The organism is Marinobacter alexandrii (assembly GCF_005871205.1).
GTDB classification, from domain to species: domain Bacteria; phylum Pseudomonadota; class Gammaproteobacteria; order Pseudomonadales; family Oleiphilaceae; genus Marinobacter; species Marinobacter alexandrii.
The window spans coordinates 115343-173013 of sequence record NZ_SWKM01000013.1; the positions used below are offsets into that span (position 1 = coordinate 115343).

The window sequence follows — 57671 nt, forward strand, 5'->3', positions numbered from 1 at the left end:
ATGCTCTAAAAGCGTGAGATTGATGTGCCCGCCGGCGCGTTTCGGAACCGACAGAACCAGTTCACCAGGATTGCTGTCATCGTATTCGGCACGGCGCCGCACCGAATTTTCCAGGGTTTCATCCATAAAACTCAGGGTATTGGTCATTGCTCCGACTCTCCGGCTACAGAGTTAATGACAACCACATTCTCACCGGTCGACGTGCCTCCAATGACGTCGACGATCAGCTCTCTCCGGGGTTTCTCGAATGCGCGAGGAGGAACAGATTCCGCTTCGGCGTTGCGTCTCTGGCCGAGTTCCGCAAGCATTTCAGGAGGAACGGCGGCACTGCTATCATTGCTCAGGCCTGCCGGCAGCTCCGCACTCGGCAGATCAACACCGGAGCCCTTACCCGGTGAGCCGCCAGAATTAATTTTGATGCCTGGACCGCTCAAGGTCACACCGCTGGCATCCAGCTTTATGAAACTACCGCCACCGGAAATAGTGAGCTCCGCACCGGCGTCCAGCACGACTTTGGAGCCAGCCTTGTGATGAACCTCGCGCCCAGCCTCACTTGCGGAGACTTCACCTACAGAGCTGTGCCAGGTGCCACCGATGTCGTGACTGAAATCTGCACCGTAGGACTCCCGCTTTTCGCCGTCGACGCCGACATGTTCGTTTCCTTTAACGTGGCTGAAACTGTGATTCTTCACGGTCAGGTGGCTGTCGTTTCTGATGACCTCGGTGCGGTTGTGCTCGGTGAGCAGGTCCAAGTCCTTCTGGGCGTGGACATAGACCTGTTCCTTGTCCGCTTCGTCCTCGAATCGTAATTCGTTACTGCCCTCGCCCTTGTGGGTCTGGGTTTTCAGGGTGGTGCGGGTTTTGTGCTCTGGCAGTGAATACGGTGGTTTGTTGATGGCGTGGTAGGTGCGCCCGGTGATGATGGGCTGGTCCGGATCGCCATCCAGAAAGGACACAATCACTTCATGGCCGATGCGGGGCAAGGCCATAAAGCCATACTGCCCGCCGGTCCAGCCCTGGCTGACACGGAGCCAGGCGCTGCTGTGTTCGTCATTCTGGCTGTAACGATCCCACGGGAAGCGCACTTTCACCCGGCCGTGTTCGTCGCAGTGAATTTCTTCACCTTCGGGGCCGGTGACGATGGCGATCTGGGGGCCGTCCATGATGGGACGATGAACACACTGCGGGCGCCAGGTGAGGTTCGCTGGGATAGCGCTGAAACGGTTGTGATAAGTGGTCGGTTCCGATCCGCCCTCTTCCTCTAACGCCTGCGGCTGCTTGCCCTGATGGGTCACGGCAGTGAGTAGCCAGTCCCGGTTCAGGTTCGGTTGGTCATGATCGGTGAGTTCAACCTTGGCACCCGGCGCAAAGTCCGGGCGATTGCTTTCGCCCTGAGCGGTACTGGCGTCATTCCTTAGTGCGTCCAGTTTAGCCTGGGTGAAGGGACGGCCACTGGCATCGGCCTTGAATCGGCCCGGATATTCGAAGTGCTGGTAGTCGTCGCGGTGGTTAAAAGCGCTGGTGCCCTGCTCGTGCATCAGGGCATAGGCAGGATTCTTGAAGGTGTAGTCTTTGAGCGCCACGGAAGTGGCTCGGACCCGCTCCTGGTAGCGAAACCGGAACACCGACATCTGCCGGTGACTGCCACCCGCAGAGGCGTTATATCCGACCGGAGCCAGAACCGGCGCGTCGCCGTGATGATCGGCCACGATCAGCCCGGCCGATGCACTGCCATCTACCGCGCCATGCTGATAGCGGTAATGCCAGCCCTCCTCTGCCGCCAATCGCTCCAGAAACGCCAGATCGCTCTCCCGATGCTGAACGCAGTATTCCCGCTCCGCCGACTCGCGCTTGAGCTCAAGCACCGAATCCACAATGCCCCGCTCTTCCAGCAAGGTACACACAATGGCATCAGGTTGCTGTCTCTGGAAAATCCGGCTGTTGTGCATCAATCCCAACCGCCACAACGGCGGCTGAATGACGAGCTCATAGCGGGTTCGCCGGTGGCCGGAGTCGCCGCGAACAAATTCACTGACCACACCGGAAAAACGACGCAACGGCTCACCATCCTGCCAGACCATCAGTTCGACAGGCTGTTCCAAGACATTCGCAGCACCAATAGCGGGATCAATACTGGCCAGCTGCAAGCGGCCATGAAACAACTCGGAAAGGGCTTCGGTCAGCGCAAAGCCAACCACAGAAAATACGTCGGGTGGGAGCTCACCAACACGGGCGGTGAACTGCAGTCCGCTTGCCTGAGGCATGTCTTCCGTCCTTGAAGAAAAAAGTCCTGCTCATCCTGAGCGTGAACGTAAGTATACCGGCGGTCTGGAGGAATGTAATCAAAACACACCGGTTACCTCTTCAGGATGAGAAGTTGACCACAGGCTCATTCTGCTGCACCCTAATCTGGTTTCATTACGCAACCGGAGAGCAATGTGAGCGAATATAATAATCGTGCTGTCGTACTCAAACAGCGCCCGCAAGGGGAAATTCAGCAAGGCGATCTGGTCATGGAAGAGCGCTCCGTCAGGGCGCCGGGTGACGGCGAAGTCGTTGCACAGATTCTGTGGCTTTCGCTGGATCCCTACATGCGCCCGCGCATGAACGACTCCAAAGGGTATATGGATCCCATTGGTATCGACGAGCCCATCGTGGGCGAAAGCGTTGCCCGCATTGTGGAATCCCGGTCGGACAAACTGAAGGTGGGTGATCTGGTGACCTGTTATTCAGGTTGGCAGGAATACGTAACCTTCCCCGCCGATGCTCCCATGGTTTACAAGATTCACCAGAAGGACAATGTGCCCGTGCAAACGTATCTGGGCGTGGCCGGCATGCCAGGCCGTACCGGTTTTTGCGGCCTGATGTACGTTGGTCTGCCCAAGGCAGGTGATACTGTAGTGGTCTCTGCTGCCTCCGGCCCGGTTGGCACGGTGGTCGGCCAGACCGCGAAAAGCGAAGGCTGCCGCGTTGTCGGCGTCGCCGGCGGTCCGGAGAAATGCGATTTCGTGGTTAACGAGCTTGGGTTTGATGCCTGTGTCGATTACAAGGCGGGCAATCTTGAGGCTGATCTTAAAGCCGCCTGCCCCGATGGCATCGACGTCTATTTTGAAAACGTCGGTGGAGCGGTTACCCGTGCGGTCGCGCCCCTGCTGAACACCGGTGCCCGGGTGCCCATCTGCGGTTACGTGTCAGCGTACAACGCCACCGACATGGCCTCAGTGGAAACTCCGTTTCATGTCCTCAAGGCTCTGGATCCCGTGCCCGAGCATCGCTTTTTCCTCGTCACCGAATGGCAGGACAAGCATCAGGAAATTACGGACATCCTGGCTTCACGCATCGCCAATGGCGAACTGAAGTACCGGGAAACCGTTGCTGAGGGCCTGGAGAATGCCGTTGACGCCTTCAAGGGCATGCTCAACGGCAAGAACTTCGGCAAGCAGCTGGTGCACATCGCCGACTGATCGGCTGTTAGCACGCTGAACACCGGGAAGGTCAGTCTGAAACTTTCAGCAAAACCTTCCCGGTGTTCTGATTCTCTGCAACGTAGGTCATCGCCTCTTCAACCTTGGTGATCGGCCACTCGCTGTCAATCTGAGGGCGGATCTGTCCAGCGCTCAACAACGGCCATACGTGCCGGTGCAGCGCCTGCATCACCTTGCCTTTATCGACCACGGTCCGCGACCGCAACGTGGAGCCGATCAGGCGATGACGCTTCACCAGCATGAGGCCAAGATCCACCTCGGCCGTGCGCCCACCCATCAATCCAATCAGTACGATCCGACCATCCACGTTCAGAACTTTCTGGTCCTCGCTGATGTAACTGCCCCCGACCGGGTCCAGCACCATATCAACGCAACCCCAGCTCTTGACCGCATCCACAAATGAACCGTCGTTGCGGTTCCAGACACCGGTCGCGCCCAGCTGCTGACAGGTTTCCAGCTTTGCCGCGTCGCCTGCGGTTGCAAACACCGGGTTGCCAAACGCTGTTGCCAATTGGATAACCGCCGTACCCAGGCCGCTGGCCCCGGCATGAAGCAGTAACCGCTCGCCCGGCTGCAGTCCCGCTTCCTGATAGAGGTTGAGCCAGGCGGTGGCGAACACTTCCGGAATGGCCGCAGCCTGGTCCAGTGAATACCCCTTGGGCACCGGCAATACCTGTACTGCGGGCACAACCACCTTGGTGGCATAACCGCCGCCCGTCAGCAAGGCGCAGACCTCCTGGCCCACTTCCAGGCCGCTGACTGACTCGCCCAGCGCCGCAATACGGCCACTGACTTCCAGCCCCAGGATGTCAGACGCCCCCGGCGGCGGTGGGTAAACGCCCGCTCGTTGCATCAGATCAGCGCGATTGATTGCAGTCCAGACAACATCGATTTCGACATGGTCGGCCGGCACTTCTGTGTAGTCGTCACAGTCCTCCCAGCTGAGCTTGTCTCCGATTACCTTGATCGCTTTCATCATGTCTGAGGTCTCGGTTTTGGAACATTAGCTCAGCATACCCGATGTTTTTCCAGCGTTGTAATGAGAATATTTTCATAGATGGCGGCAAGCTTCCCCAAGCCCCATTCGAGCGGTTTCCGGCAGTCGACAGATTCGCTCATTAATGTCACCAGCTGGTGGGCGGCGCCTCGCGCTTCGGCTTTGGCATTGTCAGGAACGCTGGGATAAAGCTGCGAGGATGGCACATATTCCGGGTACGCCAACCGGTCCGGCGCCAGGGCCAGGCAGCCGGATGCCATGGCCTCAAGCATCGATAGCCCCTGGAAATCATGCAGTGCCGAGGAGATCACCACATCCGCCTGACTAAGAAGCTGATCGTAATCCGAGCGCTGTGGCAGGAAGCCCCAATGCACCAGGCGATGGCCATGACACTGACGAATGGCATCGAACGCCTCCGGCTGCTGCCGAAAGGTTTGGCCTACCACGCTCAAGCTAAAATCCTGACCCTGGCTTTCCAGCTCATCCAACAGCAAGAGTAAGCGGTCAGGCCCCTTATCGTATTCCCATCGGTGATTCCAAAGCAGGTGTGGACAGGTTCGGTTCAGGGGTTCCGTGCGGTCAACGTACAAACGATCCTCAATGGGAACCGGCACTACCTGGGCTTTGTCCGCCAACTGATCGAGCGTCTCCAAAGGCACACCATCAGGCAGTTTGCGATAGAGCCCAGCCACGCCCTCCAGAAAACTGCGGCGGTTCCAGTCACTGTTAAAAAGGACAACATCGGCAGCGAGGGCGCTGTAGAGGTTTACCATCTGTGGGTCGACGCTGGCATGCTGCCCTTGCGACTCCGGATAGGCGAACTGGTTTTCATGCATGTACAACACGGCAGGAGTCGAGGCCAGGTGCGGATGCAGTCCGCGGATAGAGACGAGATCGACCATAGAGGTGACCAACAGCAGATCCCACCGCTGTTGCAGCAAGGGCTCGTTTAACCAGGTGAGTGCGTTGCCCCGTATCCGCCAGCGGAAAAACCGCGGGGGAAGAGTCAGTGTCTGCCATTCAAAGGATGACTGACTGGCGACCAATTGCTCCCGCCAGCGCCGGTGGCTGTCGGCATCGTAGGCGGAGAGCAGCAATATGCGGGGTTTGTGGGCTGGGATCGTGTCGGGCATGCAGGCATTCTGCCCTACTCCCGATTCGACAACCAGACGCTCTGATAGGGTTGTAGGGTAATGCTTCCGGACTGATCGTCGATGGTCATGCCCGAAATCAGGTCCACCCACTCATCGGTGCCAATCAGGTTAATGTCGCTAAGAGCAACCTGCTGGATCTCGTCACTGATGTTATGGATGCAAAAGATGGACTGGTCCCGTCGCATGCTCTGGCGCCAGAAACCAAACAACTGCAAACCAAGGTGCAGGGTGAACTGAGTGGCGTTAGGGTGAAAGGCCGCCTGTTTGCGGCGGATAGCGATCAGCCGCTTCAGCTCGTGGAAAGCCTTGCTGTGATGGGTCAGCGGGTCCTCCAACGTCTGTTCCAGCTTATCCAACTGCCACTGACTTCGGTTGATCGACCTGAGTCGGCCAGTGTTGGCCACTCGCTCCAGATCGTTTCCCGTGGCCAACAGGCTGTGAATGTAAAACGCCGGAATTCCTTCCAAGGCGAGCATTATCGTGTGGGCACAGACAAAGCGTTGATGCTGCCAGTGATCGGCACCGGATTCCGCAGTGCCCTTCAGGGCATCGTATAGGGCAATATTGATTTCATAGGGCTGGTCCCGACCATCCGGTGTGCGCCGGTACGACACTTTGCCGCCAAAAGAGTCCATGGTATTGATCAGGCGCTGTTTCTCTTCCTCGGTCAACAAACCGTCGGTGGGACGCATGCCAATGCCGTCGTGGGATGCAATGAAGTTAAAGTAGGAAGTTCCCATCTGCGCCGGCGGCATGCTCATCAGCCAGGTTTTCAGGTGCCGGCAATTGCCGGTCACCAGCGTATTGATCAGCAACGGCGGCAACGAGAAGTTGTAAATAACGTGGGCTTCGTTGGCGTTACCGAAGTAAGTCAGATTTTCCCGATTGGGCACGTTGGTTTCGGTGATCACCACCGCTGTGGGGCTATGGTGCTCAATCAGCAGCCGCAGGATTTTGATCAGTTCGTGGGTCTGCTGGAGGTGAATGCAGGAGGTACCGGACTCTTTCCAGAGGAACGCTACGGCATCCAGCCGAAACACTATTACCCCCCGCTCCAGGTACTGCCGGATGATGCCGGCAAACTCGATCAGGACCTGGGGGTTGGCGAAGTTCAGGTCGACCTGGTCTTCACTGAACGTGCACCAGACGTAACGTTCACCGTCCTCGGTCTGCACTGGGTTCAACAGCGGCGAGGTACGGGGCCGGACCACAGCACTCAGATCGTCCCGGGGATTGCCTTCAAAGAAATAGTCCTTACCCGGATCCACTCGCTTGCGGAAATTTTCAAACCATCGGCTCCGGGCCGACATGTGATTGATCACCAGGTCCGCCATCAGTTTGAAGTCAGCGGCAATGGCTTCGACATGCTCCCAGGTGCCATGGGATTCATTAACCGCCAGGTAGTCCATCACCGAAAAGCCATCATCCGAACTGAACGGGAAGAACGGCAGGATGTGCACCGTAGAAATGCTGTCTTCCAGGCAATCCTTCAAAAACTGATGCAAGGTGACCAGCGGCTTCTGATCGGGCTGCTGTACCGAGTCGGCGTAAGTAATCAGAACCACGTCGGACTCATCCCAGTTGTTCTGGTGTGCCGGTGGTGGTGGCTGCTCAGGCTCCAGCCCCATGGTTTCCAGCAGCTTGTCAGCCAGCCCATCGCACTCCAGATCCGGGTAAACGGTGGTCAGCAGGGAAACCAGCTTCGTTCTCAGCACCTGGGTCATGGGCGGAATTCCTGGTTATCAAGTTCCACGGCTTCCAGCAGCTGTTCCTTGATGTCAGGAATTGCACTGGTCACCCGGTTCCAACTGGGAATAAAGGGTGTGTCCATGGGGTTATCGAGAAAATAGGCGCCCGCGCGCATCACGTTCTGGGCGAACAGCTCCACTGCTTTTTCTTCCTTGTGGCGATCAAAGGTCAGGCCATTGATGATGGCATCGTTCTGGTAGGTCTCGACAAAATCCAGGGCGATACGGAAGTAAGAGGCTTTGATGGTCCGAAACTTCTCAGATGAAAAAATCTCGCCGTTGGTGGCCAGTTTTCGGAACAGCGCTTTGGAAATGTCCATGCTCATCTTGGACAGACCACGGCTGGCGTCTTCCGGTGACAATTCCTGATGCTTGTGATCGTAGACATCGGCAATGTCGACCTGGCACAGACGGTTGGTGGCATAGTTGCGTTTCATCTCGGACAGTACACCTACCTCAAGGCCCCAGTCGCTCGGAATGCGCAGATCATTGATGACGTCGGTACGGAAGGAGAACTCACCCGCCAACGGGTAACGATAGCTGTCGAGGTAGTCCAGGAAATCACTGGGGCCACACACTTTCTTCAACGCGCGAATCAGTGGTGTGACCAACAACCGGCTGACTCGGCCATTCATCTTCCCATCGGCCACACGAGCGTAATAGCCTTTGCAGAACATGTAGTTGAAGCCCGGGTTGGCGACGGGGTAAATCAATCGAGCCACCAGGTCCCGCGAATAGGTCAGTATGTCGCAGTCATGCAGCGCCACAGACTTGCTCACTCCGGACGCCAACACATAGCCAAAGCAGTACCAGACATTGCGTCCCTTGCCCATTTCAGTGGGCGCCAGATTCTGCTCGCGCAGTTTCACGTCAACATCCCGCAGCCGTGGTCCATCGTTCCACAATACCTTGAAATTCTGGGGCAAATCCGAAAAGTACTCCATCGCATGGCGATACTGCTGCTCATTAGCACGATCGAGACCAATGACGATCTGGTCCAGATACGGAACTTTGGTGAGCTCGTGCACGATGTTCTTCAGTGCGGGCCCTTCTAGCTCGGAATAAAGTGAAGGTAATACCAACGACATGGGCCGGGCCTTGCGGAACTCCATCAGTTCCGCCTCAAGATCCTCCACGGGCCGACGAACAAGGTTGTGCAGGGTGGTGACAATGCCATTCTGGTAAAAGTCGCCCATGGCGGCTCTCCTCTCTGGAACCGGTATTCTTGTTAGTAGCCGTACTCAAACAGGAGGTTGAGCACGCACTCGTTCCAACCCTCAGGGCCGGGCTTGAGGGAGCGCATGGCATGCTTGGCCGATGGCAACTGCACGTCGTCACTGTGAACTCCGCGAATGACAACCGGGATATCCGCCGACTCCAGCATCTGCTGATCGTTCGGGCTGTCTCCAAGGGCAATAGCAATTACCGGCTGCTCGCCATAGTGCTCCCGGTATTTACCCAGCAAAAAGTGGGCCCCATCGGCTTTATCGAATACCCCCATGGCATGAAAAAACCGCCCACCCTGCACCAGGCGCAGGTTCTCGGCCATCAGTGCAGTCTGAAATCCGGCCAGTTCGTCTTCTGAGCCCTCCCACAGCAATGGCTCGGTACCAAGCCGGTCCTTGGCCATTTCAGCCGATGCCACATCAAGCCCGGTCAGCGCCGCCAATTCCGTGGCCGACATATCCTCGAAGCCTCTGAACCGGGCGCCGGCCTGGCGTTGCGCCGTCAGCACCTTGAGTACATCCGCCCGGGGTGCCCCAAAATTAACCACCTGTTCCTCACCATTGCCAAAAGTGTCAGCCGGAATCACCACCGCTGCACCGTTTTCGACGATGAAAGGCGCCCCGTTGCCCAGCTCCTGCCGCACCTTTCGGATTTCCGGGGCCGTTTTGCTGGAGTTGAGAATTAACGGAATGCCTGACTGATCAAGCCGCTTAAGCGCGGGCGCAGCATCGTCCCAGCGGTAGTTCTCATGGTTCAACAGGGTGCCATCCAGGTCAGAGATGATCAGTAACTTCGGCTTGGTCATGGGAATACTCCGTTACTAGGTTCGGAACCGCGGCAACCCAAGGGAATGATCCTCAGCCACCTCAATCAACACATTCGCCCTGTCGGGCATCTCGTTCAGGCATGCCCGGGTAACGCGCTCATAGTGCATGATGAACCGCGCCACCTCGGCATCGGTCATAATGCGCAAGGATTGGGCAGCATCGGAACCTTCGCCCACTTTTGGTGCATTTTTGATCTTTTCCGCCAGCTTGTGCTCCTGCAGAGTTCGCCATTCCCGGACACTGTCCATGGACGGGGCTTTCAGCATCACCAGCGTATCCAAGTCATCAAAGAACCGGCGGTAACTGCCCTTCAGGCAGTTGTTCACCGTTCTGCGCCATAGGGCATCCGCGTCCTCTTCGGCCTCCAGAAGGTTCATCGGCTGCTCCAGTGCCTGATCGGGCTCGGGCCGAGCGCCCACACACCAGCCTTCCAACAGAATCACCTGCGCCGGCCCTCGGAATACCGGCCATTCAGAACGTGGAACCCGGTCATCGACAGACTTGTCAAACATCGGGATCGGAGTCTGGTCGATCGCCTGGGCAGCTCGGAGCTGCTTGATCACCTGCTGACCCAACCCGACATCGTGGGTGCCAGGTACGCCCCGGGTGCGGAACAGGGGATGAATTCGTTCAGCAAGTTCGCAGCGCTCAGCTCTGGTAAGGTAGAGATCATCCAGCGAAAAACTGGCGGTTGGGCAATGATAGTGTTTGCCCAGAATCTCCCGCAGGAACAGCGCCAGGGTCGATTTCCCGGTGCCTTGCGCGCCGTGAATGCCGACCACAATGGTCCTGTTGGCACTGCGCTGCAGCGCGACAAGGTGCTCAACCAGTGGGAGAATGGTCTGTTCAGCGGTGTTCACGTAGGTGGCAGGAAGTGCCTCCTGCTCGACCAGATCTTTGAGGGTTTGTCTCAGCTCAGGTTCAGACACGTTGTTGGAGTCCCGGCAGTCGTTGAATGATTGAAAAGCACAGCAGTATTCGTACCAGTGGGAGTATAGGCATTTTATGAGCAACAACGATTTTCGAGTTGAACATCGCTACCTGGAACTCCCGGACAGTTTCTATACTCGCGTTCAGCCCAGCCCGCTTCGAGACGCCAGTATGGTGTGTTTCAACCACGCATTGGCCGACGACATGGGCTTCCACACTGAAAACGCCGACGAATGGACCCAGATTGGCGCCGGTGCCGAACTCCTGGAAGGCATGGACCCAGTGGCCATGAAATACACCGGTCACCAGTTCGGCATGTACAACCCGGAACTGGGCGATGGCCGTGGGCTGCTGCTCTGGGAGACCGTCGGACCAGATGGCCGGCGCTGGGACTGGCATTTGAAAGGCGCGGGCACCACGCCCTACTCCCGGTTTGGTGATGGCCGGGCAGTGCTACGTTCCACCGTGCGGGAGTACCTGTGCAGTGAAGCCATGGCTGGGTTGGGCATACCCACTACCCGGGCATTATTCATGGTCAGCGCCAAGGACCCGGTGCGTCGCGAATCCATCGAAACCGCAGCCGCACTCGTCCGGGTGGCCCAGAGCCACATCAGGTTCGGCCACTTCGAATTCGCTGCGCACCATGAGGGCCCGGAAACCGTAAAAACCCTGCTGGAGCATGTCATTGCCCTGCACTTCCCGCATTTGATTGGTCTTTCAGAGGAAGAACGACACCAGCGCTGGTTCGAGGAAGTGGTGGAGCGCACCGCCCGGCTGATCGCGGACTGGCAGGCGGTCGGGTTCTGTCACGGCGTGATGAACAGCGACAACATGTCGATCATTGGTGACACCTTCGATTACGGCCCCTACGCCTTCCTTGATGACTTTAACGCCGGCTACATCTGCAACCACACCGACCAGGGCGGCCGTTATGCCTACAACCGGCAACCGCAGATCGGCTTCACCAATTGCCGCTATCTGGCCAACGCGTTGTTGCCGGTGATGGATGAGGATGCGGTTCGCCGGGGACTGCGCCGCTACGAAGTGGCTTACAACGACCGCTTCCTGCAGAACATGCGGGACAAGCTGGGCTGGCAGCAGGAGCATGAATCCGACCTGGGGCTGATTATGGATACCTTCAGCATGCTGCATGAGCACCATGTGGATTACACCGGGTTCTTCCGGGCGCTATCTAACCTTCGCCGGAATGGCCACGGCCCGGTACTGGACCTGTTTGTGGACCGCAGTACCGCCAGCGACTGGCTGCAACGCTATGAACAGCGACTGAAGGCCGAGAACCGACCCGATGAGGCCCGGGAATCAGCCATGCGTGCAGTGAATCCCAAATACGTATTGCGAAACTACCTGGCCCAGCAGGTTATCCAGGAAGCCCAGAACGGCGATTACGCACCCATGCACGAGCTATTAAAAGTGCTGGAGCATCCGTTCGACGAGCAACCCGAACACGAGCAATACGCCGCGCCACCACCGGACTGGGGCAAGCACATGAACATCAGTTGCTCGTCCTGAGCATTCTCGATAACAAGTACCCGCCATAATACAGCGGTCATAAAAAAAGGGTGAAGCCTGAGCTTCACCCTTTTTGTTTCACAGCGGAAAAACCAATCAGACGGCCTTGGCCGCGATGATTTTCTCCTGCCACTCGGCGGGACCGGTCTGATGCACCGAGGAACCGCGAGAGTCCACCGCTACAGTAACCGGCATGTCCTCAACCTCGAACTCGTAAATGGCTTCCATACCCAGTTCCGGGAAGGCGACCACTTCGGCGTTCTTGATGGCTTTGGACACCAGGTAGGCGGAGCCACCCACGGCCATCAGATAAACAGCGCCAAACTCACGAATGGCGTCGATAGCAACCTGACCACGCTCAGCCTTGCCGATCATTCCGGTCAGACCGGTCTGCTCCAGCATGGTGTGAGTGAACTTGTCCATCCGCGTTGCGGTAGTCGGGCCGGCGGGACCAACCACTTCCTCACGCACCGGATCAACCGGGCCCACGTAATAAATGAAGCGGCCTTTCAGATCCACCGGCAGCTCTTCCCCCTTCTCGATCATATCGACCATCTTCTTGTGGGCAGCGTCACGGCCGGTCAGCATCTTGCCTGAAAGCAGTACGGTTTCGCCCGGCTGCCAGTCCTTCACGTCTTCCGGGGTGACCGTATCCAGGTTCACCCGGCGAACGTTTTCACCCACTTCCCAGGTGATTTCCGGCCAGTCTTCCAGGCTCGGCGGGGTCTGCAGCGAAGGACCGTTGCCATTCAACGTGAAGTGCGCGTGACGGGTAGCCGCACAGTTCGGGATGATCGCCACCGGCTTGTTGGCCGCGTGGGTTGGATAATCCTTCACCTTCACGTCCAGAACCGTGGTCAGGCCACCCAGGCCCTGGGCGCCAATACCCAGATCATTGACCTTATCGAACAGCTCAAGACGCAGCTCTTCGGCCCGGTTGGATGAGCCACGGGCCTGCAGGTCGTGAATATCGATCGGGTCGAGCAGCGACTCTTTGGCCATTTGCATGGCCTTCTCAGCGGTACCGCCGATACCGATACCAAGCATGCCAGGCGGACACCAACCGGCGCCCATCTGCGGCACCATCTTCAGCACCCAATCCACTACGGAATCTGACGGATTCAGCATGGCAAACTTGGATTTGGCTTCGGAACCGCCGCCTTTGGCTGCCACGTGCACTTCTACCGTATCGCCCGGCACCATCTTGTAATGAATGATGGCCGGGGTGTTGTCGCCAGTGTTCGCACGCTTGCCGTCCGGGTCGTCCAGGATGGAGGCGCGCAGCACATTATCCGGATGGGTATAGGCGCGGCGCACACCCTCGTTAATCACATCATCCAGCGGCAGCTCGCAATCCCACTGAACATTCATGCCGATGTTCACGAACACCGTTACGATGCCGGTGTCCTGACACAGCGGCCGGTGGCCTTCCGCGCACATGCGAGAGTTGATCAGGATCTGCGCCATGGCGTCCTTGGCCGCCTGAGACTCTTCCCTCTGGTAGGCCTCGTGCACGCTATCGATGAAATCCTTCGGGTGGTAATAGGAAATGAACTGCAGCGCGTCCGCTACGCTTTCAATCAGGTCGTCCTGGCGGATTACCGTGGTCATAGGCGCCTCATCAGCTAGATGTCATTGTTTCTGTGTTTTGGTCTAAAAAGAGGCGGAGAGTTTACCAGAAAATCCATCAGGCGCAGCATCTGGCCAACGGTAAAGCCGTGTACAAAAGCTGTAACAGCCCGCCGCTAAAAAGCTATCATGCTAACGAAATAATAATTACTCTCTGAAAACCACGTCTGAAAGTAAGCCTGAATAAAGGCATCTCATAAAAGTACCCAACAACAATCCCCGCCGGAGGCCCAATGACCGACCTCATCCTGACCGAGCAAGCCGATCGCATCCTGACCGTCCGCATTCATCGGCCAGACCGTAAGAACGCCCTGACCCACGCCATGTACACCGGGCTGGGTGACGCCCTGGAACAGGCCGAAAACGACCCAGAGATCCGCTGTGTATTGATTACCGGGAGCAACGACTGCTTCACCGCCGGCAATGATCTCGGCGAATTCGCTGCGGGCTTGCCCGGTGCCTTTGAAGATACACCGGTCGGCCGATTTTTAGTCTTGCTGGCCAGCGCCACTAAACCGGTCGTAGCCGCTGTTAATGGCCCAGCGGTTGGCATCGGCACCACCATGCTGCTGCACTGCGACATGGTGTTCGCCGGCACCAACACCCGCTTTCAGATGCCATTCGTCAACCTGGGCCTGTGCCCGGAGGGCGCCTCCAGCCTTTTGCTGCCGTCCTGGCTGGGCCGGGTGCGCGCTGCTGAGTTATTGATGCTGGGCGACGCATTTACCGCTGACGATGCCGCCCGCCTGGGCCTGATTAACCGGGTGTGCGATCCAACCGAAACTGAAGTCACAGCCCGGGAGATCTGCTCGAGACTTGCCAAGCAAGCACCGGCGGCCATACGTGCCACGAAGGAACTGCTTAACCGACCAACCCAGGCCCAGCTCAAGGACACTTTAATCGCGGAAGGTGGACGGTTTGCTGGTCTACTGAAGGGGCCGGAAGCGGCAGAAGCGTTCAGGGCATTTGGGGAAAAGCGGAACCCGGATTTCTCGTCGTTCAACTAGGCAGCTGGCCAGCACCTCATTGCTCGACAAACCACTCAGTGCCAACTATTTTGCAAATTGGCCAATCTCCATTCGTGCGTGGGGTATTCAAAGCGAAAGAATCACACTTTCGGCTGATCAACACTTGCCATACTGTCGCTATAGTCAAAGCTACAGAAATTGGCTTGATGCGCTGGCTACAATTTCAGACAACAGATAAAAGCAGAACAGGCCACTGACAACGGGCTTACCGGATCAGACCGGCCCCGTCAGCTGCCGAACATAACGACACAACAACAGGAAAAGGTTCCACCCATGTTCAAGAAAACTCTAATAAGCGTTGCCGTGGCGTCTTCCCTTGGACTTACAGGCTGCTTTGATAGTGGCGATTCGGGGGCGAATGCTAATCCGGATTATAAAATCAGCAACCCGGCCATTGATGGCAAAACCTGGCCCGTATTCAACCCAGTTACTAGCCAACTGCCGATCCCCAATGACCTGATTTTTGACTCAGAAGCAGGCGATGGAACCTTTGCAGTTGCGGACACTGCGCCTCCTGTTACTACTGCGCTGAATAGCTTAAGTGGCGCGTCAACAGTGGCGCCAATTGACATCGCCTTCAGTGCTGACATTGATGCTTCTTCTGTCGACGGCCAGCCATTCCTGGTTGATGTCGATGGCGAATTGCAGCTCAATTCGGGCGTTGCAGTTCCGAACCCGAGCCAGAACGTGTTCCTGATCGAACTGGACTATGCCAGCGGTGACCCCCTTCGCGGACTGACAGGAAAGGAGCCACCAACAATTCCGGCTGCTGTTCCCTTTGGCACAATTGCAGCTACGCTTGCTGCCGGTGGAACACCGTCTGCAGGCCTGGTGACTTCAGCCAATGAGGCAGCACGCGCCGCTGTCGACCAGTATGAAGTATCGGTTGTAGAGCAATCCGGAAGCAGCGTCATTAGGATTAACCTGCTAACACCGCTGGACCCGCAGAAACGATACGTTGTCGTAGTTACTGATTCGGTAGTCGACGCCAAAGGCGAGGCCATCATTGCATCTCCTTCGTATGGCAGCCTATCCGACGAAGAGCAGCCGCTAGGCACAAGCAGCCTCCAACCAGTTAAGGACTTGATTAATGGTCTCTGGGAACCAATTGCCAGCAATTACTTCAGCCTGACGAACAGCACCCGCGCTGGCATGGGCATGAGCCCCATTTCAGATGAAAATATTGCCATCAGCTACTCGTTCACGACCTCAGCGGACGAAAAAGTAGTTGGCTACATCGCCGACCCTGACGATTGGTTTACTGACCAGATTACTGGTTTTGTCCGGTCTTCCGCCTCCGCCAGCGTTGTCGAAGGCGGGCTGGATGTCGACGGCGACGGCGATACGTCACCGGACTACGACGACGTCAAAATGGCCGCTGACGGCGCGGTTGCATTTTTTCCGCTCAACCCAAGCGACCCCACTGACACTAGCACTCGCGACGCGCTGGTTACGGCTGGCATCGAGGCTGCCTTTGGCAGCGGCGCATTTTCAACAGAGAGCGGTACAAACTGCAACACTCTTGATCCGGATTCGGGAACCTACGGTGCTGCAAATGAAGGCGCCACCTACATCGACTGTATCGGTGAGGTGCTAACCGGTCTGCCTTCTCCCAATGGTTTTGCTGATCTGCTACCCACACCGGCAGACCAGTCTGCGAGCGTATTGTTGGACTACGCAAATACTAATCGCGCAGCCCTGCAATCTGCTGCAGTTGCGACCGTGACCGGCGCTTCGGATGCTTTCGTAGTTCAAGGCAGCATTGAATTGCCCTACTATCTGGGCATCCCCACTGCTGCGAACGGTAGCACGATCAACAGCTCAACGTGGAATGCCGACAATACGCTTGCAGCGGCCATTAACGACAAGTTTTCGGGTCTTGGCCTGACTCTACCGCAAGGCGAAGCCACTGTTAGCGATACTGTCAACTACATCTACCCCTTCCCTGAGAAGACCGGCACTGAGAATCTGCAGACTCCACTTCTAGTAATGTACCCAAGTTCGGCGGAACCACTGGACGGCTTTCCAGTCGTGGTTTTCCAGCACGGCATAACTACTGACCGCAGTGCCGCGTTGTCCGTCGGCTCCGTACTCACCGCGTCAGGCTTTGCTGTAGTAGCCATCGACCTGCCGCTACATGGTGTAGATGCTCAGGACCAGTCTGATTTGACATCTGGCGTTACAGAAGAAAAACAGGGCCTAGCATCAGCACTACTTGCTGGCTTTGATGCTGCGGCTGGCACCACCGAGAATACTGCTGACAACATCGCATCCTTGCTCGCTGGCACCTATCCAGATGAAGTTCAAGCTGAGCTAGTTAGCCAGGGTTGCCCAGATAACCGTGACATGATCCTATCAGGGTTGTGTGGCGCAGATGCGGCCCAGTTCATGGGTTTTGCGATCGGTGCACAGAGCTCTGTCAACGACCATACCAGTGTGATCCCGGGTATCGCCCGCACAAACTACGAGCGTCACTTCGATTTCACAGCTGACGCGAGTCTCGCGCCAACAGCTATGAACTTCGACAGCGGTTTCGGCAGCTCCGGCAGCCTTTTCATCAACCTGCAGGGCTTCATCAACTCCCGCGACAAAAACCGCCAAGGGGCTGTTGACCTGCTCAACCTGATCCAGTCTCTCGGTGGCATCGATGTCGATAATGATGGCAATTCAGACTTCGACACTGACCGCGTATTCCTCGCTGGCCACTCCCTGGGCACCGTAATTGGTACTGGCGCAGTGGCTGCCGCCAACCAGTCCGACGTGGTAACCGATGTTGTTGCAACGGCATTGTACGCCCCGGCGTCGGGCATCGTTCGCATGCTTGAAAACAGCCCCAGCTTCGCTCCGAGAATTATTGGCGGCTTGGCAGCAGTAGGTGTTGAACAGGGAACATCAAACTATGAATCATTCCTACGCGTATTCCAGCACGCTATTGATGCCGCAGATCCGGTTAACCTCGCGGACAACCTGGTAGCAGCCGGAAACGGAGTGATCAACTTCAACGTAGTGGGTACCGCAAACACCAACGGGGACACGGTTTATAAGTCTGACCAGACCAACGTGATTGAGGCTGGCAATGTTCAACTGACATCTCAGTTCGGTGTTAAGCCGTTCCAAGACTACCTCGCTGGTGCCATCCCCTTCTCTGAAGAGCTTGGAGCAACCAATGTAGTTGCCAACACTGGGACAGAGGTTTTCCTGGCAAGCAACCTGGCTTATGGAAACCATGGCATGTTCGTGCTTCCGTCAGAGGATCAAACCATTACTGATGATGCCGCTCGCGCTGCCGACCTCCAACGTCAAAAAGATGCTTTTGCCGAATCTCTGGCTCAGACAGCGGAATTCTTCCTAGGCAATGGCACCCTGTCCGGCGGCGCCGTTAACAAAGACACTGGACGAATTGGCGCACCTGCCACTCAACCAATCTTGGATGATCGTGAAACTCCAACGCCACAAGATGTCATCGATTCCGATGATACAGATGAGTTCAAACAGCTGAACTAAGCTAGAACGAAAAAACCCCGGCGATTGCCGGGGTTTTCTTTTTGTAGATCTAATCTGTTATTTCTAACTAAGCTTTATAGAGCTCCCTATTTGGGCCTGCATCACCCCGTCCCCACGATCAACCTCAACAACCATCCCCCTAGCCTTCAACTGAGGATGCTCCGCCGCCTCAGAAATCGTCAATACCGGCTCCACACACGCGTCCTGATCCGCAAATATCTCCTGCCATTCCGCTAACGTCTTTTCAGCCACCTTATCCTTCAGTGCCGCTTTCAACTGTTGTTGCTGCTCAGGCTCCTGGCTCAAAGCATGTCCTTTCATCTCAGCCAGCCCCAACGCATCGCATAGCCGCGCCGAGAACTGCGGCTCCAGACTACCAATGGAAAGCCAACGATTGTCCTGTGTTTGGTAATAGTCATAAAAAGATCCGCCGTTTAGCAGCGCACTTTCCGGCTTCTGCTCCTGCCCTCCGGCCAGGCAGGCAGCACCGGCCATGGCGTTCATGGCGAAGGCGGCATCGGTCATGCTGATATCGACAAACTGCCCTTCACCGGACTGTTGCCGGTTTATAACAGCTGCCAGGATACCCATGACCGCATGGTGGGAGCCTCCGGCCACATCCGCCACCTGGATACCCAAAGGCGGTGGACCGCTGTCGGCACGGCCGCAGTGGCTGCTGACGCCAGCAAGGGCGAGGTAATTGATGTCGTGGCCAGCGCGATCACGATAGGGGCCGGTCTGGCCATAGCCGGTGATAGCGCAATAGATCAGCTTTGGGTTAATGGCTTTCAGGGTTTCGTAGCCGATACCCAGGCGATCCATTACACCGGGCCGGAACTGCTCAACCACGATGTCGTAGTCCTTCACCAATGCCTTAACCTGCTCTACTGCCTCAGTCTGCTTCAGGTTCAGAGACAAGGTTTGCTTGCCTCTGGTCAGGTAGGAAAACGCGGTGGCGAATTTGCCATCAAACGGTGGCATCACCTTGGTGAGGTCCACCCGGTCCGGCGCCTCCACCCGCAGCACCTCGGCACCCATATCGGCCAGCAGCATGGTGGCGTAGGGGCCGGGCAACAGGGTGCTGAAGTCCAGTACTTTCAGTGAGGTCAGTGGACCTGCCATGGCATTCTCCTTTGATGATCACTTTATTATTGTCCGATGTATCAGAAGATCTCATGCTGCCCGGTTTTGCCTTTGGGGCCAACTGCCGGTTCCCTCATTCCTATTGGCCGATTCTTCCAGCTTACTGATATTTGGCCGGTTGCATTGTGTCGCGGGGGTTTTATGATGGGTCTCGTTTACAGAAAATTGCGAGTGACATGTCCAACCTGACGGTTTCAAGACACTTTGTGCAGGCTGCGCTGGAAGGCGCCGAGCGTCTCGGTTTCGATACCCATGAGATGCTGAGGGAGGCCGGTATATCTCCGGACCTTCTGCGCATCGAGATGGCGCGGGTCAGCAGTGACCAATTCAGTCGCCTGATGCAGGTGCTGTGGCACCGTCTTGACGACGAGTTCATGGGGTTCGGTCCTCGCCGCGCCCCCAGTGGTACTTTCGCCACCATGTGTGCACTGGTCATTGACTGCCCTACGTTAGAAGCGGTCTATCGCCAGGCCTTCCAGTTCTCCCGGCTCTTTGAACCTATGGTGACAATGGAACTGAAAACCTGCGACGACACCGTCCAGTTGGTCACGCGCATGGAAGGCGAGATCCACGACCCCGGCTACTTCCTCAGGGAAAGCATTCTGGTGATCTGGCACCGGCTCGGCAGTTGGCTGATTGGTCAGCCGGTGGAATTGACGAAAGCAGAGTTCGCCTACCCCCGGCCTGCTCACGGCGACGAATACCGCCACATTTTTCACTGCCCGCTGGCATTCGATTCGAATCGCACCGCCCTCACCTTTGACAAGCGCTTTCTCAGCGCGCCGGTGATCCGGGATAAGTCGGAAATGCGCCAATTCCTGAAGACCTCCCCGGCGGACCTGCTATCCCGTCCTGACGAAAGCAACACGTTCACCGGCCGGATTCGGGCGTTGATAGGACGAGACTTCTCCAAGCCCCTGCCCGACTTCGAATGGATTGCCGCCGAACTGCACACCAGTCCGCAAACACTACGCAGGCGTCTGAAGCAGGAAAATACGTCGTTTCAGGAGATCAAGGATTTGCTACGCCGAGACATGGCGATTTACTACCTGGGGCGGCCAGAGCTATCGATCAACGATATCGCCAGCAAGGTCGGCTTCACCGAGCCGTCTACCTTTCACCGGGCATTCAAGAAATGGACAGGTGTTACCCCGGGCGCCTATCGCGAAGGCGAACGGGGCAACCTGCCTGTTTGAAGGTCTTCAGGAACCTGCAGGGTTCTGGAGGTTGCGGATCAGCTTGCCAAACGTGCGGGCGATCTCCTGAGTCCGGTCCCGATCCAGAGACAGCTGTAACAGGCGTGATCCATCTCGCGGATCGTAAACCCAGCAGGTGGTAGCGGCCGCCTCGCATCCCCACTCGACCTGAGGATTAACCCCATAAACCGAAATGGTTTGCGTTGTTCGCACCATCCGGCCTTGGGCATCGCGGCGGATCTCCTGCAAATTGATGGCACTGGATTCGGCACGCACGCGGTACTCAACGTCGGCCGACTCATCCAATTGTACGATGGTCTGGTCTTCACGCCAGCCGGCCACTTCCAGCAAACTGTTCAGGTGCAGGGCAAGCGCCTCACGGTCGGAATTGACCAGGTAAAGCTCGCGCAGAGACGCCGTCTCCTCAACACCGGCCGGCTCGATCACAGCTACTTTGCTCGACTCACCGTTACCATTCTGAGGCGCCGCAGCCTGCTCTTTACGTACTTTCTCCACCTCAGTAATCAGCTTTAACGCTTTCTGGTAATGGCTGCCATCTGTTCCGGCACTCTCCACATAAGCTTCCAGTGCCGATTGGGCTTCGTTCAGGTGCCCGGCCTGGTGCATCACCCGGCCACGATAGAAGAAATAGTCAGCGGGCTTGGTGCCCTCAAGCTGCTGCAGGCGGTTGAGATATTCGCCTGCGTCTCCCCAACGTTCGGATGTCACCGCCTCTTCGGTAGCCAGCATCAGGCGACGGGTCTCATGTTCCGGAGCCAGTGCCCAGGCCTGACCCGACATCAACATCGAAGCGAGAACTAACCCCAGAGCCCGCTGACGGGCCTTTCCGTACGATACTGCCATGACCTCACTCCTGATCGTTATCCGCACCAATTGCCTGCTTTTCCGGCTCTGGAGAGGCTTCCGCGCCCTCATCGTCGGGGGCGTCTTCAGCATCCACTTCCGCCTGATCCATAATGCCCTTAGGCAGTTCCTTTTTCACCCGGACACCCAGCTCAACGAACCGGTTGGCCTGGGAAATCAGGTTGCCGCGCCCCCGGGTCAAGGTATTCATCGCGGAATCGTAGGAGCCCTGGGCCGTGTGCAACTGCCCCCCAAGACGCTCCATGGCTTCCACAAACACCCGCAGCTTGTCGTACACCGCACCGGCGCGCTCGGCAATTCGACGGGCGTTCTGACTCTGCCGCTCATACCGCCAGATGTTCTCAATGGTCCGCAGCGTTGCCAACAAGGTCGTGGGTGTTACCACAATAATCTTTCGCTCAAACGCTTCTGAGAAAAGGTTCTCGTCCTGCTGAAATGCCGCCACAAACGCCGGCTCAATGGGCATAAACAGCAATACGAAATCGGGCGAATGCAGCCCATGAAGCTGGCTGTAATCCTTTTCACTAAGCGTTCTAATGTGGTCCCGAACCGCCTCTACGTGCTGTTTCAGTGCCTCTTCCCGCGCCACATCGTCCTCTTCGGTAACCCACTGCTGGTACGCCAGCAGGGACACCTTGGAATCGACGATCAGGTTCCGGTTGTCCGGCAGGTAGACCACCACGTCGGGCCGAAGCAACTGGTTATCACCGTCCCGGTAGCTGCCCTGGGTTTCGTACTCCACCCCCTTACGCAGGCCTGACTTCTCCAGCACCCGTTCAAGAATCAATTCGCCCCAGTTACCCTGTATCTTCTTATCACCTTTCAGCGCCCGGGTCAGGTTTGAGGCCTCCTCAGTGATCTGGCGATTCAGATCCTGAAGTGACTTGATTTCGCTCCGGAGCGCCTGGCGATCCCTTGTTTCAGTAGTGTAGACGTCTTCTACCCGCTTGCGGAAATCCTGAAGCTGGTCGCGGAAGGGGTTCAGCAGGGTATCCAAGCTGGTTCGGGTTTGCTGGCTGAAGCGTTCACTTTTCTGCTCGAAGATTTTGTTGGCCAGATTCTCGAATTCCTGCTTAAGCGCGTCGCGATTACGCTCCAGCAACTCCAGCTTTTCCGACGTTGCACGCCGTTCCTTATCCAGCGTCACCTCCTGCTCGCGCAGAGTCACCTGGGCATCGTGGAGTTCGCGGGACAGTTCGTCTGCGCGCTGCTGCTGGCTTGCACGCTCCTGCTCAAGCTGGGTAATCCGGGTGCGCCGCCCCTCCAGATCCGACTCCAGCCCGGCAACCCGATTTTCCAGTCCAGTAGCGCGCTGACGCCACTGCTCAAGATTCTGCTCGTGTTTGGTCAGCCGCTTCTGCTGTTCCTCAAGGGCCTGCTTCAGGTGCTCCGCCTGCTGCCGCTCCATTGCCTGCTCGTGGTGGGCCACCAAAAGCGACTGCTCGGCCTCGGTGCGGGCCAGGCCCACCGCTTCAAGCTCCGACGCCAGATTTCGCCGTGCGCCAGTACTTCGCACTAACAGGACTGCAAGCGCACATACGCCAACTATCAACACCAACATCCAGCCAGCCATCAGAGCCGGTTGGGATATCATCAAATCGGTGACAGCTTCTGGCACTGCATGCACTCCTGTATTTGCGGCGAAAATCCTAAAAAAAACCAGACTGTGAATCAGCGCACACAGTCTACCTCATCAATGGAACCTTTTTCGCACCGGGCCGTGACAGTGACCATGGATAACTGCCTTGTTCTCGACGGCTTGGCAAATCCAGTCACCGAGCGCATCTGTTTGTAGACGCGCCTCGTAATATCGTCTAAAAGGATGGAATATCCTTTTGTCTTTGGGCATTACGTTTTTTTAACGGTGTCTGGGACGACGACAGGATCGAAAACGGACGACAGACCATGCTAAAAGAACTCTGGCGAAAACTTGGAACGGACTTCATGCAACCGGGCTTTTCCACGCCCGAAGCCTACGCTGGGCTGTCTGGAGCGCGCGATCTGCACCGTTCTACCGGGCGTTCCCGCCCACTTCCTCACATCACCCACACCGGCGAATTTCACCTGGAACGCCTGACCACCGTGCTGAAAGGCCGCTATAGCAAGGCTTTTGATACGGTCAGCGGCGATTCCGGCGACGAAGCGCTGCGGGACTTGATCAGTTACGCGGCCCGAATTCAGGATCAGGATGTTCAACGCGAATTGCTGCTGTTCTACCTGAACTGTTCGCCGGTGATTCAGGAATACCTGCGTTCAGAAACCACCCTATGTGACGACAACCTACTGTTCCGGTAATCACTTACGCTCCGATTCTGAGAACCCGTCGAAAAAAATCGCTCTTAACCAACTGTAAAGCAACTACACAGTTCGGTTGTTGTATACTGCTGCCCCTACTATTTTCAATTACATTCACACTGGCCGCGGCAACCGCCATGGAAACGGCCTGAGAACTGCCGGCGCAGGGGTATTCAATGGATTTAAGACAGATACGGGCTGGTTTTCCTCAACCAAGAATCCTGCTGGTAACTGGCATGCTTGTTTTGCTGGCCGGCTGCTCATCAGATCGCTATTTCATGGTGCCCAAGCAGGACTTGAGCGACTTGAACACGTCCGTGAATACCCAGCGGGCAACGCTTGTGACCATGGAAAACAATGCCCAATTCCGACATGAAAAAATGATGGAAAAACAGCAGGACAGCACCGATTCCATCATCGATGCCATCAAGACTCAGGTTGAAAAACCCAGCTGCCCACCAATCCCAGCACAAAAGGTCTGCCCAACCGTGGATACCTCCAAGGGTCAGGCCGCACACCTGAAGGGCAAATTAATTGTCGGCCAAGTCGAGAAAATCTATCTGGCCGCGACGGAGCAGGTGTACACCGCGCGCATCGACAGCGGCGCGGAAACCTCGTCAGTTGATGCTCGCAACATTACCCGTTTTGAACGTGACGGTAGCAACTGGGTTCGCTTTGACGTCCCGGTGCCTGGCTCCGATACCCTGGTTACCCTTGAGAAAGAAATCGTCCGGCGCGTCAAAGTCACTCAGGCTGCCGCCGATGACCCGGAACGTCGCGTAGTCGTGGAGCTCCAATTCGCGATCGGCGATCATCAACAAGTAGCCGAATTCACCCTGACCGACAGAAACGACCTCGAAAACAAGGTACTGATTGGTCGCAACGTTCTTCGGGACGTCATGCTGATTGATGTCGGCCGGGAATTTACCACCAAGCTGCCCGAAGCCATCGCCAAGAACAGGAATGACTCGTGAAGTCCCGCTCTCGCCTTCCCTTTTACGTCGCCGTATTTCTGCTCATTGCTGCAGGCATCTCGCTGGCTGTCTGGCGTCACATTGAGCTTGGCATTCCTTGGCTGACCGGCGAGCAACGACCGGTCTGGATGATTGAGGCCCGTGTCGATTTTGATGCCGCCGATAATGCAGTCCAGGCCAGCCTGAATGTGCCGGACCAGCCACCCGGATTCCGAATCCTTACCGAACAGGCTGCTTCGCCAGGTTACGGTTTCTCGATCATCGAGAAGTCCGGCAATCGTACGGCAGAATGGACCAAGCGCAACGTCTCTGGTCCGCAAACCCTGTACTTCAAGGCCCAATTCATTCCAGACGAATCCGCCCTCGGACGGAAACCCGCCAAGGAGCCCAAGGCCCGCAATGTGTTCTGGGAAGAACCCCAGGCTACCGCTGTGCGTGAAATTCTGACCCAGGCGAAGGCGCGGTCCAGCACGCCGGAGAGCATGACCCGTGAGCTTATCCGGCTGATGCAGCCCGATACCCGCACCCAGAACACCACCCTGCTGGTCGCCGAAGAGAACTACCTGGATTTGCTGGTGGATATGCTGAACCACTCAGGCATTCCCGCCCGCACCGCAGACGGGCTAAAGCTGGAAGATGCCCGGCGTCGCCAGTCGCTGACGCCCTTCCTGCAGATCTACAATGGCCAGCGGTGGCTGACCTTTGATCCAAGTAACGCCGAGCAGGGCGTTCCGGAGAGCCTGCTGCTGTGGCGCCAGGGCTCCGCATCGCTGCTGGACGTGGTGGGGGGAGACAACTCCGAAGTAAGCTTCTCCATGCTTCGACAGACTGTGCCGGCCCTGCAACTGGCGACCATGCAGGTGGAGTCCAACGGGCTCGGTTTCCTCAGCTTCTATGCACTTCCAATCGAAGAGCAAAGCATGTTCCGCATGCTGTTGCTGCTGCCGCTGGGCGCACTCGTAGTGGCGTTCATGCGGATCGTCATTGGCATTCGCACCTCCGGAACATTCATGCCGGTGCTGATTGCGGTGGCCTTCGTGCAAACCACCCTGGTACCAGGACTAATCGCCTTCTTGTCGGTTGTATCCATCGGCCTGATGATGCGCGGTTACCTGTCCAGCCTGAATCTACTGCTGGTATCACGAATATCCGCTCTGATCATTCTGGTGATTTTCATCACTGCCGGACTGAGCATCATTGGTTACCAGATGGGCTTCAATACCGGCATGACGGTCACCTTCTTCCCCATGGTCATCATTGCCTGGACCATTGAGCGCATGTCCATCCTCTGGGAAGAGGAAGGTGCGCACGAAGTTGCGATCCAGGGCGCTGGCAGTTTGTTTGTCGCCATCTGCGCTTACCTGCTGATGAGCACACCACTGGCCGGGCATCTGACCTTCAATTTCCCGGAGTTGCATTTCGCCGTACTCGGCCTGATTTTGCTCATGGGGCAGTATACCGGCTACAAACTGAGCGAACTCAAGCGGTTCACGCCCATGAGGGTGTACGACTAACATGGATTGGATCTCACCCCGACGTCTGAACCGGCTGGGTATGCTCAATATGAATCGGCGCAATGTTGACTACATTGCCCGCTACAATGAGCGTTCGTCTTATCCGCTGGTGGACAATAAGCTGAAAACCAAGCTGGCCGTGGCTGAATACGGGGTCACCACACCCCGTCTGCTGCAGGTAGTACGACAACAGCACGAAATCTCTCATTTCCGCGAAATGGCCGAAGGTCTCGGCGGCTTTGCCATCAAACCCGCGAAGGGGTCCGGCGGCAAAGGCATCACGGTTATTACCGGCCGCGATGATGACTATTACATCAAAGCCTCTGGAACCCGGATTGCAGCGCCCGATCTTGAGCGCCACCTGACCAATATCCTGGCAGGTCTGTACTCACTGGCAGGAAGCCCGGATGTCGCCATTGTTGAGAATCTGGTGGAGTCTGCACCGTCCCTGGCCAAGTTCTCCTATCAAGGCGTACCGGACATCCGCATCGTGGTGTTTCAGGGTTATCCGGTGATGGCGATGCTGCGTCTGGCCACCAAGGATTCAGATGGCAAGGCGAACCTGCACCAAGGCGCGGTGGGTGTGGGCCTGGACATTGGCACTGGCCGGAGTTTGAACGCGGTGCAGTTCAACCGCCCCATTACCCTGCATCCTGATACCGGGCTGGCGCTCGAGAACATCGACATTGAAGCCTGGGAAGACATGCTGGAAATGGCAGCCCGCTGCTACGAGGCAACCGGCCTCGGCTACATGGGCGTGGATCTGGTGGTGGATGCCAACGAGGGGCCACTGTTGCTAGAACTGAATGCCCGTCCTGGATTGGCCATTCAGATGGCCAATGGCCGCGGCCTACTGCCTAGACTGCGGAACATCGAGAGTCTCAAACGCCCCCACTTCACGCCCCGTGAACGGGCGAATTACGTCATGGACGCCTTTGGTGCGCTCTGACCTAAATAGGCTCCAGGCAGGAATCTGAATCAAAATTCAGACATAAAAAAAACCGGGGCTAAGCCCCGGTTTTTTCACACCTTTACTGGTGCAATTACATTTCGCCTCGGGCGATCAGCAATTTGCGTTCATGGGTCAGGCCTTTCAGAAGACCCCACGTCATGACCAGTAGAATGGCGGTAAACGGCAGACCCGCGCTAATCGCAGTTGCCTGAATCGCGCCCAGGGCATCCTCACCGCCGCCGAAGATCAGCGCTGCGGCAATCGCACCCTCCATCACTACCCAGAATACACGCTGAGCAGTCGGCGCATCGGTCTTACCACCAGCGGTGATGCTGTCGATAACCAACGAACCGGAGTCCGAAGAGGTTACGAAGAACACCAGCACCAGAATGATACCGACGAAGGAGATAATGCCAGTCAGCGGCAGGTTTTCGAACATCTGGAACATAGCCAGCGGAACGTCAGTCAAGCCATTCGCTGCCAGCGCACCGATACCGCTCTGGATCTGCTCCAGCGCAGTACCGCCAAAGGCACTCATCCACACCACGGTAATCACTGTGGGGATAATCAGAACTGCGGTCACAAACTCACGCACGGTACGGCCGCGGGAAACGCGGGCGATGAACATACCAACGAACGGTGACCAGGAGATCCACCATGCCCAATAGAACACAGTCCAACCCTGGAACCAGGCTTCGTCTTCACGACCAAACGGATTACTGAACTGAAGGATGTTGCCAACGTAGCTGGACGAGGTCACCCAGAGGGTTTCCATCACAGTCATGGTGGGACCGGCGAAGATAATGAAGAACAGCAGGATGCCGGCCAGGCTCATGTTGATGTTACTGAGCACTTTTACGCCGCCATCGAGGCCGCGCAGTACGGAAATCAACGCAACTGCCGTAACACCCACGATAATCGCCATCTGCACGTTGATTCCGGCAGACACGTCGAACAGATAGCTCAGGCCAGCCGCGGCCTGCTGGGCACCAAAGCCGAGGGAGGTTGCCAGGCCGAAAATGGTAGCCACCACCGCCAGGATATCGATGATGTGGCCAGGCCAGCCCCAAACCTTGTCACGCAGCAGCGGGAAAAAGGCTGAGCGGATGGTCAGCGGCATGTTTTTGTTGAAGGAGAAGAATGCCAAAGACAACGCTACGATGGCATAGACGGCCCACGGATGAAGACCCCAGTGGTACATCGTGGCGCCCATGGCCAGGTTAGCCGCTTCCGGCGTGTTCGGCTCGACGTTAAACGGCGTCTCGTACCAGCCAGTGAAGTAGGCTGTCGGCTCGGCAACCGCCCAGAACATCAGGCCAATACCCATGCCGGCTGCAAACAGCATGGCAAACCAGGACAGGGTCGAGAACTCAGGCTTGGCGTCCATACCGCCCAGGCGAATCTTGCCCACCGGCATAAAGATCAACGCCAGGCACACCACCACAAAGATGTTGGCACTGAGCAAAAAGAACCAGTCAAACGTGGCAATGATGTCCCATTTTGCGCCGTCCAGAAGCGACTTCGCCTCGGCCGGGAAAATCAGGGTACCTACCACGAAAAGCACCACCAGTATTGCCGTAATCGGGAATACCGGCGCGTGAAGATCCAGGCCAAAAGGATTTATATTATCCTGGCCTGCGACGTAATCCGTCTGATATTCGTCTTTAACTACCTCGCCCACGTTTGGCGCCTCCTGAAGTGGAAAGTCTTTTTTGGGAATCGGTATTCAAACGTTACAAGCGCGTCATGGTAATGTTTTGAACTCAAAACATCAAAAATGCAGCGAATTGCTGCATCCTCCTTCATCATAGACCAAGAATGCGCCGTGATTAGCTATCTAACTAGCGATCGGCTACAGAATTCATAGCGTATCGAAATAATCTGGCACTGCACCGAGTCCATGCGACTGAATGGATCCAACTGAGGTAATCATGGAGAAAACAACCACATTTCCGGTACGTTACACCGTCTACGCGCTAAGCATCACCGGCTTTTTCGTTTCTCTGGCGCTGGCGTTCGTGCGTGACGCCAGCTACCTCTTTCCGATCGTATTCGGAGCGTTGACTGCGCTCGGCACCTACGACCTCCGACAGAAGAAACACACCATCAGTCGCAACTACCCCATTCTCGCCAATGTCCGTTATCTGCTGGAATCCATCGGTCCGGAGATCCGGCAGTACTTCATCCAGTCCGACACCGAAGAACGGCCGTTTTCCAGGGAGCAGCGCACCATTGTCTATCAGCGTGCCAAAAACGTCCTGGACAAGCGCCCGTTCGGATCGCAGCTGAGTATGTACGACGAAGGCTACGAATGGATGAACCATTCACTCAATCCTTCCCGAATCAATGGCAGCGACTTCCGGATCCTGATTGGCAAACACTGTGCAAAACCTTACAGCGCGAGCGTGTTCAATATCTCTGCCATGAGTTTCGGGTCGCTTTCCGCGAACGCAATCCTGAGCTTGAACACCGGCGCCAGGATGGGTGGTTTCTACCATGATACCGGCGAGGGTTCGATCTCCCGCTATCACCGGCAACCCGGCGGCGATCTGGTTTGGGAAATCGGATCGGGCTATTTCGGCTGCCGTAACAAAGATGGCTCGTTCAATCCGGACATGTTTCGGGAGAATGCGACGCTTGATCAGGTCAAAATGATAGAGGTCAAACTATCTCAGGGCGCCAAACCCGGGCACGGCGGTATTCTTCCGGGTGCCAAGGTAACGCCAGAGATCGCCGAAGCCCGCGGTGTCGAGGTGGGCGAGGACTGTGTGTCGCCAGCCAGCCACTCCGCCTTTTCCACCCCTATAGAGCTGCTCGAATTCATTGATCAGCTGCGCGAGCTGTCGGGTGGCAAGCCGGTGGGGTTTAAATTAGCGATCGGTCACCCCTGGGAGTGGTTCGCCATCGTCAAGGCAATGCTGGAGACCAACCGCAAACCCGACTTTATTGTCGTCGATGGCGGTGAAGGCGGCACCGGTGCCGCGCCTCTGGAATTCATTAACCGGCTGGGCATGCCTATGACCGAAGCCCTGCTGCTGGTTCACAACACACTGGTAGGCACCCATCTGCGGGAGGACATTGCCATTGGCGCCGCTGGCAAAATCACCTCAGCCTTTAACATCGCCCGCACCCTGGCGCTGGGCGCTGACTGGTGCAACTCAGCCCGCGGCTACATGTTTTCCCTCGGCTGCATCCAAGCGCTGAACTGCCACACCGGCCGCTGCCCCAGTGGCGTGGCCACCCAGGATCCCCGGCGAGGTAACAAGCTTGATGTCGAACTCAAGAGCAAGCGGGTCTTCAACTTTCACAAAACCACCCTTGATGCGCTTCAGAACCTGCTTGAATCCTCTGGCCTGCTCCACCCTTCGGAGCTCGGCCCCGAGCATATCGTTCGCCGGGTCTCCACAACCGAAGTGCACTCCTATCTGGATCTGTTCAGGTTTCTGGAACCCGGTGCGCTGCTTGAGACCGAGACAGGGCTTAAGGTCTTCGATAAATACTGGGCGAAAGCCACCTCAGACAGCTTCGATCCGCCGGAATTTATCCTGAAACTCAGAGAGACCAAACTCCGGTAAAAAACCGGGAGCGAAATGGCCCAAAGCCTGTTTATTTTTTCTGAAGGCTGGTGTAGACTTCGCTCCCGCTAAGCCACTGAGATAACTCTCAAGTTTCTCAAAGGCACTAGCAATTCGGGGCGTAGCGCAGCTTGGTAGCGCACCTGCATGGGGTGCAGGGGGTCGTAGGTTCAAATCCTACCGTCCCGACCAATTCAGTACATTGAAATCAGCCACTTTCGGGTCGCTGATTTTTTTGTGCCGGATTTTGCCCACGCAACAACACAGCCTTCCCCGCCGAATTCCAATAATTTGTCATAAAACCTTCACCGGACTACCTTAAGTTCACGTCCATGCCGACATTCCGTCGGGATAAAGACAAAGGATAGTGACGATGAAGAAGTTTCTGACCCTGGCCTGTGCCACCCTTCTTACTCCCGCACTCACCCAAGCAGCTTTCCAGCTCGACAGCCGTTATCAGGACAAGGACGGCGATCTGATTGCAGACATCCCCAGCGCCGAGTCGGAACTGATTGATCCGTCCACCCTGATCTTTGCTTACACTCCGGTCGAAGATCCTTCAGTGTACCGAGAAGTCTGGTCCGAATTCCTCGCCCACCTGTCCGACGTCACCGGTAAGCGGGTACAGTTTTTCCCGGTGCAATCCAACGCCGCCCAGATTGAAGCCATGCGTGCCGGGCGCCTGCACATTGCCGGCTTTAACACTGGCTCCAACCCTTTAGCTGTCGCCTGTGCCGGTTATCGCCCCTTCACCATGATGGCCGCTGCCGATGGCTCTTTCGGTTATGAAATGGAGATCCTGTCCTATCCAGGTTCCGGTATCGATGCGGTCGAAGACATTCGCGGCAAGGAAATGGCGTTCACCTCCCAGACCTCAAACTCGGGCTTCAAGGCACCCTCCGCCATTCTGAAAGCTGACTACAACATGGTCGCAGGTGAAGACTTCGAACCGGTGTTCTCAGGTAAGCATGACAACTCCATCCTCGGTGTCGCCAATCAGGATTACCAGGCAGCGGCCGTCGCAAATTCGGTACTGAACCGGATGCTTCGCCGTGATGTGGTCAGTGAAGATCAACTGGTCAGCCTCTACAAATCCCAGACCTTCCCCACCACTAGCTACGGCCTCGCCCACAACCTGAAGCCTGAGCTGCAACAGAAGATCCAGGACGCCTTTTTCTCCTTCGAGTGGGAGGGAACCGCACTGGAGGATGAGTTCTCCAAGTCTGGCGAAGCCCAGTTTGTTCCAATCACCTTCAAGAATCATTGGGAAGTGATCCGTAAGATCGATTCAGCCAACGGCGTTGAATACAGCTGCAAATAACCAACTCGGCGAACCTTGTGCTAAAACTTGAGAACGTATCTAAAACCTATAAGACCGGGGACAAGGCGCTTCAGGGAATCCGTTTCGAAGTCCCCGCCGGACAGGTGGTGGGGCTGATCGGCCCCTCAGGTGCCGGCAAATCGAGCCTGATTCGTTGCATCAACCGCCTGGTGGAGCCCACAGCGGGCTCCATTCTACTGGGCGATACCGACCTTACCCGCCTTAACGGGCGCAGTCTGCGCCAGGCCCGACGGCGAATCGGCATGATCTTTCAGGAATACGCCCTCGTGGAACGGCTGACCGTGATGGAGAATGTACTCTCCGGACGACTCGGCTATGTGCCTGCCTGGCGCTCGTTTCTTCGCCGCTATAGCCCCGAGGACATAGGCCAGGCCTTTGCCCTGCTGGAGAAAGTGGGGCTTGCCGACCATTACAACAAACGCGCTGACGCTCTCTCAGGCGGCCAGCGTCAGCGGGTAGGCATTGCCCGGGCGCTGGAACAGAATCCGGAACTGCTGTTGGTGGACGAACCCACCGCCTCGCTTGACCCGAAAACGTCCCGGCAGATCATGCGGCTAATCCGGGGCGCCTGCCAGGAACGCAGTCTGCCGGCCATCATCAATATTCACGATGTGATGCTGGCTCAGCAATTTTCAGACCGGATCATCGGCTTGCGAAACGGCGAGGTGGTGTTTGACGGCGCCCCCGACGAGTTGACCAACGAGGTCCTGACTCGCATATACGGCGACGAGGACTGGACCCAGCTGCGCGGCCAGGAGAGTAGCGAAGAGAGCACCGACGGCTCGAGTGACGCACCCTCCGTCGACCTTGCCGAGGGAGTATGATGGACCATCAGCCCACAGTCCGCTCCACCTGGAAGCGACCGCCCCTGCTGCTGACCAACACCCTCTGGCGACGGCTGATCTATAGCGGCGCCCTTATCTACCTGGTACTGGCGGTGCAGACTGTCGAGGTGGATTGGCAACGGGTTTACCTGGGCCTTGAGCGCGGCTGGCGTTTCATTGAGGGGTTTCTAGTACCTGACTTCACCACCCGTTGGCGGGACATTCACGAAGGCCTGATCGAGAGCCTGACGATCACCCTCACCTCCACCGTCGCCGGCATCCTGATCTCGGTGCCCATTGGCATCGGGGCAGCCCGCAATCTGGCGCCGGCCCCGGTTTACCTGGCCTGTCGTGGCATCATTACCCTGTCCCGCTCGTTCCAGGAAATCATCATCGCGATTCTGTTGGTGGCGATGTTCGGTTTTGGCCCCTTTGCCGGATTTCTGACCCTGGCTTTTGCCACCATCGGCTTCCTGTCGAAGCTGCTGGCTGAGGAAATTGAGAGCTGCGATCGCAGCCAGATCGAAGCCATTCGGGCTACCGGGGCTTCCTGGTGGCAGGTAGTGAACTACTCGGTTCAGCCGCAGGTCATGCCACGGCTGGTTGGCCTATCGCTGTACCGCCTGGACATCAATTTCCGGGAATCGGCGGTGATTGGCATTGTCGGGGCGGGCGGCATCGGTGCCACCCTCAATACGGCCATCGATCGCTACGAATACGATTCGGCTGGCGCCATCCTGATTCTCATTATTGCCATCGTCCTTGTGGTGGAATATTCCTCTTCGTACATTCGCAGGTGGGTCCAGTGACAACCTCTTCCTCTCCCGTCTGGCAGTACCGGACCCGAAAACAAACCCTGCTCCGATGGCTGGGCTGGTTCTGGCTGGTTGCCCTGACCGTTTTCTGCTGGCAACTGATGAACGAGAACACCATCTGGGCTTTCGTCAGCGATGCGCCCGCCCAGGCAGCGGACATTGGCAGCCGCATGTTCCCGCCAGCCTGGAGCTATGTGGGTGAGCTCTGGCAGCCGCTTTGGGACACCATCAACATAGCCACCCTTGGCACCTTGCTGGGTATTATGATCGCAGTGCCTGTTGCCTTTCTGGCGGCCAGCAACACCACCCCCAGCGTCCGCTTTGTACGGCCGCTGGCGTTGCTGATCATCGTGGCTTCCCGTTCGATCAACGCCCTGATCTGGGCGTTGCTGCTGGTGGCCATCATTGGTCCCGGCCTGCTGGCCGGTATTATCGCCATTGGCCTTCGCTCCATTGGCTTTGTTGCCAAGTTGCTCTATGAAGCCATTGAAGAAATCGACGTCACCCAGGTGGAAGCGGTTCGAGCCACCGGCGCCAGCGGAGCCCAGGTCATCGACTACGCCATCGTGCCCCAGATCCTGCCAGCCTTCTGGGGCATCAGCGTATTCCGGTGGGACATCAACATCCGGGAATCCACCATCCTCGGTCTGGTTGGCGCCGGTGGCCTGGGCATTCAGCTCAATGCCTCACTGGCCACCCTGGCCTGGAATCAGGTCGCCACCATCTTCCTACTGATCCTTGGCACCGTTGTGGTCTCGGAGTGGGTCTCTGCCCGTGTCCGACAGGCGGTGCTGTAAGCCCATGATCGATCAGCATCCCACCGCCTTCGCCGGCATACAACCCACACCCGCCTGGGCGTTCGAGCAGTACGAGGGCATCCGGGAACGGCTCCCGAGTGCATCGGTTCGTGCAGCCCAACCTAGACTTGTTGACTCGCTCGCGCCGCTGGTGAGCGAATTCGACGCCTTTGTCTTTGACGCCTTTGGGGTGCTCAATACCGGGCCCAGTGTCATACCCGGAGCACTCGAACAACTGGCTCGGCTCCAGGCTCACAACAAGGCGGTACTGGTGTTGTCCAACGCCGCCACAGCGAGCCACCCGGCACTGGCGGCGAAGTACCAGCGCATGGGTTTTAACCTCGATGAAGAAACGGTGATTTCCAGCCGTTGGCTGCTGGAACAACACCTGCAGCACGCGAAACATACCGGTATCTGGGGCGTGATTGCCCCAGAAAAGTCACAGCCGGAGACCTTGCCCATGCCTAACGACTCGGTGCGGACAATCCGTGCCGATGTTGAAGAGGATACGCTGGACCAGATGGAAGGCTTCATTTTTTTGAGCAGTGAAGGCTGGAACGAAACGCTGCAGGGCAGACTAACCAATAGCCTCACCCGGCGGCCCAGACCTATAAAGGTTGCCAATCCGGACCTGGTCGCTCCCAGGGGCGATCTGCTAACGCTGGAGCCGGGGTATTTCTCCCATCTGGCGGCCACCGCAACCGGTGCCAGCCTGGAGTTCTTCGGCAAACCCTTTGCCACGGCTTTTGAGGCCGCGCTGGCCAGGCTCCCGGGCATTGCCCCGGCGCGAATTCTGATGGTGGGTGACACTTTGCACACCGATATCCTGGGAGGCCAGGCAGCCGGCATGTCGACAATGCTGGTGACCGGTCACGGTGCCTTGCAGGGAATGGACATTCACAACTGCATCCGCCGTTCGGGCATCTGCCCAGATTTCATGACGCCATCGATCTGACAGAACTCGCGATCTGACAGAACTCGACCTGCACCGAGCCCCGGGATAACCGTCAAGAACGCATCTTCGGCCGCGCCGGCCTGGAATTCCTGCGCTCTACTCTAACCGAATGGGTCCGTGCCTGTGGTGTGCAGTTGCAGCCCCTGGCGGATGAGAGGTGCTACGATTGTTGGTTGAATCCACGAGTTTGTTTAGCACTCTGTGTGGAAACAGATCGCTAACTATCTGATTCATTGTTAGGCATGTTTAGTACTGGTTGTGGTCGTCAAAGCCCATACCAGCCGGACTTGGTAGGCTGTCAAAATAATCCGAGCGTATTTGGTCAACTTCTCCGCTCGACCGCATCTCACTTAATATCTTATCGAGTGGTTCGACGAGGCTGAGATTTTTTTCATGTAGATAATGGTAAAGCGCTTCTGAATGGAGCACAGGGCTTACTATCTGTAGATTCGAAACAGGTAAGTGTAACAGAGAGATTCTCGCATTGGTTTCAGGAAGGAGAGCGTATTTAGCTCTCCCTAGACTTACCATCGTTAGCGCTTGATTTACGTTGACAACAAATTGGCACTCAATGCGATTTGCACTGACCAACCTCTCTACTATTATAATCCCTCTTACACACAATGGATCGTCTCGAATATCCTCAATTCTGTGGATATTGGCGCTATCCAGCTGTCCAAGTGCAACAATATTAATGACGTTAATTGCTGCAGGTACAGCGTGTAAATTAGGGTAGATTGAGCTGAGATTAGCAATACGTGAAACTTCACCATCGTATTGCCCATTATTCGCGGATATCAATGAGCGAAGATTTGGTAATTCATGGACTACAAGCTGATAACCCAATTTATCGTAAGCTTTTCGTAGTATTCTGATTGAAATATCTTGAACAAAGCCATTTTCAGGGGCTGCCAAATTGATGGTTGGCCGCGCTGAAACGCTCCCTGATAATGGTCGACCAAATCGGTCGGTCGAGTCTTCAAGGGTAAGCCCCTCCGTAAGCTCCTCGATGTCCTCAGTGAAGAGGTATTGAGTTGGCTCATAATAACCGTCTTGTTCTGCTGTCTCGCTTCCTGGCTCAGCCAACGTTGCCGTTGTAAAGGAGGTGATGCCGGCGCACAGGCACACAATGAGCCAACCTGTATAGAAGCTTCGTGGATGAACTATCGCGGCTTTGGACCGGGCAAGAAACATCGTTTTCATTTTTCCATCGTTAGCAGACATTCGCAGGACGCGTGTCACGACTACATTGATCACCTCGACCAGAATGCTGCGCTGATCAGCGGCCCTACTCTCATTGAGTCGACCTCTAAGTGATCGATCAGGGTACGCCGTCACTTGTCCGACGTTGCCTTGGCCAGACAAAGCCAGTGTGGCTCGGATTTTGGTTAAGCGCCAAGACAAAATCGAGATCGCAAAGAGGGCACAAAAAAACCGAGGTGGCCTTCGCCAACTCGGTTTTATTACTAAAGCGCCCCTACTTTACCGGGGTGTTCAGCACGTCCAGAACATCTTCCAGCTCGGTGATCATTTGCCGGATCAGCTGTTTGTACTGGGAGGTGTCGTCTTTCACTTCATGGCTGCTCAGCTTCTGCTTGGCACCACCGATAGTGTACCCCTGATCATAGAGCAGGCTGCGGATCTGACGAATGGTGATAACGTCAGCTCGTTGATAGTACCTGCGATTGCCCCGGCGCTTGACCGGCGACAACTGGGGAAACTCCTGCTCCCAATAACGCAAGACGTGCGCCTTTACAGCACACAGGTCAGCGACCTCTCCAATGGTGAAGTACCGCTTCCCCGGAATCGTGGGGAGTTCGTTGTTATGACTGGGTTCCAGCATACGCTTCTACTTTTTGCTTTAGTTTCTGCCCGGGGCGAAAAGTAACGACCCGCCGTGCGCTGATGGGGATTTCTTCACCGGTCTTGGGGTTCCGGCCGGGACGCTGTTTTTTGTCCCGCAAATCGAAATTCCCGAATCCTGACAGCTTTACCTGCTCGTTGTGGCTGAGGGCGCCTCTGATTTCATCGAAAAAAGCTTCCACCATTTCTTTGGCTTCGCGCTTGTTCAGACCCAACTCCTCGTACAACCGCTCAGCCATTTCCGCTTTCGTCAAAGCCGCCATGTCTCTCAACTCCTTAGTGTTGCCCCCAACTCCTCTTTCAAGGCGTCAATGACACCATTGAAGAGCGAATGAACTTCATCTTCGTTCAGCGTACGTTCCGGATGCTGCCAGAAGAGACTCAAAGCCAAGCTTCGGTTACCTTCGCCCAGATTCTCGCCCTCATAGACATCGAAGGCTCGCAACGCTGTCAGCTGCTCACCGGCATGTTTTTTGGCTACACGCTCAACATCGGCAAACGCGATGTCACTCCCGACAATCATAGCCAAATCCCGGCGAACTTCCGGGAATTTCGAAATTTCTTTGAAATTAGGCACATAACCGGTAACGATTGAATCCAAGAATAGCTCAAACACCAGGATCGTGCCATTAAGTTCAAGATTTTTCTGCACTTGTGGGTGCAATGTGCCTAACCACCCGACATGTTCGCCATCCCGGAGCAACTCCGCGGTCTGGCCTGGGTGCAGAGCCGGGTGCTGGCTGCCCACAAACTGGATTTCGATACCGAGCAAACGGAACAGGCTTTCCAAATCTCCTTTTACATCAAAGAAATCCGCGGTTCTGCGACCGTTTGCCCAGTTTTCGGGGTATTGGGAGCCCACCACGACACCGGCCAGCATTTGCTGCTGATCGATTCGCTCTCCCACCTGTTCGAACCGCAGGCCAGTTTCAAACAGGCGAATGCGGGCCTGCTGGCGGTTCTGGTTATAGGCAGCGGTCTTGAGCAGCCCACTCCAGAGACTGGTGCGCATCACCGAGAGGTCCGAAGAGATCGGGTTGGCCAGGGCAATACCTTCGCGCTCCGGATCGATCAGTTGCTGAACCTTGGGATCCACGAAGCTGTAGGTAATCGCCTCCTGATAGCCATTGTCGACAAAGAAGCTCTGAATCGCCGAGATCGGGCGGGTGGCTTCGTCTTCCTGGCGCAGGCCCAGAGACCCAGTGGGCTCGGTGACCGGCAGATTGTTATAGCCGAAGATCCGACCGACTTCCTCGATCAGGTCTTCCTCAATGGAAATGTCCGGGCGGAAACTGGGCACACTCACGCGCCAGCCGTCTTTCAGCAACTTATCAATGTGCAAGCCAAGACGGGTCAGGATTTCCTCTACCGTGGTGCGATCAATATCGAGTCCCAGTACGTCGTAGAGGCGGGTGGCCCGCAGGTCCACGGATCGGTCTTTGGGGAGATCGTCCTTGCTGATCACTTCAATGATTTCGCCGGGCTCACCACCAACGATTTCCAGCAGCAATTGTGTGGCGCGCTCCATGGCCTCGCGCGCCAGCTTGTAATCCACGCCACGCTCAAAACGGTGCGAAGCGTCGGTATGCAGGCCATAACCCCGGGCCTTGCCGGCCAGGGTAATGGGGTCAAAATAGGCCGACTCGAGAATCAGGTCGCCAGTCTGGGCACTCACACCGCTGTGCTCACCACCCATGACACCAGCGATAGCCACGGGCTTTTCGTGGTCGGCAATGATCAGGGTTTGCTCGGTTAGCTCGACTTCCTGGCCATCCAACAGCACCAGCTTCTCACCCGCCTTGGCCATCCGCACAACGATACCGCCCTGGATTTCGGTGCGGTCAAAGGCGTGCATGGGCTGACCCAGCTCCAGCATGACGTAATTGGTTACGTCCACGGCGGCGTCGATGGAGCGGATACCCGAGCGGCGCAGCTTTTCCTGCATCCACAACGGCGACTGCGAGCGCAGATTGACATTGCGCAAGATACGCCCCAGGTAACGCGGGCAACCGGCAGTCGCCTCGATGCGAATATCCGGCACTTCCGAATGCACCGCTTCAACCGGGTGAATCTCCGGCCCTTCAACCACCAGGCTGTTGAGCACGCCCACTTCCCGGGCAATGCCCTTGATGGACAGACAATCGCTGCGATTGGGTGTCAGATCCACATCGATAGTGACGTCATTCAGGTTCAGGTAGTCGGCAACGTACTGACCCACCGGCGCATCCGCAGGCAGCTCCATCAGGCCGTCGTGGCTTTCGGACAGTCCCAGCTCCGACTCGGAACACAGCATGCCTTCAGACGGCTGACCACGCAGCTTCGCCTTCTTGATCTTGAAATCGCCAGGCAGGACCGCGCCTACCACCGCAAACGGCACTTTCAACCCATCGCGAACATTGGGCGCGCCACACACCACCTGAACCGTCTGGGTGCCATCGCTTACCTGGCAAACCCGAAGTTTGTCGGCGTCCGGGTGCGGCGTTACTGATTGCACTTCACCAACCACAACACCACTGAACTGACCGGCAACCGGTTCAAAGCCGTCCACTTCCAGACCGGCCATGGTGATCTGATCCATCAATTCCTGGGTTCCGATTGCCGGATTTACCCACTCGCGCAGCCACTGTTCACTGAATTTCATGGTTAATGCCTTGTCCTGATGCGGTTTCGCCTGTTGATTTGAATGCCGTAATCGCCGGATTAACGGAACTGGCGCAGGAAGCGCAAATCGTTCTCGAAGAACATACGCAGGTCATTCACGCCGTAGCGCAGCATGGCCAGGCGCTCAACGCCAAGACCAAACGCAAAGCCACGGTACTCCTCGGCGTCGATACCGCAGTGCTCAAATACTTTTGGATGCACCATGCCGCAGCCCATAACTTCCAGCCACTTGATGCTGCCGTCAGCCTCCCTGCCCCACTCGATATCCACCTCGGCGGAGGGCTCGGTAAACGGGAAATAGGACGGACGGAAGCGGACTTCAAGATCGCGTTCAAAGAACACCCGCAGGAACTCTTCCACCGTGCTCTTCAGGTCGGCAAAACTGACGTCCTTCTCGACCAGCAACCCCTCGACCTGGTGGAACATCGGAGTATGGGTCATGTCGGAATCACAGCGGTAGACGCGCCCGGGGCAGATCATACGGAATGGCGGCTTGCCTGCTTCCATGGTACGAATCTGGACCGGTGAAGTGTGGGTGCGCAGCAGAGTGCCGGGATTGAAATAAAAGGTGTCGTGCATGGCACGGGCCGGATGGTGCCCTGGAATATTGAGAGCCTCGAAGTTGTGGTAATCGTCTTCGATCTCAGGGCCCTGCTCAACGGTGTAGCCCGCCCTTGAGAAGAACTGCTCGATGCGCTGAAGAGTACGGGTTACCGGATGCAACCCACCCAGATCCTGGCCTCGGCCTGGCAGGGTGACATCAATGGATTCGCTGGCCAGCTTGGCCTCAATGGCCGCGCGTTCCAGCTCGGTGCGACGGGCATTGATCGCCTGCTCCACCTGACCCTTGGCTTCGTTGATCTTCTGGCCTGCAGCGGGACGCTCTTCGGCGGAAAGCTTGCCCAGTGTCTTTGCCTGCTGGGTAATCACGCCTTTCTTACCTAGGTACTCAACGCGAATGTGATCAAGCGCCTGCAAGCTGTCGGCTTTGTCTACCGCAGCCAATCCGTCCTGAACCAATTGCTCCAGGTTTTCCATTGACCCTGCTCCAAACCAGAAATGGGAGTACGAAATACGAATTCTACAAACAAAAATAGGGGAAGAGCGTGCCCTTCCCCTATCAGAAGGCGTCTCCATGATGACATGAGACGCCCGGATCGATCATCAATCGATGAAGAGCTTAAGCAATCACAGAGATGCTTTGGCTTTCTCGACAACAGCTGCAAACGCCTGCTGCTCGTTCATAGCCAGATCGGCCAGAACCTTACGATCGATTTCGACGTTAGCCTTTTTCAGACCAGCGATCAGACGGCTGTAAGACAGACCGTTAGCGCGGGCGCCAGCGTTGATACGGGCAATCCACAGAGCGCGGAAAGCACGCTTACGGTTACGACGGTCACGGTATGCGTACTGACCGGCTTTGATAACCGCTTGCTTGGCTACACGGAATACACGGCTACGAGCACCGTAGTAACCTTTGGCCTGATTGAGAATCTTTTTGTGACGACGGCGTGCGACCACACCACGTTTTACACGAGCCATACTTTAATCCTTCTACCTTAATAAACCTTTGCAGGAATGATTAGCGCCCGAATCAGGACGCGGTCATACGCTTGATGGAAGCCACATCGGATTTAGCGATCAGCTTGGTACCGCGGAGCTGACGCTTACGCTTGGGGCTCTTCTTGGTCAAGATATGACTGGTGAAGGACTGCTTGTGCTTGAAGCCAGTGGCGGTTTTCTTGAACCGTTTCGTGGCTCCGCTTTTAGTTTTCATCTTAGGCATTTTTTAAAACTCCGCATTCTATTTTTAAGAACATCAAATGTGGCCCTGAACGACAAATCCCCCGCAAGCGCGGGGGATCATCACCCGAACAGGATCACTTCTTTTTTCGGGGCGCCACAATCATGGTCATCTGCCGGCCTTCCATTTTCGGCCGCATCTCAACCGTTGCCAGCTCCTCAATATCCGTTTCGATGCGGGCCATGAGCTTCATACCAATTTCCTGGTGTGCCATCTCACGCCCACGGAAGCGAATAGTGATTTTGCCGCGGTCCCCGTTTTCAAGGAAACGTACCAGGTTGCGTAGTTTGACCTGATAATCCCCTTCTTCAGTTCCTGGTCGGAACTTAAGCTCTTTGACCTGCGTCTGCTTCTGCTTTTTCTTGGCAGCCGCCTTGGCCTTCTTCTCGTCGAAGATTTTCTTGCCGTAGTCCATTATCTTACAGACGATCGGATCGGAATCCGTAACCTGGACCAGGTCAAGAGACGCCTCTTCAGCTTGCTTGATGGCGTCCTCAATTGGTACTACACCGACCTGATTGCCTTCGGCATCGATGAGTCGGACTTCGGTTGCGTCAATATTCTCATTGATCGGCGCCTTTGGTGTACGCCCACCCCGATTCGCTCGCTGTTTAATAATTAGATCTCCGTCTTTGTTTTGCCCTTGCGCTCAACTTCTTTCTGCAAAAGTTGTTCGAACGCTTCGAGCGATAGTGTTCCCAAATCTTCACCTTTGCGGGTTCTCACCGCAACGGCGTTGTTCTCGACTTCTTTATCGCCGACAACGACAAGGTAGGGAACCTTGTTAAGAGTATGCTCGCGGATTTTAAAGCCGATCTTCTCGTTTCTCAAGTCAGCATTAACCCTATAACCCAAAGAATCCAACTTTTTCGCCAGATTCTGGCAATAATCGCGCTGATTATCGGTAATATTCAGCACCGCCACTTGGGTTGGTGCCAGCCAGGTCGGAAACGCGCCTTCGTATTCCTCGATCAGAATACCGATGAAACGCTCGAACGATCCCAGCACGGCCCGGTGCAGCATGACCGGTGTTTTCCGCTCTGAATTATCCGCGACAAACTGGGCTCCCAGTCGGCCCGGCATCGAGAAGTCGACCTGAATGGTGCCACACTGCCACACCCGTCCGATACAGTCCTTCAGGGAAAACTCGATCTTAGGGCCATAAAATGCACCCTCGCCCGGCAGCAGTTCCCAGTCAACGCCTTCGCGGTTCAGCGCCTCTTCCAGCGCAGCCTCGGACTTGTCCCAGACCTCGTCCGACCCTACCCGCTTCTCGGGACGAGTGGACAGCTTGTAGAGGATCTGATCGAAGCCAAAGTCCTGGTAGACCTCGTGCAGGAGATCAATGAAGCGGGACACTTCTTCCTGGATCGCGTCTTCTTCGCAGAAGATATGCGCGTCGTCCTGGGTGAAGCCACGCACCCGCATCAGGCCGTGCAGCGCACCAGAGGCCTCGTTACGGTGACAGGAGCCAAACTCGGCCAGCCGCAGCGGCAGGTCCTTGTAGCTCTTCAGGCCCTGATTGAACACTTGGATGTGGCACGGGCAGTTCATCGGCTTGATGGCGTAATCGTGCTTTTCCGACTCAGTGGTAAACATGTCATCGTGGAACTTGTCCCAGTGACCGGACTTCTCCCACAGCGCACGGGACACCACCTGCGGTGTCTTGATCTCTTTGTAACCATGGAAATGCAGCTTGTCGCGCATGTACTGTTCAATTTCCTGGTACAACGACCAACCATCCGGGTGCCAGAACACCATGCCCGGCGCTTCTTCCTGCATGTGGAACAGGTTCAGCTTCTTGCCAATCTTACGGTGATCCCGCTTCTCTGCCTCTTCCAAACGGTGCAGATAGGCTTTCAGATCCTTCTTGTTGCCCCACGCGGTGCCATAGACCCGCTGCAACTGCTCATTGCTGGTATCACCGCGCCAGTAGGCACCGGCCACCTTAGTGAGCTTGAACGCCTTCAGCTTGCCGGTGCTGGGCACGTGGGGGCCACGACACAGGTCGATAAAATCGCCCTGGCGGTAGAACGACAGGTCTTCGTTGCCCGGAATGTCCTCAATGATGCGGACCTTGTACTCTTCGCCCATATCATCGAACAGTTTCACCGCCTCATCGCGGGACAGCACCGACCGGGACACCGGAATATCCTGCTTGGACAGCTCTTCCATGCGCTTTTCGATGCGCGCCAGATCTTCGTTGGTGAACGGGCGATCGAATTTGAAATCGTAGTAGAAGCCGTTATCCACCACAGGGCCAATGGTGACCTGGGCATCAGGGAACAGCTCTTTTACCGCCATTGCCAATAGATGAGCGGTGGAATGACGAATAATATCGACGCCGTCTTCATCACGATCGGTAATGATTGCCAGCTCGGTATCGTCTTCAATGCGGTAACTGGTATCCACCAGTTGACCATTCACCCGGCCAGCCAATGCGGCCTTGGCCAGACCTGCGCCAATGTCGGCGGCAACGTCGTGGACGGTTACGGGTTCTGCAAAACTGCGATGGCTGCCATCCGGCAAGGTTACGACGGGCATGAAAGACTCCAATTTGGTTGCTCAGCGGTGATCTATACCAGAGATCACGTGATGACGGCGTTCCACGATACAAACCGCGGGCCGATTCGATCCGGAGTCTACCAGAAAAAAACCCGGCAGGTTAATGCCGGGTTTTTACGGATCTACGGATCAGAGAGGCTTCAGGTGCCTTGGGCGCCCTGAGCATTTTGTGGCTGAGTTTGCTCCCTGGCCCGTCGTCGCAACTGACCGAAGGCAAGCAACGCGAGCAGGATCAGGGCCGGAATGAACATCAGCTCTTTCGGCGGCCGCTCCTTCTTGATCTGAACCGCGTCAATGCTCCAGCCATAGCTGATACCGGCCTGCTCGGCGATACTTCCGAAGTTGACAAAATCAACCACCATCTCCTCACCCTGGGGTGACACCTCCAGACCGGCAGCGGCCAATCGTTCAGCGGGCGTTTCCGCCTCAGGTAATGGCAATCTCAGATACGTGGAGACTTCGTTACCGTCAATGGACATACCAGAGGCCTGGATGATGATCGCCTCATCCGCCGGTACATCCTCCACATGCTGAAGCACCTCGGCACCTGGACGGTCCTCCGTGGGCGGATAGACCCTATCCCACCAGAAGCCCGGCCGGAACAGGGTGAACGTGATCAACAGCAACAGTACGGTTTCCCACCACCGGGTCTTGGTAAACCAATAGCCCTGGGTGGCGGCCGAGAACACCAGCATCGCTGTCACCGCGCTGAAAATGGTAATCAGCAGGTCTATCCAACCGGTCAGCCCAATCAACAATAACTGGGTATTGAAGATGAACATGAACGGCAAGATCGCGGTTCGGATGTCGTAGGTGAAACCCTGGACACCCGTTCGTATCGGATCGGCCCCGGATATGGCCGCGGCCGCGTAGGCCGCCAACCCCACCGGCGGCGTGTCGTCCGCCAGGATGCCGAAATAGAACACGAACAGATGAACCGCGATCAACGGTACCAGCAGGCCATTGGCCGCACCGAGAGTAACGATTACCGGCGCCATCAAAGTAGATACCACGATGTAGTTCGCCGTCGTCGGCAACCCCATACCGAGGATCAGACTGATGATGGCGGTGAAGATCAGCATCAGCAGCAGGTTGCCGCCGGAAATGAATTCCACGAACTGGGTCATAACCAGACCAACACCGGTCAGCGTGACCGTGCCGACAACGATACCCGCCGTTGCGGTGGCAACGCCGATGCCCACCATGTTGCGGGCGCCGGTTACCAACGAATGGGCCAGATCGACCACCCCCTGCTTTAACTGTTTTCCGTACTCGCCTTGCTTGTGGAAAAACGCCTTCAGCGGCCCTTGGGTGACAACAATGAAAATCATGAACACCGTCGCCCAGAATGCCGACAGCTGCGGCGAGAACCGCTCAACGGTCAGACACCAGACCAGCACCACCACCGGAAGCAGGAAATAAAGCCCGGTCTTGACCGTGGGCCCAACCGGCGGCAGTTCACCCATCGCCTCCTCAGGATCGTCTTCCTCAAGCGCAGGGAAACGAGTCGCGTACCAAACCAGCCCGATATAGACCAGCAGAAGCAATGGCGCAAGCACCCACATGGCGCCAGCCCCTAGCCAGTCTTTCATCCAGCCTATGCCGTAATAGACCACCAGGGTTAGCACACTCAGCCCCAGCAGGATCACCACCCAGTTCAGCATGCGCTGGGCCAGGGTTGGCCGATCCAGACGTTCGATGCCCTGCATGTTGAGCTTGCAGGCCTCAAGGTGAACGATGTAGATCAAGGCGACATAGGAAATCATCGCCGGCAGGATCGCGTGCTTGATGACCTCAAGGTAGGAAATGCCCACGTACTCCACCATCAGGAAGGCAGCCGCGCCCATGATCGGTGGCGTCAGTTGGCCATTGGTAGAAGCCGCAACCTCAACCGCGCCCGCCTTGGTGGCAGGGAAACCCACCCGCTTCATCAGCGGAATGGTAAAGGTACCGGTGGTCACCACGTTGGCAATGGAGGAACCGGAAATCACACCACTGAGGCCACTGGATACCACCGCTGCTTTGGCAGGTCCGCCGCGCATGTGTCCCAGCAGCGCATAGGCCACCTTGATGAAGTAGTTGCCGGCGCCTGCCCGTTCAAGCAGTGCACCAAACAACACAAACAGGAAGACGAAACTGGTCGAGACGCCCAGCGCCACGCCAAACACGCCTTCAGTACCAAGCCACTGGTGCGATGCCAGCTTGCTCAGGCTCGCGCCTTTGTGCGAGATGACATCCGGCATGTAGGGGCCGGCCAGGGAATAAACAATGAACACACCGGCCACGATGGTCAGGGGCAAGCCCAGCGAACGGCGGGTGGCCTCCAGGAGCAGAACCAGACCACCCAGCGCAACCACCATATCCTGGGTGTTCGGGGCACCGGGACGAGTCGCTAGCTGGTCATAGAAAATGTACAGGTACGATGCGGCGAAGGCTGCCGTCAGCGCCAGAATCCAGTCATACACGGGCACATGGTTGGCATGCTTTCCGCGAATCATCGGGAAGGCAGCAAACGCCAGGAAAGCCGCAAAGGCCAGGTGTATTGATCTCGATTCCGTGGAATTGAAAACGCCCATCTCGAAGATGTAAGGAAGCGGTGACGCTATCCAAAGCTGAAAAAGGGACCAGAGCAGTGGAACAACAAACAAAATAACGGCAGCAGGGCCTGTCGTCGCTCTTCCACCGGATTCGGTTTGTAGAAACTCTTCGACTTTTTGCTTGTCGATGTCGTTCCCAGCTCTCGGGTCGCTATTGGTCATAGCTGAATCCTGTCAGAGGAAAACGGAGGGTCAATTACAGCCGCGGGCACAGTGTGCCCGCGGCCAGGCAAGGTTTCGGTCAGATCAGTCGATCAGGCCCGCTTCCTTGTAGTACTTCGCTGCGCCAGGATGCAGAGGCGCACTCAGCGCGTCAGAAACCATTTCTTCTTTCTTCAGGTTGGCGAACGCCGGGTGCAGGCGTTTGAAGCTGTCGAAGTTCTCGAAGACCGCTTTCACGACTTCGTAGACCACTTCATCTGCAACGTCGGTCGAAGAGACAAACGTTGCCGCCACACCAAAGGTAGTAACATCGTCGTCACTGCCACGGTACATGCCACCCGGGATGATCGCTTCACGGTAGTACGGGTTGTCTGAGATCAGCTTCTGGGAGGCCTTGTTGTCAACGTTGACCAGCACGCTGTCGCAGGACGTAGTTGCTTCTTTGATCGAGCCGGAAGGGTGACCCACGGTATAAAAGAAGGCATCAATGTTGCCATCGCACAGAGCCTGGGATTGTTCTGCCGCCTTCAGCTCGGCGGCCAGGGAGAACTTGTCCATGGTCCAGCCCATTTCGTCCATCAGGACTTCGGCTGTGGCACGCTGGCCTGAGCCCGGGTTACCTACGGAAACGCGCTTACCCTCGAGATCTTCAAAACTCTCGATGCCGGATCCCTTGCTCGCAACCACGGTGAACGGCTCCGGGTGCAGGGAGAACACCGCACGCAGGTCTTTGTTGGCGCCATCGTCTTTGAACTGGCTGGTGCCGTTGTAGGCATGGTACTGCCAGTCAGACTGGGCCACTGCAAGATCCAGCTCACCCTGGCGAATCGCGTTCAGGTTGTAGACGGAACCACCGGTACTCTCGACAGAGCAACGGATGCCGTGCTCTTTACGATCCATGTTGACCAGACGACAAATCGCGCCACCGGCGGGATAATAAACGCCCGTCACACCGCCGGTACCGATCGTCACAAAACGCTGCTCCTGGGCAGAAACGGACGTTGAGGCAAAGCCAGCGCTAACCGCAGCAGCGACAGCGAGCGCGGATACCTTAAGTTTCAATGTCATGAGAGTGCTTCCTTTTTCTGATTAGTTATATTCAAAGCCCAACGATGCGCTCGAAGGAGCTTATGGTTCGTTTAAGAACATAGACCAGATCACATTATAAATAAAGTAGGACCCTCACCGCTAACCATTTGACCATTCAACAAAAAAGCCCGCAGAGCGGGCTTTTTTGCAGGTCCGGAAAGGGATTATTTCCCGGCTTGAGCTTTGGCCAACATGCGATCCGGACGCAGCAGGAAGCGCGCCAGGGCCGGCAACAGCCAGATTGCGCCCACCATGTTCCACAGGAACATGAAGAACAGCAGGAAGCCCATATCCGCCTGGAACTTGATCGGAGAGAAAATCCAGGTCACGACGCCAAGCCCCAGTGTCACGCCGGTAAACATAACCGCTTTACCGGTGGACTTCAGAGTCTCGAAATAAGCTTCCTGGAGGGGTTTGCCTTCCAGCAGGAACTTTTCAAGCTTGCTGTAAATGTAGATACCATAGTCGACACCGATACCCACACCGAGCGCAATAACCGGCAGCGTGGCAACTTTGATACCGATACCCGAAACCGCCATGATCGCCTCACAGAGGATGGAGGTCAGCCCCAGCGGTACCACAATACACAACACAGCCCGGATCGAACGGAAGGTCAGCAGGCATAGCAGACTCACCACGCCGTAAACCATGATCAGCATCTTGTCCTTGGCGTTGGAAATGACCTCGTTGGTGGCCGCTTCCACGCCGGCGTTACCGGCCGCCAGCAGGAACGTGTGCTTCTCGTTGCTGGCGTTTGAGGCAAACTCTTCAACCCGCTCAACGACGGTTTGCAGGGTCTCCGCCTTGTGATCCTCAAGGAACACCAGCACCGGAGTCAGGCTGCAGTCAGTGTTGATCAGGCCCGACGGTGCGTTACGGATCGACGCGTTGATAATGGTCTGGTTACGGGAGATCTCGTACCAGTTCCAGTTACCCTCGTTCAACGCCTTGGTTACGATCTTGGACACGTCTGCCAGAGAGGCCGAAGACTGTACGCCCGGAGTGTTCTGCAACTCCCACTGCAGGCTGTCCATGGCACGCAGAACGTCGTGCTGGGTACATTGCTCAACCGGCGTCTTCACCATCACCACAAGTACGTCAGCACTGGTGGAGTAGTTGTCGATAATAAAGGCGTTGTCCTTGTTGTACTGGGAGTCTGCGCGCAGCTCAGGAGCACCGCGATCCAGGTCACCGACTTTCAGGTCCTGCTTGTAGTACAGGCCCAGACCAAGCCCGATCACCGCAATCAGCAGGGAAATCGGTGCAACACCCGGGTGGGAGAAGTACGACAGCACACGCCATTTGCGGTCCTGCTTCTCGCCATGGTTCTGGACATGCTTCACGCCACCTTTGGAAATGCCGATGTACGACATGATCAGAACGTGCAGCACCAGGTTGGTGATAATTACAAAGGCAACACCGATGCCGGCCGCAACCGCCAGATCCCGGATTACGTCGATTTCGATAAAGAACAGTGTCAGGAAGCCGAAGGCATCGGAAATCAGGGCCAACATGCCGGGAATGTAGAGCGCACGAAACGCCAATCGAGCCGCCGTGATCGAGTCAAAACCCTTGGCCGACTCAACCGCCATGGCGTTAACGATCTGAACCCCGTGACTGATACCGATCGCAAACACCAAGAATGGAACCAGTACCGAGTATGGATCAAGGCCGTAGCCCAACAGGCGCAGTGCGCCCAACTGCAAGAACACCGCAATGATCGACGTAAACACCGGAACCAGGGTGCCGGCGATGCAACGGGAGTACCAGAACAGCAGCAGCGTAGTCAGTATGATGGTGATACCGGCAAACCAGGCGATCGAACCAATACCTTCGATCAGGTCACCGACCTTCTTGGCAAAACCAACAATATGGATTTCGATGTTGGGGTTCTGCTCTTCGTACTTCGCACGAACTTTCTCTTCGAGCTGACGGGAAAACTCGCCGTAATCCAGCGGCTGGCCAGTTTCAGGATTGGTTTCGTACAGTGGCGCGTAAACAATCGTCGACTTGAAGTTGTCGGCAATCAGGCGCCCTACTTCGTTGGAGCGCAGCGCGTTCTGGCGCAAAGCTTCCAGACTGGTTTTAGAGCCGTCGTAGTCATCCGGGATGACTGTGCCGCCCTGGAAACCCTGCTCTGTCACCTCAACCCAGCGGACGTTCGAGGTCCACATGGATTTCAGACCGGACCGGTCAACACCGTCCAGATAGAAAACCTCATCGGTGATCTGCTTCAGGGTTTCCATGTACTCGGCGCTGAAAATATCGCCGTCTTCCACTTCCACCGCAATACGGACGAAGTTACCGAGATTCTGAAGATCGTCCCGGTGATCGAGCATGTTGATGATGTACGGATGCTCGAGCGGAATCATCCGCTCGAAACTGGCGTCCGGCTGGATCTTCGCGGCGTTGTAGCCCAGGAAGAGCGTGAGCAGCAAGAAGCCAAAAAGGATAACGGCGCGATTATTAAAAATCAGGCGTTCCAGGAACGGCTCTGCTTTTGGCGTCGTCAGGTAATGCTCGTCCTTGCCATGTTTAAGGTTAGACATTCAAAAGCCCCTTTATTGTCTGTTCGGTTGTTGCCACATCAGGGCATTATTGAAGGTTTTTGCCTTTGGCATTGGTCGTTGTAACACCACCCTCACCGACCAGCAGCAATTCAGTACCTGAAATCGGCACCACACTCATGAGACCCAACCGGTCGTCACGCAGGTACTCCTGGAAGGTATCACCACCGTTTCCACTGGTTAGGACGGCACCGCCGTTACCAACCAGGATGATCCGGGAATTCAGGTAAACACCGTCATTGAGCGTGGCGGTGGAACCAGTGTTGACCGTAGTCCAGGTCTGGCCCAGATCAGAGGATTGCATCAGCGTGCCGCGTAGGCCAAAGACCAGAATTTCGTCGGCTTGACTGGTGCCAGTAACACCAAACAGCGAACCAGGATAGGGGCTTTCACGACGCTCCCAGGTCTGACCATTATCAACCGAGACATGGATCTGACCGGCCTCACCCGCAATCACCATAGCGCCGCCACTAATCTGCGTGATCGCATTCAGGTGAAAGTTCTGGGCATTATCCAACTGCGGCGACCAGTCCTGCCAGGTCTCTCCACCGTCCTGAGTGTGGAAGAACAACCCGTAGGCGCCGATAACAAAACCCGTGCTCTCATCACCGAACCAAACATCCAGGAACGGGTTGACCGGGCCGATATCGAGGTCAGCCTGCATGTTCTCAAGGGCAAAGAGCAGATCGTCCAGCGCCCACTCCAGGTCCGATTTCTCCTCCTCTGGAGCAACGGCGATACGTTCTTCCATCTCCGCAATGGCTTCTTCCTGGCTCTCAATGGCCAGTTCCGCAGCGCGGATACCGGTCAGTTGAAGCTCCCAGGTTGCGCCGGCATCGTCCGAATGGAGCACCACACCGCTGTGGCCAACGGCCCAGCCGTGGGTCTCGCTGCCGAAATCGACGCCGGTCAGCGTGACAGAAACCGGGACCTCTGCCTGGGCCCAGGTCGCCCCTTCATCATCAGAAAAGATGATATGACCGCGCTCACCAATCGCCACAAGGCGGTCGCCGGCACGTTCTACATCGTTCAGAAGATTGTCGGGAGCCAGCTCTGTTGGACGTGCCGGTGTTTCAATGACGTCCGCAAGTGCGAATGCAACAGGGGTCGCACAGGCCATGGAAAGCCCAAGGCATGCTGCACCAAGGGTTTTGCACATAAAGCTTGTAGCCATTCGGATTGCCTATAGTTGTTGGTAACTGTGTAACTTGAATCAGTTTTCGGGCCCTTCAGCATAAACATACCGACAACCCGAAAGTTGCCGGTACGGTATGTGTCAACGTTCAGTTGGCACAGAGGGTTCCATTTTCGCTGAAATTTAGCGAACACTCCGGCGACGCAACGAGGCCGGCGAGAAGTATCGCTTGTTGGGAACGTCGTCGGTGAAGACCGTCGTATTCTGTTCTTCTGTGTCCAGACCCTGAACGTGATAACGGCGTGCCTGCAGGTCGTGGAAGGCCTCCAGCGCTGTCCAGGTGCCCGGCAGCTCGTAATAATTCTTCAGAACACCCATGCTCACGCGCCAGAGCTCACCGCGGCCATCGTACTGGTCCAGAAGCGCAGTATTCCAGCTGTCCTCGTCCACGTAGAAGCGGCGCTTGGCGTAGATGTGCCGCTCGCCGTCTTTCAGTGTCGCCGTTACCACGTGAACCCGATGCAATTCCCAACGCATCAGGTCCGGGTTAAGGTGGGTCTTGCCCAAAATTTCGGAGTAAGACAGCCCCTCTTGGGCAATTTCATAGTTGTTATAGGGAATGTAAATTTCCCTCTTGCCTTCATATGTCCAGTTGTACCGATCTAAAGCACCATTAAAAATATCGGTATCGTCCGCCGTACGGAGGTTGTCGGCCGCCGCGATCGGGGAATCATAACCCAGGTTGGGCGCCCTGCGTACGCGGCGCTGACCAGCATTGTAGCCCCAGCCGTTTCGCGGATTAATAATCTGGTTCAGGGTTTCGTGAACCAGAATCGCACCGCCGGCCAAACGGGGTGGCGACTGGGTGAACGACAGATAGTAGAAGATCACGTTATCGAGGGTGTTTTCGCCGCCCTCGGGATTGTAGAAGTTGAAGAAGGCTTCCTGCTGGGAAGTAACCAGGGTGTAGTCGCCATTTTGCTGAACAGCCACTTCACTGGCGCGACGGGTCAAAGAGATACCACGCCAGCGAGTCAGATGGTTCCAGATTACCTGCCAGGCTTTCTGCTCATCATTACCGCTCAGAATCGGGAACGGATAGCCGCCAAAGGCATCATCAAGCCCGGCACCGTCACCCACAATGGTCGCGCTGGTGGCGTTGTCACGGGTGTTCTTGACGACAAAATCCGGCAAAGAATGGCTACGGCGGGTCTTATAGACCGGAATCTCGAAAGTGCTCGGATAGGCCTCGAACATGGCCTTGAGGCCATCGGTCAGATGCTCGGCATATTGACCGGCATTATCGGCATTGATCGTAAACAGCACCTCGTCATCCGGGAACGGATTCGGATGATGGTCGCCACTGCCCTCGTAACTCGCCGGTGGTTCGGTGATACCGCCATCCCAGGCCGGGATAGTACCAGCCTCATTGCCGGCCATCGGTGAACCAAAGGGAGTCAGGTCGTTACCCAGGCGCGCAGCCTGGCTGGATGAAACCGCAGCGTAAGCAGGTGCCGCGGCGACAGAAAGGGCCATAAGGCCGCCGAGAATAGCGTTCTTATTGTATCTCATTGTGTAACCTTAGTCCGTCTGGAAGCCTCTGGAGGGCCTTTTATTGTGGTCTGCGCATGAAACAGACTTTGCCACAGACTAGACGAACGTCCAAGATTGTCTATCGATCAAAAGTGCGATTTTGTATCCGGCTGTGTCTTTGCTTAACCAACACAGCCGGAAAAATCCTCAACGATTAGCCGACGAGGCTCTTATGGACGACTTCATAAACATCCCGTGAAAGACCCGCTTTATCACGAATCCGCTCCAGTGCAGTCTTCATGCGCTGGCTGTGAGCCGGTGCAAAGCGCTTCCAGCGAGTTAATGGTGTCACTAGCCGGGCCGCGATCTGAGGGTTGCTGTCATCCAGACGGCAGACCTGGTCGGCCAGGAAATCGTAGCCAGAACCGTCTGGACTGTGGAAAGCAGCCAGATTCTGGCCGGCAAAGGCACCCACCACTGAACGCACCTTGTTAGGATTCTTCCAATCGAAAGCCTCGTGCTGAAGCAATTGCTGAATCTGTGGCAACTGACCAGCACGGTCACTGGTCGCCTGTACCGAGAACCATTGCTCGACCACCTGCGGATCTTCCTTGAAGCGCTCGTAGAATTGTTCCAGAACCTGGGCCCGGTCATCTTCGTAATCCGAGTTCACCAGTGCTCGAAGCGCGCCGATACGGTCAGTCATGTTGTCCGCCTCCCGGAATTGACGCAGAGCCAGTTCCCGCCCTTCCTCATCGTTGATCTGCAGCAACCACGCCAATGCGGTGCTGCGCAGGCTCCGGCGGGCAATCTGGTCGGGGGTAACCTGGTATGCACCAGCCTCGACACTGCGACGATAGCAGGCAATCAGATCATCACGTAGCGCAATCGCCAGGTGCTTGAGCACCCGCTCGCGTGCATCATGAATGGCGGGTGCATCGGCACTTTCCGCAAGCTCAATCAGGTAAGCCTCCGACGGCAACTGCAGCATTTTGGCAACCAGTGCCTGATCAAGGGATGAATCCGACACCAGGTGCCGATAGGCGGTCACCAGCCTGGAATCAACCGGGGCATCCTTCGGCGTACCCACCAGCGATTGAATCACATCCACCGCCAGTCGCTCGCCGGCGTCCCAACGGTTGAAACCGTCCGGATCGTGGCTCATCAGAAACAACAGCTGCTCGCGGGTCCAGGGATAACGCACACGGACCGGTGCCGAGAACTGCCGCAGCAAGGACGGCACCGGGCATCCATCGAGGCCGTGGAACTCGAACACCTGAGTCTCGCCGGTCAGTTCCAGCACTCGTTCGGTAGGTGCATCTTGCTCCCCGGCCTGCAGGCGCAGCGGCTGCGACTCACCCTTGCCACCGAGAAGCCCCAGTGCAAAAGGAATGTGCTGAGGCTTCTTGTCAGTCTGGCCCGGGGTATCAGGAATAGTCTGCTTGATGGTGAGGCGGTAGATGCCCTGCTCCGCGTCAAACTCATCGGCAACGGTCAGCACCGGTGTACCTGCCTGCTCATACCACAACCGGAATTGGGACAGATCACGGCCGGAGGCATCTTCCATGGCCTTGACGAAATCGTCGGTGGTCACGGCCTGCCCGTCGTGGCGCTCGAAATAGAGATCGCTGCCCTTCCGGAACAGATCCGGCCCCAGCAGGGTGTGGATCATCCGCACCACTTCGGCGCCCTTCTCATAGATGGTGAGGGTGTAGAAGTTGGAAATTTCCATGTACGACGCCGGACGAATCGGGTGCGCCATGGGGCCGCCGTCTTCGGCAAACTGCGCGGTGCGCAGCAAAGCCACGTCCTCGATCCGTTTCACCGTGGGCGAACCCATGTCGGACGAGAACTGGGAGTCACGGAACACCGTGAAACCTTCCTTCAGGCTGAGCTGAAACCAGTCACGACAGGTAACCCGGTTGCCTGACCAGTTATGGAAGTATTCGTGGGCCACGATCGCCTCAATTCGCTGGAAGGCAAGGTCCGTGGCGGTGTCCTGGCTGGCCAGCACGCAGGACGAATTGAAGATGTTCAGGCCCTTGTTTTCCATGGCCCCCATGTTGAAATCATCAACCGCGACGATCATGAAGATGTCGAGATCGTATTCACGGCCGTACACCTCCTCATCCCAGCCCATGGAGCGCTTCAGCGAGTCCATGGCGTGGTCACACTTTTCAGAGTTACGCGGTTCAACATACATTCTCAGATCGATGTCCCGACCCGAGCAGGTGGTGAACGTATCCCGCTTCTCAACCAGGTCCCCAGCCACCAGGGCAAACAGATAGCAGGGCTTGGGGAACGGATCTTCCCAAGAGACAAAGTGCCGACCATCGTCGAGGTCGCCGCGATCGACATCGTTGCCGTTGGACAGCAACACCGGGTAGGACCGCTTGTCGGCCTCGATTCGGGTCCGGAAACGGGACATGACATCGGGACGATCAGGGAAATAGGTGATGCAGCGGAAACCCTCCGCCTCGCACTGGGTGCAGAACATGCCGGAAGACTTGTACAACCCCTCCAGGCGGGTGTTGTTCTGCGGCTCGAGCCACGTGACCACGGCCAACTCGAAGCGCTCAGGCACAGAGGCAATGATCAGCTTGTCGCCGCGGTTCTCGAAAGCCGCTTCATTCAGGGTGACGCCGTCCAGCCCGACCGATTCCAGAACCAGGCTGTCACCATCCAGCTCAAGGGGAATATCACCGGCGCCAGCCTCAGGGTTGCGACGCACCGCCAGGATGCTGTGAACCCGCGCCCCGTTTTCAAACAACTCAAAGCGCAAGTCGACATGATCAACCAGATAAGGCGGCACTTTATAGTCGCTCAGGTATATGGTCTGGGGTTGATTGGTGCGCATTGTCTATCTCCAGGTTACTCAGCCGCGCGCTGCCGGAAAACCGGCACGCGGGAATGTGTCAGGTCAGGCGGGTGTCGGACGAATCAGTTGCCCAGCACCCGAAAACGAACTTCGTACCCGGTAAATTTCCGGATGTTAATCACGCCGGTGTCCAGGATCAGGTACTGCCCCTTGATCCCCTCCAGCACGCCTTCAACCTCGGGAGCCTTGTCCAGATTGTGGGTTTTCACTTTCTCGGGCCAGACAGCCACCGGGTAACTGAGCCCCAGGCCGGCTTCATCGACCTCGCGAATCGAGTCCGGGCCATGGGCCTCTTTCAGCGCAGACAGATCGTCGGCGATCAGACCCAGTATCCTCTGCCGCTCCTCTGCAAGATTCAACTCCGGCACATCGCCCTTGAGCATGGCCCGCCAGTTGGTCCGATCTGCCACGTGGGCCTTGCAGGCAACTTCCACCAGGCCCGCCAGATACCGGGTCGCCACCCGGACCATGGGAATGGCATCCACTGCACCCTGATCGATCCAGCGAGTAGGAACCTGGGTTCCACGGGTAATGCCCACCTTGAGGCCAGACGAGTTGGCCAGATAAACCACGTGCTCCACCATGCAATGGGTCTCGCCCCACTCGGGCTCGCGGCAGGTGCCGAGGTGATAATGGCACTTCTCCGGGCTCATGATGCAGGTGTCGCAGGCCGCCAGCTTCCGAAAACACGGAAAACAATAACCCTGATTGAAGCTCTTCTTGGTGGTGCGATCGCAGTTGATGCAGCGAATAACACCCTCAAAATCAATGCGAACCTGCTTGCCGAGGTATTCATTGAGCGGGATCCGGCTGTCGCCGACCGCAATGGAATAGGTTACCGGCTCGCCGGCCTCGGCCGGCATCTTGCGCAGTCGGCCCGATACGTCAATCAAATCACTCAAAACTTGACCTCAACAAACTGGTCCGGATCAACATCGTTGCCCGCGCTGTTCTGGCGCTGCACCGACGGATCGCAGGCAGTACCGGCCTTGTGGCCACGGTCGATATAACCGGTGCGCTCCTCTTCCGGCACGCCGTGCAGGTTTTCATAGTAGATCACCGCCTGCAGGCTGATTTCCCGCTGCTCCGGCGTCAGTTTTCTACCGTCCGGCCATTTCCCCAGTTCAATAGACAGGCGCAAGCTGCGGTAGACGGTGGGATCCAGTCGTTCGATCAATTCATCGTAAGTCATTCGGTACTCCCGAAACGCTTTTCAAAAAAATGTGACGGAATCGTTTGACAGATGCAAACGATAATAATTATCATTACACCACCAAATGACAACGGTCGTTTCATTTGGTCTCTCTCATCAGGAGCTAAAAGCTCTTTTCATGCCCCACCTTTCGGTGGGGCTTTTTTTGTGCCGTCACTGTCTTTTTACGGGCAAAATCAGTGCAAGGGCCACTCCACTGACAAACCCGCCAAGATGCGCTTCATTGGCCATTCGGCCCAGTCCCAGCATTTCCGTAAACGGGGTAAAACCTATTACCA

At 56.5% G+C, this 57671-nt stretch carries 46 protein-coding genes, 1 tRNA gene and 1 pseudogene (2 of these 48 running past the window's edge); 17 read left to right on the forward strand and 31 right to left on the reverse strand.

Annotated features, from left to right (window positions below; all coding sequences use genetic code 11):
* Positions 1-147, reverse strand: partial view of a toxin VasX gene (locus tag FCS96_RS11510; protein ID WP_138440532.1) — the start only. 3219 nt of this gene lie to the left of the window's left edge; only the first 147 of its 3366 coding nucleotides appear in the window; its start codon is at positions 145-147; its stop codon lies off the left edge, out of view.
* Entirely contained in the window at positions 144-2264 is a 2121-nt protein-coding gene (locus FCS96_RS11515; protein ID WP_138440533.1) for a type VI secretion system Vgr family protein, read from the reverse strand. Before FCS96_RS11515 ends, FCS96_RS11510 begins: the two co-directional genes overlap by 4 nt.
* A 174-nt stretch (positions 2265-2438) precedes the next feature.
* On the opposite strand from FCS96_RS11515, the gene FCS96_RS11520 reads away from it, so the two are divergent.
* Entirely contained in the window at positions 2439-3464 is a 1026-nt protein-coding gene (locus FCS96_RS11520) for an NADP-dependent oxidoreductase (RefSeq protein WP_138440534.1), read from the forward strand.
* Between the two features lie 31 nt (positions 3465-3495).
* Here FCS96_RS11520 and FCS96_RS11525 read toward each other — a convergent pair whose 3' ends face one another.
* Genes FCS96_RS11525 through FCS96_RS11550 form a run of 6 tightly spaced genes read right to left on the reverse strand, consistent with a single transcriptional unit; the run spans position 3496 to position 10367 of the window.
* On the reverse strand, positions 3496-4461 hold the full coding sequence (locus FCS96_RS11525) for an NAD(P)H-quinone oxidoreductase (RefSeq protein ID WP_407658108.1): 966 nt from the start codon (positions 4459-4461) through the stop codon (positions 3496-3498).
* Between the two features lie 32 nt (positions 4462-4493).
* On the reverse strand, positions 4494-5615 hold the full coding sequence (locus FCS96_RS11530) for a tRNA-queuosine alpha-mannosyltransferase domain-containing protein (protein WP_138440536.1): 1122 nt from the start codon (positions 5613-5615) through the stop codon (positions 4494-4496).
* A 14-nt stretch (positions 5616-5629) separates the two neighbouring features.
* Positions 5630-7360, reverse strand: a complete 1731-nt coding sequence (locus FCS96_RS11535) for a sugar phosphorylase (protein WP_138440537.1) — start codon at positions 7358-7360, stop codon at positions 5630-5632.
* Positions 7357-8580 carry a glycosyltransferase family protein gene (locus FCS96_RS11540; protein ID WP_138440538.1) on the reverse strand — a complete coding sequence of 408 codons (1224 nt, stop codon included), beginning with the start codon at positions 8578-8580 and terminating at the stop codon, positions 7357-7359. The genes FCS96_RS11535 and FCS96_RS11540 overlap by 4 nt, the downstream gene beginning before the upstream one ends.
* 32 nt (positions 8581-8612) lie before the next feature.
* Complete coding sequence (locus tag FCS96_RS11545) at positions 8613-9416, reverse strand: HAD-IIB family hydrolase (protein ID WP_138440539.1); 804 nt, start codon at positions 9414-9416, stop codon at positions 8613-8615.
* 15 nt (positions 9417-9431) lie between these two features.
* A complete protein-coding gene (locus tag FCS96_RS11550; protein ID WP_138440540.1) occupies positions 9432-10367 on the reverse strand; it encodes a hypothetical protein in 936 nt (311 codons plus the stop codon).
* Between the two features lie 76 nt (positions 10368-10443).
* Here FCS96_RS11550 and FCS96_RS11555 point away from each other — a divergent pair, with 76 nt between their 5' ends.
* Positions 10444-11898 (forward strand): protein adenylyltransferase SelO, encoded by a 1455-nt coding sequence (locus tag FCS96_RS11555; RefSeq protein WP_138440541.1) that lies wholly within the window; start codon positions 10444-10446, stop codon positions 11896-11898.
* 96 nt (positions 11899-11994) lie between these two features.
* Here FCS96_RS11555 and FCS96_RS11560 read toward each other — a convergent pair whose 3' ends face one another.
* Entirely contained in the window at positions 11995-13509 is a 1515-nt protein-coding gene (locus FCS96_RS11560; RefSeq protein ID WP_138440542.1) for a fumarate hydratase, read from the reverse strand.
* Between the two features lie 251 nt (positions 13510-13760).
* Between FCS96_RS11560 and FCS96_RS11565 the strand changes: the two genes are divergently transcribed.
* A complete protein-coding gene (locus FCS96_RS11565) occupies positions 13761-14534 on the forward strand; it encodes an enoyl-CoA hydratase (RefSeq protein ID WP_138440543.1) in 774 nt (257 codons plus the stop codon).
* A 294-nt stretch (positions 14535-14828) separates the two neighbouring features.
* On the forward strand, positions 14829-18059 hold the full coding sequence (locus FCS96_RS11570; protein WP_138440544.1) for a hypothetical protein: 3231 nt from the start codon (positions 14829-14831) through the stop codon (positions 18057-18059).
* Between the two features lie 63 nt (positions 18060-18122).
* Here FCS96_RS11570 and FCS96_RS11575 read toward each other — a convergent pair whose 3' ends face one another.
* Positions 18123-19181, reverse strand: a complete 1059-nt coding sequence (locus tag FCS96_RS11575) for a CaiB/BaiF CoA transferase family protein (protein ID WP_138440545.1) — start codon at positions 19179-19181, stop codon at positions 18123-18125.
* Positions 19182-19378: 197 nt separating this feature from the next.
* Here FCS96_RS11575 and FCS96_RS11580 point away from each other — a divergent pair, with 197 nt between their 5' ends.
* Positions 19379-20398, forward strand: coding sequence for an AraC family transcriptional regulator (locus FCS96_RS11580; protein WP_138440546.1), 1020 nt, complete (start codon positions 19379-19381; stop codon positions 20396-20398).
* 6 nt (positions 20399-20404) lie between these two features.
* Here the strand turns inward: FCS96_RS11580 and FCS96_RS11585 are convergent, their stop codons facing one another.
* A complete protein-coding gene (locus FCS96_RS11585) occupies positions 20405-21262 on the reverse strand; it encodes a hypothetical protein (protein WP_138440547.1) in 858 nt (285 codons plus the stop codon).
* Positions 21263-21266: 4 nt separating this feature from the next.
* On the reverse strand, positions 21267-22691 hold the full coding sequence (gene rmuC / locus FCS96_RS11590) for a DNA recombination protein RmuC (RefSeq protein ID WP_171040786.1): 1425 nt from the start codon (positions 22689-22691) through the stop codon (positions 21267-21269).
* 497 nt (positions 22692-23188) lie between these two features.
* On the opposite strand from rmuC, the gene FCS96_RS11595 reads away from it, so the two are divergent.
* The 4 genes from FCS96_RS11595 to FCS96_RS11610 all read left to right on the forward strand — a co-directional run bounded on the left by FCS96_RS11595 (position 23189) and on the right by FCS96_RS11610 (position 27015).
* Complete coding sequence (locus FCS96_RS11595) at positions 23189-23578, forward strand: hypothetical protein (RefSeq protein ID WP_138440548.1); 390 nt, start codon at positions 23189-23191, stop codon at positions 23576-23578.
* A 176-nt stretch (positions 23579-23754) separates the two neighbouring features.
* The gene (locus tag FCS96_RS11600; protein ID WP_228264090.1) at positions 23755-24552 is read left to right on the forward strand and encodes an ATP-dependent zinc protease family protein; all 798 of its coding nucleotides are present in this window, start codon (positions 23755-23757) and stop codon (positions 24550-24552) included.
* A complete protein-coding gene (locus tag FCS96_RS11605; protein WP_138440549.1) occupies positions 24549-26066 on the forward strand; it encodes an inactive transglutaminase family protein in 1518 nt (505 codons plus the stop codon). Before FCS96_RS11600 ends, FCS96_RS11605 begins: the two co-directional genes overlap by 4 nt.
* A gap of 1 nt (position 26067) precedes the next feature.
* Positions 26068-27015, forward strand: coding sequence for an alpha-L-glutamate ligase-like protein (locus tag FCS96_RS11610; RefSeq protein WP_138440550.1), 948 nt, complete (start codon positions 26068-26070; stop codon positions 27013-27015).
* A 94-nt stretch (positions 27016-27109) separates the two neighbouring features.
* On the opposite strand, the gene FCS96_RS11615 is transcribed toward FCS96_RS11610, so the two are convergent.
* Positions 27110-28699 carry a BCCT family transporter gene (locus tag FCS96_RS11615; RefSeq protein WP_138440551.1) on the reverse strand — a complete coding sequence of 530 codons (1590 nt, stop codon included), beginning with the start codon at positions 28697-28699 and terminating at the stop codon, positions 27110-27112.
* 250 nt (positions 28700-28949) lie between these two features.
* Between FCS96_RS11615 and FCS96_RS11620 the strand changes: the two genes are divergently transcribed.
* From FCS96_RS11620 to FCS96_RS11655, 8 genes and pseudogenes are all read left to right on the forward strand, one after another.
* Positions 28950-30593, forward strand: a complete 1644-nt coding sequence (locus FCS96_RS11620; RefSeq protein ID WP_138440552.1) for an FMN-binding glutamate synthase family protein — start codon at positions 28950-28952, stop codon at positions 30591-30593.
* 115 nt (positions 30594-30708) lie between these two features.
* Positions 30709-30785: transfer RNA gene (locus tag FCS96_RS11625), tRNA-Pro, on the forward strand.
* 181 nt (positions 30786-30966) lie between these two features.
* Positions 30967-31914 (forward strand): phosphate/phosphite/phosphonate ABC transporter substrate-binding protein, encoded by a 948-nt coding sequence (phnD, locus tag FCS96_RS11630; protein WP_138440553.1) that lies wholly within the window; start codon positions 30967-30969, stop codon positions 31912-31914.
* 17 nt (positions 31915-31931) lie between these two features.
* Positions 31932-32759 carry a phosphonate ABC transporter ATP-binding protein gene (phnC, locus tag FCS96_RS11635; RefSeq protein WP_138440554.1) on the forward strand — a complete coding sequence of 276 codons (828 nt, stop codon included), beginning with the start codon at positions 31932-31934 and terminating at the stop codon, positions 32757-32759.
* The gene (gene phnE / locus FCS96_RS11640; RefSeq protein WP_212747083.1) at positions 32756-33568 is read left to right on the forward strand and encodes a phosphonate ABC transporter, permease protein PhnE; all 813 of its coding nucleotides are present in this window, start codon (positions 32756-32758) and stop codon (positions 33566-33568) included. Before phnC ends, phnE (FCS96_RS11640) begins: the two co-directional genes overlap by 4 nt.
* On the forward strand, positions 33565-34371 hold the full coding sequence (phnE, locus tag FCS96_RS11645; protein ID WP_212747084.1) for a phosphonate ABC transporter, permease protein PhnE: 807 nt from the start codon (positions 33565-33567) through the stop codon (positions 34369-34371). The genes phnE (FCS96_RS11640) and phnE (FCS96_RS11645) overlap by 4 nt, the downstream gene beginning before the upstream one ends.
* 4 nt (positions 34372-34375) lie before the next feature.
* Entirely contained in the window at positions 34376-35326 is a 951-nt protein-coding gene (locus tag FCS96_RS11650) for an HAD-IIA family hydrolase (RefSeq protein WP_138440556.1), read from the forward strand.
* A gap of 50 nt (positions 35327-35376) precedes the next feature.
* Positions 35377-35478, forward strand: a pseudogene (locus FCS96_RS11655) (IS66 family transposase); the annotation flags it as partial.
* 94 nt (positions 35479-35572) lie between these two features.
* Here FCS96_RS11655 and FCS96_RS11660 read toward each other — a convergent pair.
* The 18 genes from FCS96_RS11660 to FCS96_RS11745 all read right to left on the reverse strand — a co-directional run.
* Positions 35573-36550 (reverse strand): substrate-binding periplasmic protein, encoded by a 978-nt coding sequence (locus FCS96_RS11660; protein WP_138440557.1) that lies wholly within the window; start codon positions 36548-36550, stop codon positions 35573-35575.
* A gap of 253 nt (positions 36551-36803) precedes the next feature.
* Positions 36804-37169 (reverse strand): MerR family transcriptional regulator, encoded by a 366-nt coding sequence (locus tag FCS96_RS11665; RefSeq protein ID WP_138440558.1) that lies wholly within the window; start codon positions 37167-37169, stop codon positions 36804-36806.
* The gene (ihfA, locus tag FCS96_RS11670) at positions 37150-37452 is read right to left on the reverse strand and encodes an integration host factor subunit alpha (protein WP_007151838.1); all 303 of its coding nucleotides are present in this window, start codon (positions 37450-37452) and stop codon (positions 37150-37152) included. The genes FCS96_RS11665 and ihfA overlap by 20 nt, the downstream gene beginning before the upstream one ends.
* Before the next feature lie 5 nt (positions 37453-37457).
* Positions 37458-39830 (reverse strand): phenylalanine--tRNA ligase subunit beta, encoded by a 2373-nt coding sequence (gene pheT, locus FCS96_RS11675; protein WP_138440559.1) that lies wholly within the window; start codon positions 39828-39830, stop codon positions 37458-37460.
* 59 nt (positions 39831-39889) lie between these two features.
* On the reverse strand, positions 39890-40888 hold the full coding sequence (gene pheS / locus FCS96_RS11680) for a phenylalanine--tRNA ligase subunit alpha (RefSeq protein ID WP_138440560.1): 999 nt from the start codon (positions 40886-40888) through the stop codon (positions 39890-39892).
* Between the two features lie 150 nt (positions 40889-41038).
* Positions 41039-41392, reverse strand: coding sequence for a 50S ribosomal protein L20 (gene rplT / locus FCS96_RS11685; RefSeq protein ID WP_008170485.1), 354 nt, complete (start codon positions 41390-41392; stop codon positions 41039-41041).
* A gap of 52 nt (positions 41393-41444) precedes the next feature.
* Positions 41445-41636, reverse strand: a complete 192-nt coding sequence (gene rpmI, locus FCS96_RS11690; RefSeq protein WP_138440561.1) for a 50S ribosomal protein L35 — start codon at positions 41634-41636, stop codon at positions 41445-41447.
* Between the two features lie 94 nt (positions 41637-41730).
* A complete protein-coding gene (infC, locus tag FCS96_RS11695; RefSeq protein ID WP_212747087.1) occupies positions 41731-42270 on the reverse strand; it encodes a translation initiation factor IF-3 in 540 nt (179 codons plus the stop codon).
* A 2-nt stretch (positions 42271-42272) separates the two neighbouring features.
* Positions 42273-44198 (reverse strand): threonine--tRNA ligase, encoded by a 1926-nt coding sequence (thrS, locus tag FCS96_RS11700; protein WP_138440563.1) that lies wholly within the window; start codon positions 44196-44198, stop codon positions 42273-42275.
* A 161-nt stretch (positions 44199-44359) separates the two neighbouring features.
* The gene (locus tag FCS96_RS11705; RefSeq protein WP_138440564.1) at positions 44360-46978 is read right to left on the reverse strand and encodes a TRAP transporter permease; all 2619 of its coding nucleotides are present in this window, start codon (positions 46976-46978) and stop codon (positions 44360-44362) included.
* 84 nt (positions 46979-47062) lie between these two features.
* A complete protein-coding gene (locus FCS96_RS11710; RefSeq protein ID WP_138440565.1) occupies positions 47063-48046 on the reverse strand; it encodes a TAXI family TRAP transporter solute-binding subunit in 984 nt (327 codons plus the stop codon).
* Positions 48047-48231: 185 nt separating this feature from the next.
* Positions 48232-50616 carry an efflux RND transporter permease subunit gene (locus FCS96_RS11715; protein ID WP_138440566.1) on the reverse strand — a complete coding sequence of 795 codons (2385 nt, stop codon included), beginning with the start codon at positions 50614-50616 and terminating at the stop codon, positions 48232-48234.
* Between the two features lie 46 nt (positions 50617-50662).
* Positions 50663-51808: a WD40/YVTN/BNR-like repeat-containing protein gene (locus FCS96_RS11720; RefSeq protein WP_228264092.1), complete on the reverse strand. Its 1146-nt coding sequence runs from the start codon at positions 51806-51808 to the stop codon at positions 50663-50665.
* Positions 51809-51952: 144 nt separating this feature from the next.
* Positions 51953-53341 (reverse strand): DUF1329 domain-containing protein, encoded by a 1389-nt coding sequence (locus tag FCS96_RS11725; protein WP_138440567.1) that lies wholly within the window; start codon positions 53339-53341, stop codon positions 51953-51955.
* 175 nt (positions 53342-53516) lie between these two features.
* Positions 53517-56159 carry an aminopeptidase N gene (pepN, locus tag FCS96_RS11730; protein WP_138440568.1) on the reverse strand — a complete coding sequence of 881 codons (2643 nt, stop codon included), beginning with the start codon at positions 56157-56159 and terminating at the stop codon, positions 53517-53519.
* Positions 56160-56242: 83 nt separating this feature from the next.
* Positions 56243-57082, reverse strand: a complete 840-nt coding sequence (locus tag FCS96_RS11735; RefSeq protein ID WP_138440569.1) for a DUF2797 domain-containing protein — start codon at positions 57080-57082, stop codon at positions 56243-56245.
* Complete coding sequence (locus tag FCS96_RS11740) at positions 57079-57372, reverse strand: YeaC family protein (protein ID WP_138440570.1); 294 nt, start codon at positions 57370-57372, stop codon at positions 57079-57081. Before FCS96_RS11740 ends, FCS96_RS11735 begins: the two co-directional genes overlap by 4 nt.
* A gap of 174 nt (positions 57373-57546) precedes the next feature.
* A protein-coding gene (locus FCS96_RS11745) for a rhomboid family intramembrane serine protease (protein WP_138440571.1) crosses the window boundary here: on the reverse strand, positions 57547-57671 show its end. 730 nt of this gene lie beyond the right edge of the window; only the last 125 of its 855 coding nucleotides appear in the window; its start codon lies beyond the right edge, outside the window — the gene reads right to left on this strand; it ends in the stop codon at positions 57547-57549.

Bases quoted from the DNA above. Each gene is read 5' to 3' on its own strand.
- FCS96_RS11580 (WP_138440546.1), top strand. From the start codon at position 19,379: ATGTCCAACCTGACGGTTTCAAGACACTTTGTGCAGGCTGCGCTGGAA.
- FCS96_RS11650 (WP_138440556.1), top strand. From the start codon at position 34,376: ATGATCGATCAGCATCCCACCGCCTTCGCCGGCATACAACCCACACCC.
- FCS96_RS11535 (WP_138440537.1), bottom strand. From the start codon at position 7,360: ATGACCCAGGTGCTGAGAACGAAGCTGGTTTCCCTGCTGACCACCGTT.
- ihfA (WP_007151838.1), bottom strand. From the start codon at position 37,452: ATGGCGGCTTTGACGAAAGCGGAAATGGCTGAGCGGTTGTACGAGGAG.
- FCS96_RS11610 (WP_138440550.1), top strand. From the start codon at position 26,068: ATGGATTGGATCTCACCCCGACGTCTGAACCGGCTGGGTATGCTCAAT.
- FCS96_RS11665 (WP_138440558.1), bottom strand. From the start codon at position 37,169: ATGCTGGAACCCAGTCATAACAACGAACTCCCCACGATTCCGGGGAAG.
- FCS96_RS11530 (WP_138440536.1), bottom strand. From the start codon at position 5,615: ATGCCCGACACGATCCCAGCCCACAAACCCCGCATATTGCTGCTCTCC.
- FCS96_RS11660 (WP_138440557.1), bottom strand. From the start codon at position 36,550: ATGTCTGCTAACGATGGAAAAATGAAAACGATGTTTCTTGCCCGGTCC.
- FCS96_RS11710 (WP_138440565.1), bottom strand. From the start codon at position 48,046: ATGACATTGAAACTTAAGGTATCCGCGCTCGCTGTCGCTGCTGCGGTT.
- rpmI (WP_138440561.1), bottom strand. From the start codon at position 41,636: ATGCCTAAGATGAAAACTAAAAGCGGAGCCACGAAACGGTTCAAGAAA.
- FCS96_RS11740 (WP_138440570.1), bottom strand. From the start codon at position 57,372: ATGACTTACGATGAATTGATCGAACGACTGGATCCCACCGTCTACCGC.
- FCS96_RS11620 (WP_138440552.1), top strand. From the start codon at position 28,950: ATGGAGAAAACAACCACATTTCCGGTACGTTACACCGTCTACGCGCTA.
- pheT (WP_138440559.1), bottom strand. From the start codon at position 39,830: ATGAAATTCAGTGAACAGTGGCTGCGCGAGTGGGTAAATCCGGCAATC.
- FCS96_RS11725 (WP_138440567.1), bottom strand. From the start codon at position 53,341: ATGAGATACAATAAGAACGCTATTCTCGGCGGCCTTATGGCCCTTTCT.
- FCS96_RS11595 (WP_138440548.1), top strand. From the start codon at position 23,189: ATGCTAAAAGAACTCTGGCGAAAACTTGGAACGGACTTCATGCAACCG.
- rplT (WP_008170485.1), bottom strand. From the start codon at position 41,392: ATGGCTCGTGTAAAACGTGGTGTGGTCGCACGCCGTCGTCACAAAAAG.
- FCS96_RS11555 (WP_138440541.1), top strand. From the start codon at position 10,444: ATGAGCAACAACGATTTTCGAGTTGAACATCGCTACCTGGAACTCCCG.
- FCS96_RS11540 (WP_138440538.1), bottom strand. From the start codon at position 8,580: ATGGGCGACTTTTACCAGAATGGCATTGTCACCACCCTGCACAACCTT.
- phnE (WP_212747083.1), top strand. From the start codon at position 32,756: ATGATGGACCATCAGCCCACAGTCCGCTCCACCTGGAAGCGACCGCCC.
- FCS96_RS11515 (WP_138440533.1), bottom strand. From the start codon at position 2,264: ATGCCTCAGGCAAGCGGACTGCAGTTCACCGCCCGTGTTGGTGAGCTC.
- phnD (WP_138440553.1), top strand. From the start codon at position 30,967: ATGAAGAAGTTTCTGACCCTGGCCTGTGCCACCCTTCTTACTCCCGCA.
- FCS96_RS11545 (WP_138440539.1), bottom strand. From the start codon at position 9,416: ATGACCAAGCCGAAGTTACTGATCATCTCTGACCTGGATGGCACCCTG.
- FCS96_RS11560 (WP_138440542.1), bottom strand. From the start codon at position 13,509: ATGACCACGGTAATCCGCCAGGACGACCTGATTGAAAGCGTAGCGGAC.
- FCS96_RS11600 (WP_228264090.1), top strand. From the start codon at position 23,755: ATGGATTTAAGACAGATACGGGCTGGTTTTCCTCAACCAAGAATCCTG.
- FCS96_RS11525 (WP_407658108.1), bottom strand. From the start codon at position 4,461: ATGAAAGCGATCAAGGTAATCGGAGACAAGCTCAGCTGGGAGGACTGT.
- pepN (WP_138440568.1), bottom strand. From the start codon at position 56,159: ATGCGCACCAATCAACCCCAGACCATATACCTGAGCGACTATAAAGTG.
- FCS96_RS11565 (WP_138440543.1), top strand. From the start codon at position 13,761: ATGACCGACCTCATCCTGACCGAGCAAGCCGATCGCATCCTGACCGTC.
- FCS96_RS11705 (WP_138440564.1), bottom strand. From the start codon at position 46,978: ATGACCAATAGCGACCCGAGAGCTGGGAACGACATCGACAAGCAAAAA.
- FCS96_RS11715 (WP_138440566.1), bottom strand. From the start codon at position 50,616: ATGTCTAACCTTAAACATGGCAAGGACGAGCATTACCTGACGACGCCA.
- FCS96_RS11720 (WP_228264092.1), bottom strand. From the start codon at position 51,808: ATGGCTACAAGCTTTATGTGCAAAACCCTTGGTGCAGCATGCCTTGGG.
- FCS96_RS11570 (WP_138440544.1), top strand. From the start codon at position 14,829: ATGTTCAAGAAAACTCTAATAAGCGTTGCCGTGGCGTCTTCCCTTGGA.
- pheS (WP_138440560.1), bottom strand. From the start codon at position 40,888: ATGGAAAACCTGGAGCAATTGGTTCAGGACGGATTGGCTGCGGTAGAC.
- thrS (WP_138440563.1), bottom strand. From the start codon at position 44,198: ATGCCCGTCGTAACCTTGCCGGATGGCAGCCATCGCAGTTTTGCAGAA.
- FCS96_RS11585 (WP_138440547.1), bottom strand. From the start codon at position 21,262: ATGGCAGTATCGTACGGAAAGGCCCGTCAGCGGGCTCTGGGGTTAGTT.
- rmuC (WP_171040786.1), bottom strand. From the start codon at position 22,691: ATGGAGCGGCAGCAGGCGGAGCACCTGAAGCAGGCCCTTGAGGAACAG.
- FCS96_RS11575 (WP_138440545.1), bottom strand. From the start codon at position 19,181: ATGGCAGGTCCACTGACCTCACTGAAAGTACTGGACTTCAGCACCCTG.